Below are 56505 nucleotides of genomic sequence, written 5' to 3'. Positions count from 1 at the left end.
GTCTTCGGCGAAGCCAAGGTCATCCCTTCGATCGATCTCGACATCAAGGACGGCGAGTTCGTCGTCTTCGTCGGCCCGTCGGGCTGCGGTAAGTCCACGCTGCTGCGGCTGATCGCCGGGCTCGAGGATGTCTCCGGCGGCAAGATCGTCATCGACGGCAGGGACGCCACCGAAAAGGCGCCCTCGGAGCGCGGCCTTGCCATGGTGTTCCAGTCCTATGCGCTCTATCCGCATATGAGCGTGCGCAACAATATCGCCTTCCCGCTGAAGATGGCGGGCGTCGACAAGGCGGAGATCGACCGCAAAGTGACTGATGCGGCCCGGGTGCTGAACCTCACCGACTATCTCGAACGCAAGCCGCGACAGCTGTCCGGCGGCCAGCGCCAGCGCGTGGCGATCGGCCGCGCCATCGTGCGTCAGCCTTCGGCCTTCCTGTTCGACGAACCGCTGTCGAACCTCGATGCGGCACTCCGCGTCAACATGCGCCTCGAAATCAGCGAGCTGCATCAGCAGCTGAAGACGACGATGGTCTACGTCACCCACGACCAGGTCGAGGCGATGACCATGGCCGACAAGATCGTCGTCCTGAACAGGGGCAATATCGAGCAGGTCGGCTCGCCGCTCGAACTCTACAGCCGCCCCCGCAACCTCTTCGTCGCCGGCTTCATCGGATCGCCCAAGATGAACTTCATCACAGGCCAGCACGCCGCCGCGCTGAACGCACATACCATCGGCGTCCGGCCCGAACATGTGCTGTTGTCGATGGAGAGCGGCGACTGGAAGGGCAGGGTCGTGGTCGCCGAACATCTCGGCTCCGACACCTTCCTGCATATCGACGCCGAGGGCATCGGCATGTTGACGGCGCGCGGCAGCGGCGACTTCCCGGCGAAAGCGGGCGACACGGTCTTCCTGACGCCGGACCGTTCGCGTATTCACAAATTCAACGAGGGCGGCCTTGCCATCTGAAGCGGGCCGCCGGGCTGGGGGCAGGCATGCGAGCCGGACGATGGCGCCTGGCCGTCTCGGCAAGACCTTCAAGAGGACTGAAACATGACGTGCAAATTATCGCTGGCAACGCTTTCGGATGTGGCGCGCACTGCCGCCATCCCTGGATATGACAGGGCATCGCTGAAAGCCGGCATCGTGCACTTCGGCGTCGGCAATTTCCACCGTGCCCACCAGGCGATCTATCTCGACGATCTCTTCAACGCCGGCACGGATCACGACTGGGCAATCGTCGGCGCCGGTGTGTTGCCGTCGGATGCCGCCATGCGCGAAAAGCTTGCGGCGCAGGATTTCCTGACGACGGTGGTCGAACAGGACAACAACAAGACGGCGGCGCGCGTCACGGCACCGATGATCGACATCCTGCCGGTCGGCGATGCCACTGCGATCATCGCCAAGCTTGCCGATCCCGAGATCCGCATCGTCTCGATGACGATCACCGAGGGCGGCTATTTCATCGACGCATCAGGCACATTCAATCCGACCCATCCGGCGATCGCCGCCGACGGACAAAATCCCAACGCGCCGAAGACAGTGTTCGGCCTGATCGTCGCCGGCCTGAAAGCGCGCAAGGACAAGGGCATCGGTCCCTTCACCGTCATGTCCTGCGACAACATTCCCCATAATGGAGTCGTCACCGCCAATGCCGTCGTCGGCACGGCCGCACTTTCGGACCCTGCCTTTGCCGACTGGATCCGAGCGAATGTCGCCTTCCCGAACGGCATGGTCGACCGCATCACGCCGGCGACCAGCCAGCGCGAGGTCGATTTCCTCCGGGACAATTTCCAGATCGAGGACAGTTGGCCGGTCTATTGCGAGGAATTCAAGCAATGGGTGCTCGAGGATAAGTTCACCGCCGGCCGGCCGGCGCTGGAAAAGGTCGGCGTCACCTTCGTGCCCGATGTCACGCCCTACGAGCACATGAAGATCCGCATCCTCAACGGCGGGCATGCCGCGATCGCCTATCCGGCGGCGTTGATGGACATTCATTTCGTTCATGATTCCATGGAAGACCCGCTGATCCGCGCCTTCCTTGCCAAGCTCGAGAAAGACGAGATCATCCCGATCGTGCCGCCGGTGCCGAACACGTCGCTGGCGGACTATTTCGCCCTGATCGAACATCGCCTGCTCAATCCGAAGATTGCCGACACTATTCCGCGGCTGGCGCAAGACGGCTCCAACCGCCAGCCGAAATTCATCCTGCCGTCGACGCTCGACAATCTGCGTCAGGGCAGGGACGTCGTTGGCCTGGCGCTGGTTTCAGCACTCTGGTGCCGCTATTTCGCCGGCAAGACCGACAGCGGCAAGGATATCGTCTTCAACGACGCGAGCGCAGAGCGCCTGCATGCGGCGGCGCTGAAAGCCAAGGACGACCCGTCGGCCTTTCTCGTCTTCGACGATATTTTCGGCGAAGTGGCGAAATCGGAACTTTTTCGCAAGCGTTTCGCCCATGCTCTCAAAACCCTGTGGGAAAAGGGCACGCGGGAGACGCTGCAGCTCTATCTCGACGGCAAGCTCGCAGTGTAAGGAATCCGGATGGCGGTATCTGCTGCCGCCATTCGTCCGGCCTTGCGAGCGCCGCGGGACGGTAACACGTCCGAATTGAACTCAGGTTGGGTGTTCCATGGCTGATGCTGAAACACGGCTGGTGATCTTCGATTGCGATGGCGTACTCGTTGACAGCGAACCGATCTCGATCAGCGTGCTCGTCGGGGCGATGAACGATCTCGGCGTCTCGATCACCGAAGACCAGGCTTATGAGCGTTTTCTCGGCCGCAGCCTGTCTACTCTCATCGATACGCTGGAAACCGAATTCAACGTTCATGCCGGCGAGGAATTCCTCGAGCGTATCCGCACCGATCTCTACGCCCGCTTTCGCACAGAACTGAAGCCGATCGAGGGTATCGCCGCGGCGATTGACGGCCTTGGCGTTCCCTGTTGCGTTGCCTCGTCCAGCCAGATGGAGCGAATCCGGCTGTCGCTGTCGGTGACCGGACTTCTCGACAAGCTGCCCGACATCTTCAGTGCGACGATGGTCAAGCGCGGCAAACCGGCGCCCGATCTCTTCCTGCATGCGGCGCGTGAAATGCAGGTCGAGCCGGCTCATTGCCTTGTCGTTGAAGACAGCCCGGCCGGCGTTGCCGCGGCCAAGGCGGCAGGCATGACGGTCTTCGCCTTCACCGGCGGATCACACGCCAACTTCGCCGGATACCGTGCCGAACTCGACCGCCTTTCGCCGGAAGTGGTGTTTGACGCCATGCCGGATTTGATACACCTTGTCCGCAACCATAAGCTGGACGGGACCAAGACTTGATGCGTGATCATGTGGTTGCGGTGGATATCGGCACGGGCAGTGCGCGCGCCGGCGTCTTCGACGCACGCGGCCGATTGCTCGCCAAGGCCGAGCATCCGATCGTGATGAACCGGCCGCGCGAAAACCATGCCGAGCACGATTCCGAAGATATCTGGTCGGCCGCCTGCATGGCAGTGCGCAGGGCGATGGAGCAATCCGGTATCGCCGCCGCCTCGGTCGGAGCGATCGGCTTCGATGCCACCTGTTCGCTTGTCGTCCGTGACGTCGAGGGCCGGCAGCTCAGCGTTTCCACAGGCGGGGAGAGGCGTTTCGACACGATCGTCTGGCTCGATCATCGGGCGCTGAAGGAAGCCGATTTTTGCACGGCGACGCAGCACAGGGTGCTCGAACATTCCGGCCACGTGATGTCGCCGGAAATGGAGATGCCGAAGCTGATGTGGCTGAAGAAGAAGCTGCCCGCCACATGGGAAAAGGCTGGCTATTTCTTCGATCTCGCCGATTTCATGACGTGGAAATCGACCGGATCGCCCGCCCGTTCGCGCTGCACGCTGACGGCGAAATGGAACTATCTCGCCCATCTCGAAAAGGGCTGGCAGCAGGATTTCCTGGAACGGATCGGCCTCGAGGACCTTCAGGCGCGCGGCCATCTGCCGGATGAGACCACGCCTGTCGGAGACAGCGTCGGCCGGCTGACGCAGGAAGCGGCGGAAGCGCTGGGGCTGACGACGGACTGCCATGTCGCCGCCGGGATGATCGACGCCTATGCCGGCGCACTCGGCGCGCTCGGCGGCTACGCCGCCGATCCTGTCAAACGCGAGCACCAGCTGGCGCTGATTGCCGGCACGTCGAGCTGCATCGTTACCTTCTCGCGGGAACGCAAGCCGAGCCATGGCATGTGGGGTCCCTATTACGAGGCTGTCTTCCCGCAGTCCTGGCTGGTGGAGGCCGGGCAATCGGCGACCGGCGCGTTGATCGACCACATCGTGCGCATGCATGCGGCCGGTGGCGAGCCGACGGCAGCGCTGCATCAGAAGATCGTCGCGCGCATCGCCGAATTGCGGGCCGAGGAGGGCGATGACTTCGGTGCGCGGATCTTCGTGCTGCCGGATTTCCATGGCAACCGTTCGCCGCTCGCCGATCCGCACGCCGTCGGCGTCGTCAGCGGGCTGACACTCGATACGTCCTTCGACGGGCTCTGCGCGCTCTATTGGCGCTCTGCGGTGGGGATTGCGCTTGGCATCCGCCATATCCTGGAAATGATGAAGGAATACGGTTACATGCCCGATACGCTGCATATTGCCGGCGGGCATGTGAAGAACCCGGTGCTGATGGAGCTTTATAGCGATGCGACCGGCTGCAAGGTCGTGGTGCCGAAGATGAACGAGGCGGTGCTGCTCGGCACGGCAATCGCAGCATCCGTCGCGTGCGGCTTGTACAAGGATCTGGCGGCGGCCGGCGAGGCGATGTATCCGGGCGGCGACGAACGGCTTCCCGACAAGGCCAAGCAGGCGCTTTACGACCGCGACTACCGCCGTCTTCTCGCTATGCACCGGCACCGCGCCGAATTGGAAACGATGCAATAGAGCGCCGCTCTAAGGACGCTCCATCACATTGAATCTGCGCATAACCTTTCAAATTAGTGGTTTGCCGTCTCGCCGAGGACTGTCGCGAATTCCATCATGCGGCGGCGACGAAGTGCGGCCTCCTCTCCGACTTGGAGGATGACGGATTCAGACAGGCAATCGAGCAGCGCGATCAGCGGCGGAAGATTGTCGAGATCGGGGGCGCGAGCGGGCGGCAAGGGCAGCATGACGTTCGACTGGTCCGCCATCCAGTCCGCTTGCTGCGGCGAAATGAGCACGACCTTATAGCCGTAGCGCCGCGCCGTTCTGGCAAGCAGCCGCGCCTTGGCGAAGCGGCGGCAATCGATGATGACAAGCAGCGCGTCGTCGACCGCCAGCCGGGCGAAGAGTTCCGCAAAACGGTTGTCGGCAGCGTCGAGCGTGCGAACGCCGTCGCGGGCTTGCGTCAGCCGCTGACAGAAATGATTGGCCAGGCTTGAGAGCCGCGCATGCGTGGCGATCGACACTTCGCGGGCAGTGCTGATCAAGCCGACGGCTTCCGACCAGTGCGGCTGCGCCGTCAGATGATAGATATGATGGAGGGCCTGGATCTGTTCGGCAACCAGCACGGCGAGCGGTTTGCCCTCCGCAGCGTCGGCATGCAGCTCGCTCATAGCGCTCTGCAATTGCGCCGGCGATGTCGTCACGGTCTCGCGAATCTCCACCTTGACGCTGTCCAATCCCTGATAACCGAGCGAGCGCAGGAAGCGCCCGACGGTCATCGGCGAGAGATCCAGCCTGTCGGCAACGGACGCAGCCGTCTCGAACGGCAGGTCGTTCAGGTGTTCGGTGAAATATTTCGCGATACGGCGTTCGGCCGGTGTGCCGGTTTTTGCGTATTGCCTGAGTTTTTGCACAAAGTCTTCCACGTCAGCCTCCCCGTCTTCCCTCAGAGGCGTTCCGTGGATGCGCTGTTGCGACCCCTTGTCTTTGCAACTATTTCGGAAGCTGCTTCTCAGGCCCGTGTGTATTTTATATGCGTCACAATATTATATTAGTATTTAGTTTTCGACAAGTTTTCTATTACTGCATGCAATTTTATTCTCTCTTGTCGGTGGCCTCCATCTTTCCTACATCTTCGGCGCAACCGGAGACGCCTGAGACATGATTCTTGACGCCGCTCGCCTTTCGCTCGCCAATTTGTTCGCATCGGAAACACGTTCTGTCTTCTGGAAAGTGCTCGGCCTGACGATTCTCGTGCTCGTCGGCCTCTGGTTCGCGCTGCGCGGGGCCTTCATGGCCTTCCTCTTTCCCTGGCTCACGGGTTTCTTTCCCGATATGCCGGATTGGGCAGGGTGGCTCGCTTTCCTCTTCGCGATCCTGGCCGGTATCGGCCTTGCGTTGATGCTGGCGCTGCTGCTGTCGCCGGTCACGGCGCTGATCGCCGGCCTGTTTCTCGACGATGTCGCCGATGTCATCGAAAAGCGCGACTATCCCAAGGACGCGCCGGGCACCGCCATGCCGCTCGGTCCGGCGATGGCAAGCTCGATCAAGTTCCTCGGCGTGGTGATCCTCGGCAATATCGTGGCATTGTTGTTGCTGTTTATCCCCGGCGTCAATCTGGTCGCGTTCTTTCTGGTGAACGGCTATCTGCTCGGACGGGAATTCTTCGAATTCGCCGCTATGCGCTCCCGTTCGCCTGATGAGGCACGGCTCTTCCGCGCCAAGCATGCCTCCACGGTCTTTCTCGGCGGGCTGGTGATCGCCCTCTTTCTGGCGATCCCGATCGTCAATCTTCTGACGCCGCTTTTTGCCGCCGGCATGATGGTTCATCTGCACAAGCTGGTTTCTGCCAAGGATCCCGGTTTGCGCGCCTGAGGCTCAACGGGGCAGGGCGGAGACGTCGTACATCGCCGCAAATTCAGCGCTCGGCGGGGAAGCGACGCTGCGGGCAGGGCTTGCAGCCATGCTTCCGGAGGCCGGGACTATGCTCGAACCGCTGACGTCGCTGCTATCGGCGGCCTTCGACCGCGCGGCGATCGCGATCGAGGCGGGCGCTGAAAGGCGGCAGTACGAACAGGCGATCGCTGTTCTACTCGACGGCCTCGCCGATCACCTGCGGCGGTAGCTCGACGAGCGGCGCCGGCACATCCCAACTCTTCTCCGGCGATTTGCAGAGATCGGCGATGACGCAGCGCTCGCATTCGGGCCGGCGCGCCTTGCAGGTGTAGCGACCGTGCAGGATCAGCCAGTGATGGGCGTGATAGAGGTAATGGCTTGGGATCACCTTCATCAGCCGCGCCTCGACCTCGTCGGGTGTCTTGCCGGGGGCAAGCCTGATGCGATTGGCGATGCGGAAGATGTGCGTATCGACGGCCATCGTCGCCTGGCCGAAGGCCATGGAAAGCACGACATTGGCGGTCTTGCGGCCGACACCCGGCAATCTCACCAGTTCGTCGCGTGTCTCCGGCACCTTGCCGCCGAATTGGTCGACCAGCATCTGCGATAGCGCGATGACGTTTTTCGCCTTGTTGCGGTAGAGACCGATCGTTCTGATGTAATCGCGCAGCCGCTCCTCGCCGAGATCGAGCATCTTTTCCGGCGTATCGGCAACCTTGAAGAGCGCGCGCGTCGCCTTGTTGACGCCAACGTCGGTCGCTTGCGCCGAAAGCGCGACGGCGACGACGAGCGTGAAGGGGTTGGTGTGCTCGAGCTCGCCCCTCGGTTCCGGCCGCTGCACCGAGAAGCGGCGGAAGATCTCCTCGCGCTCGGCCAGGGAATAGGCCGTGCGCACCGCTGCCGCCGGTTTGCGGCGGGCAATCACATTCGTGCCCTGCGGCGTCTTGGTCACGGATTTGAGTTTCGGATTCGCCATGGAAACTCTATAATCGGCAGCCATGATGGAAAGCAACGCCGACAGCTTCAATGAGCAGCCTGTTTTCGCTGCCGAGCTCTTTCCCCACCGGTCGCTCGGCCGCCGGGGCTTCAAGGTGCTGCTTGCCCTGTCCGGTGCCGTCTGCTTGCTTTACGGCATGTTCTTCATCGCGACCGGGGCCTGGCCGATCGGCTTCTTCTTCGGACTGGATTTCGTGCTTCTCTACGGCGCCTTCTGGCTGAATTACCGCTCCGGGAAAGCGCGCGAACAGGTGACGGTGTCGCGCACGGATGTGTCGGTGCGCAAGTTTGCGCCATCGGGACGGATGGTGGAGCATCATTTCAATCCGTTCTGGGCGCGCTTCCGCGTTCGCCGGCACCAGGAGATAGGCATTCTTTCCATGCATATCTTCGGCGAAGGCCGGCGCACAGATATCGGCTCCTTCCTCAATCCCGACGATCGCGAAAGCTTCGCCAAGGCCTTCAAGGGAGCGCTGGCGACGGTCAAGCAGCGGATCTGAACCTATCCGGCGGATGCGCAAGAATCGGGTGGTTTGCTCACCCCCTATTGACTATCTCCTTGTTACAAGGAGAAAGACGATGAACATGATTGCCAACCTGCAGACAGACATCACGCCTGACGGCCCTGATTATGACATTGTCCGTCGGGTGATCGAACTCATCACCGAGGATTACCGCGACCAGCCTTCGCTGGAGGCGATCGCGGCGCGGCTCAACCAGTCGCCGACCCAGCTGCAGAAGACCTTCACCCGCTGGGCCGGCCTGTCGCCCAAGGGCTTCCTGCAGGCAGTGACGCTCGACCACGCCAAGCGGCTGCTGCGCAAGGAAGACATGCCGCTGCTCGAGACCTCGATCGAGGTCGGCCTTTCCGGGCCGAGCCGCCTGCACGATCTTTTCGTCACGCATGAGGCGATGTCGCCCGGCGAATGGAAGGCCAAGGGCGGTGGTCTCATCATCCGCTACGGCTTCCACATCTGCCCCTTCGGCGTGGCGCTGATCATGGTAACCGACCGCGGCCTTGCCGGCCTTGCCTTCAGTGATTCCGGCGACGAGAGGGCCTGCCTCGAGGATATGACCTGCCGCTGGCCGAACGCCTGTTATGTCGAAGACCTGCAGGCGACGGTTCCCTATGCCGCCCGCATCTTCGAGCCCGGCAAATGGTCCTCGGACCAGCCGCTGCGCGTCGTGCTGATCGGTACGGATTTTCAGGTGAGCGTCTGGGAAAGTCTGCTGAAAATCCCGTTCGGCAAGGCCGTCACCTATTCCGATATCGCCAACGATATCGGCCGGCCGACGGCGCAGCGCGCCGTGGGTGCGGCGGTCGGGGCAAACCCGATCTCCTTCGTGGTGCCTTGCCATCGGGCGCTCGGCAAGAATGGCGCGCTGACGGGCTACCATTGGGGCCTCACCCGCAAGCGGGCGATGCTCGGCTGGGAATCGGCGCACGCCTGAGTGGGTTTCGCGGGCGGAGGGCGGAGTCGTCGCCGCTTATCGCTCTGCCACTTCTCCCTGCTGGGGAGAAGTGGCAGACGGTGATGTCTCGGCCAGTTCCAGTAACGCCCGGGCAGCACTTTCGTCGGTGATCAGCGTGTTGCAGCCGATGCGCTTGATCGTCGCACGGATTGCTACGGCCCGATGGGCGCCGCCGGAGGAGAGCACGATGTGCTTTGCCTCCTTCAGCGTGTCGAGATCGACTGACATCACGCGCCGATTGATCGAGTGGTCGACCGAATTGCCGTCCTTGTCGAGGAAGTTGAACATGGTGTCGCAGACGCAGCCGGCATCGACCAATTGCTGCAACTCGGCCTTTGATATCCAGCCCTCCGACAGCGAGGTCGAATGCGGGCCGATATCGCCGCAGCTGACGATCGCCAGATCGAGGTTCTCGGCGAGACGGTAGATCGTGTCCAGCCCGCATCTCTCGATCAGATTGCGTTTGGTCTCGATGGAATCGACGAGAAGCGGCGCCAGGAACATGTAGCATTCGGCGCCAAGCTGGTTTGCCAGCCGCCATGTGTAATCGATCGGGTTCGTCTGGTGCACGGCGACGATGCCGCCGAGCAGCGAGACGACCTTGCAATTGGCGCGGCGCGGCGGCCGGAAGCTCGACAGCGAGGCGGTCATGGTGCGGCCCCAGCCGACGCCGATGGTGTAGTCGTCCGGGATGGCTTCTGAGAGGAACTGGCCAAGCGCCAGGCCGACATTTTTAGCCAGCGAATTGACGTCACCATTGACCGGCGCAGGGACGACGATCGCCTCGTCGAGGCCATAGGCACGCTCCAGCTTCACCGAAAGTTCAACGCAGTCGCCGATCGAGTCGTTGATCCAGATCTGGACTTCGCTGCGTTTCATCGCCTCGTCGAGCAGGCGGATGACGGTGGTGCGGCTGATGCCGAGCTGTTCGGCGACGTCCTTCTGGGTCAGACCCTCGTTGTAATAGAGCCATGCCGCCCTTAGCCGCAGCGAGGATGCCTCGGAATAGGCCGTGTGCGTGCCCCGTTTGAGCTTGACCACATCTCCTCCGCACGATTTCCTGCCCTAGATCCCTCATGGGATGAAAGGCCTTAGCGACGCTTTTGTTGCCGGGGATAATGACGGGCGTGACACTTATGTCAATTGAAATGCACAAATGTCCTTGACTTTTCGTTAGGCGAATGGCGATAGTCCGGGTGACACACGTCGTTCTTGTCCGTCCGAGGAGGACATAGTGCGGGCATGCCGAAAGTCACGACCGGCCTTCCAGCCGCAGGCGGCATCGACTGCGTTTGAGCAGCCGTTCGTTCGCGGCCGGAACACGGCCACTGTCCTTCACGTTTATGAATCATCCGTGACGGATGCGCGCATTTTCGCCTGCAGCATGCAAACAACCTGTCGGTAGATCACCTTTGCCCGGCGGAACGCGCGCCGGTCGCAGCCCAAGTTCAACAAGGATTATTGACCATGACATCCAAGCTTGACCAACTCCGCGAGATTACTACCGTGGTCGCCGATACCGGCGACATCGAGGCCGTCGCCCGCCTGAAGCCTGTGGATTGCACGACGAATCCGAGCATCGTGCTTAAGGCTCTTGGCACGCCGATGTTCGCCGACGCCATCAAGGAAGCCGTCGCCTGGGGCAAGAAGCAGGGCGGCAATCCGGAAGCCGTTTCTTCTGCCGTCGCCGATCGTCTCGCCATCTCCGTCGGTGCAGCCCTGGTGAAGCTCGTCCCAGGCCGCGTCTCGACCGAAGTCGACGCCGATCTTTCCTTCGATACCGAGGCTTCGCTTGCCAAGGCGCGCGCAATCATCGCCGCCTACAAGGATCGCGGCATCGGCCAGGACCGCATCCTCATCAAGCTCGCTTCCACCTGGGAAGGCATCCGTGCCGCTGAAGTGCTGCAGAAGGAAGGCATCGACTGCAACCTGACGCTTCTCTTCAGCAAGGCCCAGGCGATCGCCTGCGCCGACGCCAAGGTGTTCCTGATCTCGCCCTTCGTCGGCCGCATCCTCGACTGGTACAAGAAGTCGACCGGCAAGGACTACACGGCCGAGGAAGATCCGGGCGTTATCTCCGTCCGTGAAATCTACAACTACTACAAGACGAACGACATCAAGACGATCGTCATGGGCGCCTCCTTCCGCAGCGCCGGCGAAATCGAAGCCCTTGCCGGCTGCGACCGCCTGACCATCAGCCCGAATCTGCTCGACGAACTGGCCAAGGACGAAGGCAAGCTGGAGCGCAAGCTCTCGCCGGACAGCCGCAAGCCGGACCCGAAGGTCTCGGTCGACGAGAAGACCTTCCGCTGGATGATGAACGAAGACGCCATGGCGACGGAAAAGCTCGCCGAAGGCATCCGCGCCTTCGCCAAGGATCTGGGAACGTTGCGCACCATGGTGCAGAAGGAACTGCAGCTCGCCGCTGCCTGATAAGGCACGGCATGCAATCGAAGGCGCGGCTGCCGGCTGGCAGGCGCGCCTTTTTCGTACTGTTATCAAGGGCATATGCTGTCGGAGACTAATATGGCGGATGAGGAACGAGCAAATTCGCTGGTGGCATTTGCCTACAAGCATGCGAGCTTCATCATCGCCGTCCTTGCCGGGCTGGCGGTCTTCTTGGCTGTGACCTCGCGCGAGGCGAACGCCGGCAACATCCTGTTCGGCTGGAATGTCAGCGCCGGCGTTTTTGTCGCACTCAGCTGGCGCAAGATGCTGCGGGCGACGGTCGAAAGCATCAGGAAGCGCTCCGAGGATCTCGATTTCTCCGACACCGTCCTGCTGGCTCTCTCGATCGGCACCGCCCTTGCCAGCATCGCCGGCATCGGCCTCGAGCTGCATTCGATCAAGGAGGAGGCGCCCGACATCGCGCTCTTGCGGGCAGGTGCCGCTGTACTGACGATCCTGATCTCCTGGATCTTCCTGCATACGCTCTTCACCATCCATTATGCCCACTATTTCTACGGCGGATCGGACGAGGAAGGCGGCCTGAAGTTTCCTGACGGGATCACGGAACCCGGCTATTGGGATTTCCTCTATTTCTCCTTCACCATCGGCGTTGCTGCGCAGACGGCCGATGTCGCGGTCAGCTCGACCAGCATGCGCAAGCTGACGCTGCTGCATGCCGTGCTATCATTCCTCTTCAACACGACGATCCTGGCGCTCGCGATCAATGTCGGGGCGAGCCTGCTTTAGATCATCAAAAAGTGGAGCATGATGTCGTCCGAAAACCGCTCACACTTTTCGGCATCATGCTCTCGCCGCCGCCCTGAAGAAGGACTCGAACTCGCCGAGATCACCTGCGGCAACATCCGAAATCGCCCAGAATACGAGCCCGCCATCCGACCATTGTGTCATGTTGTAGCCGTCATGCACCGTCGTCGTTTGCGTGGCCGATGCTGCAGGCCAGATGAACAGGTTGATGACGTGGCCGTGGCGCCGGTAGACGAGGGCGGCAACGGCGCGATCACCGATATAGTCGACACGCCCGCCGACCAGCGGAAAGCCATCCTTGGTGAGATCGCTGACGGGCGGGGAGAAATCGATCTTGCCGTTGAACCACGGTTTGACCGTATGCTGGTCCGAGGTCAGCACGTCGGTCAGATGATCGGCCATCATCGACCTGACATGGCTGGCCATGATCTGATCCTGCAAAAGCAGGGTCTGCGACGGTACATTGGCGAACAGGAAGGCGCTTGCAGCCAGGACCGCGAGCGAAGGCACGAAGCTCCATTGCCGGATGAAATCCAGGGCACGGCGCCAGATGGGCACCCGGCGCGGCAGCGGCAGGCTGGATGCCGCCGCCGTCTCTTCGAACGACAGCATCGACAGGACTTGCGAACGCAATGCCTCCGGCGGCTGCCACTTGACGCCTTCCTGATCGATAATCTCTCTCACGGCACGGACCCTTTCCATCTCCGCCCTGCAATGCGCGCAGGTGGCAAGATGATCCTCGAATTGCGCCGCATGGACGGAATCGAGTTCGCCATCGACAAAGCCGTGCAGCATGACGCGCCATTCCGGGCAGCCTTTCTGATTGGCCTCACTCATCCTGCCGTCTCGCTCTTGTTGCATGCATCCCAGGCATCGCCAAAATCACGCCGCGCTCTGGCAAGCCGCGACATGACGGTGCCGATCGGCGCATCGATGATCTCGGCGATCTGCCGGTAGGAGAGATCCTCAAGCTCGCGCAAGACAAGAATTTCCCGCATCGCTTCCGGAAGGCTGCTGATAACAGCGCGCACGCGTTGCTGCTCGCTTCGCCGGATCGTTGCCGTTTCCGGCGAATCCTCCTCCGAGGCGATCTGGTACTCACCACCCTCATCAGGGTCAGGGTCGCCGTCATTGCCCAAAGGCTGCTCGAACCGCGCCTTGCGGCGATCCTGCTGGCGCCAGACATGGCAGCAGTTCCTCACGATGGCAAAGAGCCAGGCGCGCGGATCGCCGCCACGATAGGTGTCGAAATTGCGGTAGGCGCGCAGGAACGCTTCCTGAACAATATCCTGTGCGGCATCCGCGTCGCGGCTGAGGAAGCGGGCAAAATTATAGGCCGCGTCAAGATGCGGAACGATCATGTCCTGAAAGCGCTGCATGAACTCGTGCTGCATGGTCGCATCCGCCGTCGAAGCGATCGGATCGCTGCTCGATTTTTCCGAGACCATGAGGTGCAATAGTCGGCCCACGCCACCGAGAAACATCGCTAGCGGTGATGGTCGAATGCGGGTCCCTGACGCGTGCCTGGCCAACAGCAGCATCCAATCGGTCGATCCGACGGGATAGGTGATCTGAGCGTTTGTCATCATCCTCCCTGCCTCAACAGCAGCCGAATTTAGGCGTGAGACCGGCAGGCATGCAATGCGGCCCCTTGCCGTCTAGACCGATCGGCACGCGGTTTTATTCCACGCCGGCGCCGATTTTTCTGCATGCAGCGGGATACTGGCCGCACGCGATAGAAATCACGCTTGTTTTTCAATCACTTGAAGAAATAAAGCCCAAGATCGGGAATAAGCGTTCCCCGCCGGCGATCTAGTTCGTCAGCGAGGACATCTGAGCAATAGCCGTCTTCGCCACCAGAAATGCCATCAACAAGAGGAGGCATAGTCATGTTTACCATGTCACGTCGCGCCGTCCTGGGGTCGGCTGCTGCGGCTGCTGCATTCGGGCTGTCGTCGAAGCTTGAATTCGTCATGCCGGCATTTGCTGCAACACCGTTGGAGCCGGCGGTCGGCTTCTATAAATACAAGGTCGGCGATATCGAGATCACGGCAATCTACGACGGCATCTGGAGAAAGCCGCATGACCCGGCCTTCATCAAGAATGCCTCGATCGAGGATACCAAGGAGGCGCTATCGAAAGCCGGGCTTACCACCGAATTCATGCCGATCCCGCTGACCGTCGTGGTCCTGAAGCTCGGTAACCGCCTGATCATGATGGATGCCGGCTCGGGCGTCGGCCAGTGGCAGGAAAATGCCACCCATCTGCCGGCGAACATGGCCGCGGCGGGGATCGACTACAAGAAGATCGATACGATCATGATCTCGCATTTCCATCCCGACCATGTCTGGGGACTGATGGAAAAGGGCACCAACAATCCCGTCTTTCCGAATGCCGAGCTCATCGTCAATGCCGACGAATACAATTGGTGGACCGCGCCCGGCCGCGTCGAAAAGCTCGCCGAAGGCCGCAAGCCGGCAGGCAAGCGCATCGCCGGGTTCTTTCCGAAATGGAAGAACTGGAAGCTCGTCGCCGATGGCGCCGAAGTCGCACCCGGCGTGCAGCTTGTCGCCGCGCCCGGCCACACGCCAGGCCATTCGACCTATCTTGTCGCCTCCGGCAGCAAGCAACTGCTCGTCTCGGCCGATATCATGTATGTGCCGGCGCTGCTCGCACCCCATCCTGAATGGCAGGGCAGCTACGACCAGGATGGACCGACGGCCATCGACACGCGCCGCCGTCTTATCGACCGCATCATTGCCGACAATATCGCGATTTGCGGCTCACATTTCCCATTCCCTGGCTCCGGCACCTTTGTCAAGGACGGAAGCGCCTATGGCTTCACGCCGACAATCCAGGCCTGAAAGGCCGAAAGGAGATCACCATGACGAAATATGCAATTCTCGGATACATCTGGCTTTGCGCTATATCCGCAGGCTTCTCCGCGGTGACGGCGCTTCCCGCCTTTGCCGTCGACAACATGCAATCGACAGACGCTCCCGACCTGACCTCGGTGCGCGCCAAGATCGATGCCAAGGACTATGCTGATGCGTTGGCAGAGCTTCGCGGCCTTGCCGAAGACAACCAGCAGGCGGATGTCTATAATCTGATGGGATATACGCTGCGCAAGACGGGCGACTACAGAACGTCGCTGACCTACTACACCAAGGCGCTGGAGCTGCAGCCCGATCACAGGGCAGCGCGTGAATATCTCGGCGAACTCTATGTCGAGACGGGCGAGATGGCGAAGGCGGAGGAGCAGGTGTCATCGCTGAAGCAACTTTGTCCGAGCGGCTGCGAGGAACTCGAAGATCTGCAAAAGGTCATCGCGGCCAAGGGCGGCAATTGACGAGCATATGAACGCAAGAGCGGGCGGGAGAGCCGCCTGCTCTTCAACTGGAGGGTATGATGGAAAGCGCCTCAAGCCGGCCCGGACTGGCCGATCTCATTCTTTTCCTCGGCAGGCTCCTGCTGTCGCTGATTTTCCTGCACGAAGGTTGGTCGCTCGCGGGAGATATCACGGCGACCATCGACATTTTCGCGAAACTGGGGCTATCGGCGCCGGTCGCGCTTGCCACCATTGCCCTTCAGATCGGCGCCGGCCTTTCCGTCGCGACAGGCTTCCTCACTCGGCTTGGCGCACTGGCGCTGGCGCTCTTCTGCCTGGCGACCGCCTTGCTCTTTCACACGAACTTTGCGAGCCAGAACGAGCTGCTGCATTTCGAGAAAGACCTGGCGATTGCCGGCGGCATGTTCGTCCTGGCGGCTTCGGGTGCGGGAGCCATATCGATCGACAGGCTGCTGAGAAAGCGGGCCGGGATGCATCCCTGGCTTAGAGCGGCGTTGTCGTGAATATGCACGGAGGTACGACCATATTCGGATGAACGTTGACGAAGTTTGCGAGCGCTCGTGTGCGCAATAAAATCGAATAAAACCGAACAAACCAAAGCATCGATGCGGGCTACACTTTTGGCGACAAGTCAGGAGTGTGCCAGTGATGTCTTCCGCGCAAAGCAATCAGCAAAAGCCAATGCTCGTCTTTCTCGGCAAAGGCGCTGCCTTCGACATCGTCTCGAAATTGACTGAGAACGGATATGTCGCGGCGGCTGTGTCCTCGGTGCCGGAGCTCTTCGACGCCCTGCGTTCGGACCGATATTTTCTGGCCGTAACGATGCGATCGGATATCGATATGGTCCGAAACATCCAGCCGATACCGGTCATCAATCTGGAGGTATTTTTCCACACGGCCCAATCGACAGCAAAGTCGGTTCGCTCCTCGAAGGAATTCGACAGCGACGCATTTCTGCGAGGGGTCGCGGCCCTCACGGAATCAAGGACAGGCAGAATTGCTGCAGTCCAAAGAGCCCCGGCTGCAAACGAGACAGTGACTGCAGGCACGGCGAAGGCATCCCGGTGGCGTGCCGCCACATCTCTTCTTTTAAGTCGCCGCGCCACATCAAGCGCGGAGCGAGCTGATTAGACGTGGGCGAATTCTCATCGCCGACGCACCGGTCTTTGCCCGGTTCAGATCCCGATGGCCCGGCACTGTCTCTCCAGCCGGCCATGCCGCGCCTCGTTCCGGACGGATCCTATGGGCATCTTTCTGCCGGGTTTCGTGGAGGAAAGCGTCATTCCGAGACCAGAACTTTTTACGTGGTGCGGGTGCCTTCTCATGTTTCAGTTGCTCGGGGCAGCGTCAGCAAGCGGATATATCATCACGGCATTGTTCCTGCTGGTGGCGATCGGTCGTCTCGCCAGAAACGTTCTCCACAAGCTCACCGCACGGCTCCCGAAGCGCTCAGCGTTGAAGCATTACACGACGGCGATCGTCTCTCTGGTGTTCTTTTGCCTGCTGGTCGTTCGGATGTGTTTCATCGCCACCGTCATCATCGATAGCGCAATCCAAGGTGGCAAGGTGGAAATCAGTGGCGATCCCGAAAGCCAGTTTTGACGGCGGACTCCGTGTCGAAAATCCCGCAACATATCTCAACATTATCGAATATAGCATTGCATGACATTTGATATCCTAAAGGCGGAGCCGTGTCGGTGCGGGGCAGGTCGCGTGGTGTCCGATGACCGGGAGAATACCACCGCGGTTGACAGTGGCCGAGCCCGCCTGACCTTGACACGGTGAAACGTGGTAATTTCGCGCCGAGGGACATCTCCCGGCAAGAGAGCGAATGACGAATGGCATATGAAATGGCAGCTCCCAATCAGGCTCATATCCTCATTGTCGAAGACGATCCCGCCATCGCGGATATGCTGGTGGACCTTGTCCGAAGCAGTGGCTTCGAGGCCTCGTCGGTGGAGAGCGGCGCGGCTATGGATCGAATGATGGCGCGACAGCAATTCGATCTCATCGTCCTCGATGCGATGTTGCCGGGCGAGGACGGCTTCAGCATCTGCAGGCGGCTTCGTGCGTCGTGCTCGGTGCCAATCCTGATGCTGACGGCGCTCCAGGAGGATATCGATCGTATTCTCGGCCTGGAACTCGGAGCCGACGACTATGTCACGAAACCATTCAACTCCCGCGAGCTGCTGGCCCGGATCAAGAGTATTCTCCGAAGAGCGTCATATGCGCATCATCAGGAGGAAGCACTTGGACCGATGGTGTTCTCAGGATGGCGCATCGATCCCAAAAGCCGTCAACTCCACGACGCGGACGGAGCGCAGGTTTCCATGACAACCGCGGAGTTCGATATCCTCCTGGCGTTCTGCTGCAATCCCAACAAGGTTTTGACGCGCGAACAGCTCTTGTCGATGACACATGCCGGATCGGCAGGACCGGTCGAGCGCAGCATCGACGCCCACATCAGCCGGGTCAGGCAAAAGATCGAACCAAATCTGAAAGATCCGACGTTCATAAAGACGGTGCGGCTGGGGGGATATCTCTTCGCATCCAAGGTAGAGCGTCTCTCTTGAGAAATTTTCGGCGCGCTTCGATCCAAAGTCAGATCCTCGTATTGGCGACCTTCCTTGTCGTGCTCGTTTCCGTGGTGGCAACCGCCATGGAACCCTATATCTACGGCCGTCATGACCGCGGGTTTCAAAACGGCCTGTTTGCTGCCAGGGCGGCGATGGTCACGGAGCAATTTGCGCAGGCAAGTTCAGCGCAAGACGAAGTCGCCGTTCTCAAGAGAGCAGCGGCACTCGGCGTTGGGGTCGAAAAACTGTCCCTGGACCGGCCGCTTGCCGGCAAACAGCAGATGGTATCTCCAGGCGAGTTGGTGGCACGTACCAACACCATGCTCGCCGACAATATTTTTGCGGCATTTCATCGCTTCGTCATCGGTCAATCGCACCCTGATGTCCTGACTGTCGGAATCGACGACAAGCGCGCCCTCGTCTTTCAACTGCCGGTTTTTCCCAGCCATGTCTGGTTTGTTCCGGCTGCCGCAAGTGGATTTTTGAAGATCGTCATCCCATTGGTGCTGCTCGCATATTTCAGCAGCCGGCTCATCACCGAGCCTCTAAGGCACTTTGCCGCCGCTGCAAAGCGAGCGAGCATGGAGGGCAGCTGGGAAAAGCCTTTCGAGCCGGACGGCGCATCCGAGATTCGAAGTCTGGCGGAATCGCTGAACGTCATGAGCGATCGAATCCAGCGCATGGCGGAGGATCGAACAAGAATGCTGAGTGGCGTGGGTCATGATCTCAGGACACCTCTGACGAGGTTGCGGATGCGTGCCGAGCGTTCTGGCGAGCCCGAGCTTCGCAGCCTGATGCTGGCCGATATCGCCACCTTGAGTTTCATGATCGACGAGTGCCTGGCCTATTTCAAAGACGCATCCACTGCGGAGACTGATCGAAAGGTCGATATCTCAAGCCTGCTGCAGACGATTGCGACAGACTTCTCCGACATGGGCATCGATGTGAGCTTCACCGGTCCGCGGCGGCTGGCGTTTATCTGCAAACCTCAGGCCCTTACTCGGGCAATTACCAATCTGGTTGACAATGCGTCTCGTTATGCAAAGCAAGTCGAAATCGATCTGCAAGAGAGCGACGATGGCGGGATCAAAATATCGGTGGGCGACAACGGCCCTGGTTTGACCGATGAGGCCAAGGCGAAAGTTCTGGAGCCGTTCTTCAAAGCGGACAAATCCCGCCAGATCGGTGCCAAAGGCGGTTCCGGGCTTGGGCTCGGCCTTCCGATCGCCAAAGGGATCGTCACCAAAGCGCACAATGGACAATTGACGTTGTTGGACAGGAAGCCCACCGGCCTGGTCGTCGTGATCGATCTTCCCGCCCCTCAGGGGATCCAGCCCGGAGGCTCGCCGTCGATCCCTTCATCACATTGACTTACTGCCCGTCGTGGCGTCGTCACGCATCGCGCTGCCTTCGCGGCAAAAGACGGCTCGCCAACATTTCCGCATATCATAGCAAACACAGCAACATTCGAATTCCATAAAACCGGTGCCAGCAGATCCCATGCCATTCGGCATTTCCAAAGCTGGAGCCAAGTCCTTGATAAAAAATCTGAAAATCGGCGTTGCAGTGATGCTTGCCTGTTCGAGCGTTGCCGCATGCACGACCCCTGACCCCACGGTTTATTCCGGACTTGCTTCGGCATCACAGCTCCAGCCGAACACTGAGGATAAAACCGGCCGCGTGCCGTATCGCTATCAGACGAAAGTCAACTGGAGCCAGTACAACCGGATCATCGTCGATCCCGTAACCGTCTATAACGGTCCTGACAGTCAGTTTGGCAAGCTTCCGGAAAAAGACAGGATCTTCCTGGCCAATTACATGCAGACTCAATTCACCGAAAAATTGAAGACGCGCTTTGCGGTCGTCAGCGCTGTCGCTCCGGCAACTCTCAGATTGCATCTGACGCTGACGGGGGCGAAGGCGACGACTGCGGTACTCGGAACGGTCACGCGCATCGACGTCGCAGGCGGATTGTACAATACCGTCCAGGCCGCTCGCGGCCGAGAAGGTTCGATGACCGGTTCGGTGAATTATGCCGTGGAGATCTATGATGCAGCAAGCAATCGTCTCCTGTCGTCCTATGTCACCAAGCAATATCCCAATGCGATGAATATCGGCGCAAGCTTCACGGCGATGGACGCCTCCATGGTGGGCGTTCGCAAAGGTGCCGATGCTCTCCTTGCCGAGTTGAAATAGGCGATAGGAGCAAAAGACCTAGCCATGTTCCATGTACGGCCGAACTGGCCGAGACGTTCGACAACAGAGAGGAAGGGCCGCATGCAGAAGTGATGCGGCCTCGATGTCTTCAAGCGGCCCTGCAACCGCTCATAGGATTGCTTGGCCGGCCATCAGTGCAAGGACAAGGAAGATCAGGAAGATCACCAGCGCGATGCCAAAGAGAACGCGGGCGATTGTCGCGGTGGCGGCGGAGACGCCCGAGAAACCGAAGAAGCCGGCGATGATCGAGACCACGAAAAATATCAGAGCCCATTTCAGCATGACATCATCCTTTGCGTTTGCCTGGGAAAGACGCAGCAACCGGGAAAATGTTCCAGATCGTTTGAATGGAATGGCGATCTCTTTGGAGAAACGCGGGGGAGAAATGCGGTCTTTCCAAAGACCGTACGATCTGTTTCAAGGAACGATCGATTTGCCCCGTCGATGAAAGCTCCGTCATCATGCCAGCTTTTCTGGACCAGCATACAATCTCCGCTTATTTCGAAGTCATCATGATCAATCTCCTGCTGTCGGGAGACAATGTCATCGTCATCGGCATGGCCGCGGCCGGCCTCGTCAGCGAGCTGCGCGGCAAGGCGATCGCCGTCGGCATTGCAGCGGCGGCCGTCATCCGCATCATCTTCGCCGTCATCGCCGCCAGGCTTCTTGTCATCACCGGCATCACGCTTGCCGGCGGCCTGATGCTGCTGTGGATCTGCTGGACAATGGCCCGCGAGCTGCTCTCGGCCGACGAGGAGCAAGCGCACGACGTCTCCCACATCAAGCCGAAGCTCTTCCGGCAGGCGATCGGCCAGATCATCTTCGCCGACGTCTCGATGTCGCTCGACAATGTGCTCGCCGTCGCCGGCGCTGCGAAAGAGAACATCAACGCGCTGATCTTCGGCCTCATCCTTTCGGTGCTGCTGATGGGCGTCGCGTCGAATTTCGTCGCCAGGCTGCTCAATCGCTTCAGGTGGATCGGCTGGATCGGCCTTGCGATCATCGTCTATGTCGCGCTCGACATGATCTGGAGCGGCGGCGGACAATTGCTGGCGCTTTACGGCCACGCGGCCTGAGATAATCCCGCCGGCGTCTCAGCGGCTGGGCGCGAATGACGAGAGGGGCCTTGCCGGCGCGTGAGAAGAGCACCGGCGTCGACACGGCGGGACTGACAAAGGCGTCACCGCCGAGAACCGCCTTCGCGGTCGATGATGCGGATGTCGCCGTCGAGCAGTCGGTCGCCCCGAGGCGCGCTTCATATCCACGGGATATCTTTCGCCGGTCAGCCGTGATTGATCATCACGTGGCGTACGGCGGTGTAGTCTTCCAGCGCGTAGACCGACATGTCCTTGCCGTAGCCCGACTGTTTGAGGCCGCCATGCGGCATCTCGTTGGCGAGCATAAAATGGGTGTTGATCCAGGTGCAGCCATATTGCAGGCGGGCGGCAGTCTTCATGCCGCGGCCGATATCCCTGGTCCAGACGGAGGAGGCCAGGCCATAATCACTGTCGTTTGCCCAGGCAACCGCATCATCGGCATCGGAAAAGCGGGTGACTGACACGACCGGGCCGAAGACCTCGCGGCGGACGATCTCGTCGTCCTGCAGGGCGCCTGATATGACCGTCGGCGTGAAGAAGAAGCCCTTGTCGCCGGAGACCTTGCCGCCGGCGGTGATCTCCATGTGCTTGTGTTCGGAAGCGCGGGCGACGAAGCTTTCGACGCGGTCGCGCTGGCGCTTGGAGATCAGCGGGCCGATCTCGTTTTCGGTATCGTCGGCCTGGTTGAAGCGGATGCTCGAGACGGCCGAGGAGAGGTCGGCGACGAAATTGTCGTAGACCTTGGCATCTGCATAGATGCGGCAGGCGGCGGTGCAGTCCTGGCCGGCATTGTAATAGCCGAAGGTGCGGATGCCTGCGACGACGGCATCGATATCGGCATCGTCGAAGATGATGACCGGGGCCTTGCCGCCGAGTTCCAGATGCGTGCGCTTGACTGTCTTGGCGGCGGCCTGCAGCACCTTCTTGCCGGTTGCGACATCGCCGGTGATCGAGATCATGCCGATCTTGGGATGGTTGATCAGCGCGTTGCCGACGCTTTCGCCGCGGCCGAGGATGACGTTGACGACGCCCTCGGGAAGGATTCCCGAGAGCAGCTTCGCCATTTTCAGCGCCGTCAGCGGCGTCTGCTCTGAGGGCTTGAAGACGACGGTGTTGCCGCCGGCGATCGCCGGCGCCAGCTTCCAGGCCATCATCATCAGCGGATAGTTCCACGGCGCGATCGAGCCGACGATGCCGATTGGATCGCGACGGATCATTGAGGTGTGGCCGGGCAGGTATTCGCCGGCCGCCGGTGCGTGCAGGTTGCGCACGGCCCCCGCAAAAAAGCGATAACAATCGACGATCGCCGGGATTTCGTCGTTCAGCACCGCATTGATCGGCTTGCCGCAGTTCAGCGCCTCTAGTGCGGCAAAGCCGGCGGCATCCTTCTCGATCGCGTCGGCGATCTTCAACAGGTAGCCGGAGCGCTCGCCGGGCGTCGTCTGCGACCAGCTCGTGAAGGCCTTTTCGGCGGCGTCGACTGCGGCGTCGACCTGGGAAAGCGACGCTTCGGCAAGGTCCAGCACCGTCTCGCCCGTCTTGGGGTTCAGGACGTGCTCTTCCGTTTCCGTGCCTTTTTCAAAGCGGGAACCGATCAGCATTTGGATATCCATGATGTTCTCCCTGTTATTTGCCGGCGCCGGCGATCTGGTCGCCGTCGCGGGTGAGGTAATAGGCTGCCAGGATCGGCAGGAAGGTAACGAGCACGACGACCATGGCGACCACATTGGTGACCGGGCGTTGGCGCGGGCGGATGAGTTCTTCGAGCATCCAGATCGGCAAGGTCGATTGCTGGCCGCCGGTGAAGGTGGTGACGATGACCTCGTCGAAGGACAGCGCGAAGGCGAGCATGCCGCCAGCGAGCAGGGCAGTGCCGATATTCGGCAGGATGACATGGCGGAAGGTCTGGAAGCCGTCGGCGCCGAGATCCATCGAGGCCTCGATCAGCGAGCCTGATGTGCGGCGGAAGCGGGCGACCGCATTGTTGTAGACGACCACGACGCAGAAGGTGGCGTGACCGAGCACGATGGTCCAGACCGAAAACGGGATATCGAACAGGCTGAAGGCGGAGCGCAGCGCAATGCCGGTGATGATGCCGGGAAGCGCAATCGGCAGGATGACGAGCAGCGAGATCGCCTCGCGGCCGAAGAATTTCGTCTGGCTGACGGCTGCCGCACAGAGCGTGCCGAGCACCAGCGCGATCGCCGTGGCGATGACGGCGACCTGCACGGAAAGCCCAAGCGCCGACCAGACATCCGGCCGGTTCCAGGCAACGGCGAACCATTGCAGCGTCAGGCCAGGCGGCGGCCACTGATAGCTCTTCTCCTCCGTCGTGAAGGCGTAGACGAAGATCAGCAGGATCGGCAGGTGCAGGAAGAGCAGCCCGCCGGCGGCTGCGATCTTCAGGGGAAGCGGCGATGTCTTGAGGTCAGAGCGCATCGAAGGCCCCCTGTTTCTTCGCGAGCCAGAGATAGAGCGCCATGATGACGATCGGCACGACGGAAAAGGCGGCCGCCAGCGGCACGTTGCCGGCCGTTCCCTGCTGGGTATAGACCGCCTGGCCGATGAAGAGCCGGGACGAGCCGATGATCTGCGGGATGATATAATCGCCCAATGTCAGCGAGAAGGTGAAGATCGAACCGGCAACGATGCCGGGCAATGCCAACGGCAGCAGCACGGTGCGGAAAGTCTGACGCGGCGTGGCGCCGAGATCCGACGAGGCCTCTATCAGGTTGCCGGGCACACGCTCGAGGGCTGCCTGTGTCGGCAGGATCATATAAGGCAACCAGATATAGACGAAGACGATGAAGGTGCCGAGGTAGCTCACCGAGAGCGAATTGCCGCCGATAACAGGCAGGTTCAGGATGCCGTCCAGCAGCCAGGAGAGATGCAGCTTCTCGAAGATCCAGGTGAGGATGCCTTCCTTGGCGAGGATCAGCTTCCAGGCGTAGATCTTGACGAGATAGCTCGACCAGAGCGGCAGCATGATGCCGAGATAGAATAGCGCCTTCCATTTGCCTTGCGCATAACGCGCTGTGTAGTAGGCGATCGGGAAGGCGATCAAGGCGGAAGCGATGGTCACCAGCGCTGCCATGACGAAAGTGCGGATGATGATGTCGAAATTCGTCGGGTTTAGAAGCTGCGCATAGGTCGAAAGGGTGAATTCGTAATTCACCAGGCCTGAGAAATCGTCGATCGAAAAGAAACTCTGCAGAAGCAGGGCGAGCAGCGAACCGATATAGATGATGCCGAGCCAGAGCAGCGGCGGTGTCAGCATCAGGAAGAGCAGCAGTTTCGGGTGCCGCCAGAAGGCATCGGACAGCCGGCCGAAGAGGCCGCCGCGCCCCGGAAGAATCGATGTCGCCTCATTGGTGGTGATGAAGATCGCCGTCATGCCGCGTCATCCATGTAGTGGATATCGCCGGGCTGCCAGGCAAGGCGTATGCCGGCGCCGACGACAGGCACATCTGCGCCCGCCGGCAGCATCACATGCAGCCGCGCCCCCCGGAGGCCAACGGTGAGGCGCGTGGCTGCGCCGAGGAAGCTCGCATTGTCGACCTGCGCCTCGACGCCGTCGCCTGCCAGCCGGATTGCTTCGGGACGAAGGCTTGCCCAGCGTCTTTCGCCGCCGAGTGAGGCCATCAGATCAGGCGCGATGACGTTCGACGAGCCGACGAAATCGGCGACGAAGCGGTTTTTCGGGCGGCGGTAGATATCCTGCGGCGTGCCCTCCTGGACGATGTTGCCGTCGTTGAAGACGGCGACGCGGTCGGCCATGGACAGCGCCTCGCCCTGATCGTGGGTGACGAAGACGAAGGTGATGCCGAGCGCGCGCTGCAGGCTCTTCAACTCTTCTTGCATCTGTTCGCGCAGTTTCAAGTCCAGGGCGCCGAGCGGCTCGTCGAGCAGCAGCACCTTAGGCTTGTTGACGAGCGCGCGGGCGAGCGCCACGCGCTGGCGCTGGCCGCCGGACAACTGGCCGGGGCGGCGGGCGCCATAGCCCGGCAGCTTGACGAGCTCAAGGGCGTCGCCCGCAGCCTTCATCCGTTCCGCTTTGCCGATGCCCTTGACCATCAGCCCGTAGGCGACATTGTCGAGGATGTTCAGATGCGGGAAGAGCGCGTAGTCCTGGAATACAGTGTTGACATTGCGGCGATAGGGCGGGACGCCCTCGGCCGTCTCGCCGAAGATCTGGATATGGCCCGATGTCGGCTGTTCGAAGCCGGCTATCAATCGCAGGCACGTCGTCTTGCCTGAGCCGGAGGGGCCAAGCATCGCGAAGAACTCGCCCGGCGCGATCTCGAGATCGACGCCGTCGACGGCGCGAACCTGGCCGAAATGGCGCGATACCTGCTGGAAACGGACGGCTGACGTCATTGGGGGCTCCGGCTTCTTTGCTTTTAGAGAGGCTGCGGTCTTGGTTCATATGATGACCCCGCCCCAAACCCCTCCCCACGAGGGGGAGGGGCTTAATCTGCCGTACCCCTTTCGCAAATACCTTGGCGTTTCGGCAGGAATTCGGGGGTGCCACTCGGAGCCCTCCCCCTTGTGGGGAGAGGTCTCACGCTACAACGGTCATCTCAGTGAGGACGTAAATTACCGCCCGCCGATCACGCCGATATAATCCGACACCCAACGATGGTACGGCACGCATTCGCTCTGCGTGGCGCATTTGGCGACCGGGGTCTTCCAGAACTTGATCTTGTCGAAGTGATCGAAGCCGTTGGTGGCGCAGCCGGCATCGCCCATCAGTTCGTTGCCCTTGCAGGCGGCGGGAACGGAGGGAACGGCGCCGAACCAAGCGGCGGCGTCACCCTGGACCTTGGCCTTCAGCGAATGTTCCATCCACATATAGGCGCAGTTCGGATGCTCGCTGTCGGCGTGCAGCATGGTGGTATCGGCCCAGCCGGTCACGCCTTCATCCGGGAAGGCGGAGGCGATCTTCTGCTTGTCGGCCTGCAGCAGGTTCACCTGGAAGGGCCAGGAGCCGGAAGCGACAACGCCTTCGTTCTTGAAATCGTCGATCTGGATCATCGCGTCGTGCCAGTAGCGGGAGACGAGCTTGCGCTGGCCGCGCAGCAGGTCGAGGGCGGCCTTGTACTGGTCCTCGTTCAGCTCGTAGGGGTCCTTGATGCCGAGATCCGGCTTATGGGCCATCAGATACATTGCGGCGTCGGCAATGTAGATCGCGCCGTCATAGGCCTGGACGCGGCCCTTGTTCGACTTGCCGTCGGGCAGCGTCTGCTCTTCGAAGACGACATTCCAGCTCGTCGGCGCCTTGTCCTTGAAGGCGTCGGTATTGTACATCAGCACGTTCGGCCCCCAGAGATAGGGCACGCCGTAATGCACGCCGCCGAACGTGTACCACGGGCCGTTCTGCAGGCGCTCGTCGACGGTCTTGAAGCTCGGGATCAGATCGGTGTTGATCGGCTGGACACGTTTGCCGGCGATGAGGCGGAGCGAGGCGTCGCCTGATGCGGTGACGAGATCGAAGCCGCCCTCGTTCATCAGCGATACCATTTCATCGGAGGTGGCGGCGGTCTTGACGGAGACCTTGCAGCCGGTCTCCTTTTCGAAATCGGTGACCCAGTCGTAATTCTTGTCGGTTTCGCCGCGCTCGATATAGCCGGCCCAGGCCACGATGCTGACCGCACCTTCGCCCTTGCCGAGCGCCTTGAGCGGTTCTGCGGCGATCACCTGCGTGGCGAAGCTCAGGCAGGCGATAGCTGCCGTGCAGGATTTCAAGAGATTCGTCATCATCCGTCTCCCGGTTTGGTGCCACTTCTGTGGCGTATTGTTCCCGGCTGAAAAGGTGACGTGAAAAGTTCGCTTTCGCAAATTCATTTATCAGAAAGGCGATATCGGAAATTCCGATATCAGCGGACGCGGCCGGAGCGCATGCTTTCGGCGATGCCGACAAAATCGCGTGCTGCCTGCGGCAGGCTGGAACCTTTGCGCCAGACCATACCGACCTGGACGACCGGCAGCGAGCCGGAGACATCGCGGCTTTCGATGCGGTCGCCTTCCAGCGACCACGGGCGATAGACGAGATCGGGAAGCAGCGCCACGCCGGCGCCTGTTGCAACCAGGCTGCGCACCGCCTCCACCGAGCGGGTGCGGAAGGCGACATGCGGGCGGGCGCCGAGTGCTGAGAGCAGCTTGCCGGTGTTCTCCTCGATTTCGTCGACTGTCAGCATGATTAGCGGTTCGCGGGCGATGTCGGCGACCGAGATGATGTCTGCCGAGACCAGCGGGTGGCCCATCGGCAGCCATAGTCGATAGGGCGAGGTTTCGAGGATTTCCGCCTGCAGCGCCATGCGGTCGCGCAGGTTGGAGATCACCATGACGGCGACATCCAATTCGCCGCCGACCAGCAGATGTTCGAGATAACCGCCATTGTCCTCGATGGCGCTGACCTCGATGCCCGGGCAGGCGCGGCGGTATCGCGCCAAGAGATCGGAGAGGACGTAGCCGGCGACGAGCGAAGTGACGCCGATGTTCAGCGTTCCGGAGAGGGCGCTTTGCTGGCCGGAAAAGCTGGTCCGTGCATCGGAGACGGAGGCCAGGATCTTCGTCGCGTGGCGCAGGAACTGGTGGCCGTTATGGGTGATCGTCAGGCCGCGCGGATGACGCTCGAAGAGCTCGACGCCGAGGTCGGTTTCGAGCTCCTTCAGTGCTTCCGTCACCGAGGATTGCGAGATCGAAAGGTTCTGTGCGGCTCGCGTCACCGAACCCTGTTCGGCGACGGCGACGAAATATTGAACCTGGCGAAGCGTGAAGGCCATGGGCGTTTAGAGCATGGCGGAACAGGCCGTGGCAAGCGGCCGGAAAAAGCGGACCTTTTTTGGTGTTTTCCCAAAATGGGTCAGGCTTCGCATGCCCACTTAAACTTTCGGAAACGTCATTTCCTTAGCGTTCTCAGCACTTGTCCTGCGTTGGAGTTTCAGATGGCGGAGCAGTTGGCGTGAAGGCCTTACTGCGCATATTCCGGCCTTCCCGGAAATTGGCAATCATCATCGGTGGAGTCGCTCTTCTGGCGGGCGTTTCCGGCGGTGCGGCGGTCTATGTCGGCAAGGACAGGCTGATCGGTGCAACTGGTGGTGGCTACGGGCTCGAATGCAGCGACGTCAACCTGGTGACGATCCGGAAGCAGGACCACGTCTGGGTGCGGAAATACATCAAGACCGAACCGACCGATGGGATGACGCGCGTCAAGACCGCGCTTCGGGTCGCCCAGGCCGTTTATGCCGCGCAGAAGCCGGATCTGGTCCAGGTGGTGGTGCTCGACGAGAACGGCCCGACGTTGCGTGCCGACATTCGCGGCCGCGCGATCGGCGCCGACGTCGTCTATATCCCGCATCCCGACAAGACCGTTCCCGGCCTCGACGATAAGTCCTATACAGCGCGCTACTACGACGGCAAGGCCAGCGAAAACGGACTGTTCTTTGGCGAACGGATAGAGATGCCGTTTGACGAGATCGCCATGATCAGCGCCGCTTTCAAGGATCCCGAGGATTGCGTGGACCCGGTCGCGGTTGGTTCGACGAAGAACGGGGAAAAGGGCAAGGAAAAGAAGGCCGCAGGTGGCGGACATGGCGCAGTACCGCCGGCCGAAAGCGAAGCCGCGCCTGCTGCCGAGGGCCGCGGCGCCGATGTGGTGGCCGAGGCGCCGGCGGAAGAGCCGCCGGCAGAAGCCGCCAAATCTCACTGAACGACCGGCATAAAAAGGCGGAGTGCCGGCCCGGTACTCCGCCTCATTCTTTTACGTCTGTTCCTGTCAGTCGGCCTTGCTGCGGCGGGCCGGGAAGAGGATGACGTCGCGGATCGACGGCGCATTGGTCAGAAGCATGATGAGACGATCGACGCCGATGCCGAGGCCACCTGCCGGCGGCATGCCCTGGTCGATCGCGTCGAGGAATTCCTCGTCCAGCTGTTTTTCCTTTTCGCCGCGGGCATGCGCCTGTTCGAGCTGCTCGACCATGCGGCGGCGCTGCTCTTCGGGATCGTTCAGTTCCGAGAAGGCGTTGCCGAGTTCCCAGGCGTTGCAATAGGTCTCGAAGCGTTCGACGAGACGCGGCTCGCCGGGCACTTCCTTGGCGAAGGGCGAAATGTCCTTCGGGAAATGCGTGACATGCGACGGCTGGATCAGGGTGGATTCAACTTTTTCCTCGAAGATGAAGGCGAGGCATTCGCCCCAGGTCCAATCCTTCTCGACCGCAAAGCCGGCAGCCTTGGCGGCGGCGCGCGCCTCTTCATCGGTCTTGATGGCGAGGAAGTCGATGCCGGTCGCTTCCTTGACGGCATCGGGCATCGGCACGCGCTTGAACGGACCCTTGAAGGACATGGTCTTGTCGCCGAAGGGGAATTCCGTCGCGCCATGAATGGAGAGTGCTAAGCTCTCGAACAGCCGCTCGACGAGGTCCATGATGTCCTCGTAGTCGGCATAGGCCCAATAACACTCCATCATGGTGAATTCGGGATTGTGCCGGGTGGAGACGCCTTCGTTACGGAAGTTCCGGTTGATCTCGAAGACCTTGTCGGTCAGCCCCGACACCAGCGTGCGCTTGAGGAACAGTTCCGGCGCGATGCGCAGATACATGTCGAGCTTCAGCGTGTTGTGATGGGTCTTGAACGGCTCGGCGGTGGCGCCGCCATAGACCGAATGCAGCATCGGCGTCTCGACTTCCATGAAGCCGTCATTTTCCATGAAGCGGCGGATGCCGGAGAGGATCTTCGAGCGCTGCTGGAAGCGGAGCTTCGAATCCTCGTTGGTCATGATGTCGAGATGGCGCTTGCGATAGCGCAACTCGATGTCGGAGAGGCCGTGCCACTTTTCCGGCATCGGCAGCAGCGACTTCGTCAGCATGGTGATCGTCTGTGCGTTGATCGTCAGCTCGCCGCGCTTGGTGCGGCGCACGATACCGGTGACGCCGATGATGTCGCCGATGTCGATCATCGGCAGCAGGGCGCGGGCTTCTTCCGGGGTCGTGTCCTTGTGACTGAAAATCTGGATCTTGCCGCCGGCATCGTGGATGTCCATGAACATGCCGGAGTTGCGCGACGAGTATACGCGGCCGGCGACGGTGACGACATCCTGCGTCTCGACGTCAGGTTCCAGGTTCTCATATTTCGCGATGAGCTCGGCATTGGTCATCGTGCGGTGGAAATGCGCCGGATAGACCTCGCCGATCTGCTCGCGCAGCAGCTTCAGCTTCTGGGCGCGCACTTCCGTCGCGTCGGAGGAAAGGGTGTTTTCAGTCTTGTCGTTCATGTCTTTTGCCTCATCGATGCGGCATGAATTCTAAATCAACGTTTCCGTTGGCTCGAAGCGTCGCGAATGGCTCCGCGCTAACCCTCCCCCTTGTGGGGAGGGGCTTTCGCTGTCATTTCGAGCCGACGAGGGCGGCGACCGCCTGCGAGGCGAGCTTCAGGCGCTGACGCACGACCGAGCGGCCGAGGATCGCCATGGAATCGAAGAGTGGCAGCGAGCGCGACGAGCCGGACACGGCGACGAAGAGCGGCGAGACCACGACCTTCAGCTTCTTGCCCATGCGGTCGGCGATCGCGCGCAGCTCCGCCTCGATCGTCTCGACATTCCATTCCAGGATCTTTTCGAGATCCGGCTGAACGGTGTTGAGGATCTCCAGGATCTCTTCCGGCGGCGACTTAATCTTGGCGAAGTCGGAAGGCTGCAGGCCGAGATCGGACTTCAGCAGGAAGCCGGCAAGATCGGGCAGTTCTCCGAGCTTGGAAATGCGCGTCTGCGACAGGCGCAGACCTTCCTTGAGACGGTCGTTTTCCATCGCCCAACTCAGCACACGCCCCTGGAATTCCTCCTCGGAAAGCTTCTCGCGGATCCAGCGGCCGTTCAGCCAGTCGAGCTTCTGAATGTCAAAGATCGCACCGGCCTTGGAGAGGTTTGCCGGGTCGAACTTCTCGGAGAGCTCGTCCATACCAAGGAGCTCTTCGCCCTCGGCGATCTGGATGAAGAACAGGCCGAGGAAGTTCATCAGCGCTTCCGGGATATAGCCGAGCGCGGAGTAATAGGAGATCGAGGTCGGGTTCTTGCGCTTCGACAGCTTCGACTTGTCGGCATTGCGCATCAGCGACAGATGCATGAAGACCGGCTGATCCCAGTCGAAATAGCGATAAAGCAGGATGTGCTTCGGCACCGAAGCCAGCCATTCCTCGCCGCGCGCCACATGGGTGATCTTCATCAAATGGTCGTCGATGACATTGGCCATATGATAGGTCGGCATGCCGTCGGCCTTGACGAGCACCTGCATGTCGACCGAATCCCACGGAATGGAGACATCGCCGTAGACGCCGTCCGTGAAGTCGCATGAGCCTTCGGCCGGAATCTTCATGCGGATGACGGTCGTCTCGCCGGCGGCCATACGCGAGGTGACTTCCTCGGCCGTGAGGTTGAGGCAGAGACCATCGTACTTCGGCGGCTTGCCGGCGGCGCGCTGGGTTTCGCGCATCTGCTCCAGCCGCGCGGGTGTGCAGAAACAGCGGAAGGCATGGCCCTTGTCCAGCAATTCCTGCCCGTAAGGCTGGTACATTTCCTTGCGGTCGGACTGGCGATAGGGGCCGTAGGGGCCGCCGATATCAGGGCCTTCCTTCCATTCCAGCCCGCACCATTTCAGGGCGTCCAACACCTTCGTTTCGAATTCCGGGGTCGAGCGCGTCGCATCGGTATCCTCGATGCGCAGGATGAACTCGCCGCCATGCTTCTTGGCGAAAAGGTAGTTGAAAAGAGCGATGTAAGCGGTGCCGACATGCGGCTCGCCGGTCGGCGAGGGAGCGATGCGGACGCGGACGCCGGTAGCTGTCCCGGAAACTGTCATTGTGTGTGCCCGTCAATGAATGCCGGACGGCTTTCATGGGAAAGCGACGTACGGCCGGAAGGATGCAGATAGCTTCATCGGCAAACCGGCCGGAAAAAGGGCATGCGCCCGCACTATCCGCCGATCGTCCGTTCGGCTGGCCTTAGGCCATATTCAACCGGGCGCGTCAAGAAAAACACGCCAGGAACGGCCTGATGGCAATGCGTGAGGGCGCGCCAGTTCCGCCGCGCCCTCCTGCCCAAGCCTCAATGCGCGGCGTCGCGTTTTCGCTTGCGGGCGTTGCGCGCGAACATGTTCAGCACCTCGACCAGCGCCGAGAAGGCCATGGCGGCGTAGACGTAGCCCTTCGGCACATGGAAGCCCATGCCTTCGGCGATCAGCGTCGTGCCGATCATCAGCAGGAAAGCGAGCGCCAGCATGACGATCGTCGGGTTCCTCTCGATGAAGTTGGCAAGCGGGGTCGCGGCAACAAGCATGACGGTGACGGCGGCGACGACGGCGACCACCATGATCGGCAGATGTGGCGTCATGCCGACGGCAGTGATGATGCTGTCGACGGAGAAGACGAGGTCGAGCAGCAGGATCTGGCCGATGGCCGATGCAAAGCCTGTCGTGGCCGAACTTGCGATGAAGTCCTCGCCGTGATCTTCCGGATCGACGCTGTGGTGGATTTCCTTGGTGGCCTTCCAGACGAGGAACAGACCACCGGCAATCAGGATCAGATCCTTCCAGGAGAAACCGTGGCCGAAGGCTTCAAACAGCGGTTCGGTCAGCTGCACGATCCAGGCGATGGTGCCGAGCAGGGCGAGACGCATGACGAGCGCAAGACCGATGCCGATCTTGCGGGCCTTCTCCCGGTGCTCGGGCGGCAGTTTGTTGGTGAGAATGGAAATGAAGATCAGGTTGTCGATCCCGAGAACGACTTCCATCACCACCAGCGTGATGAGCGCCACCCAGGCGGCCGGATCCTGAATGAGCGTCATGATTTCCTGCATCAGCATATATCCCTTTTGCGTCACATGAGTAGTGACGCTCGCAATGTAATGTCGCCGGCCTGCCAGGCAAGCGCCGCAAGGGGGTATACGAAACCGATGTGACTTTTATTCCCTAGAACAGGATGATTTAAGGCCGGGGTCGGCCTTAAATTTGAATCCTGTTCTCAATCAAAGAGTTAGAGCATGATGTCGTCCGAAAACCGCTCGCACTTGGCATCATGCTCTGATCGGCAACCAGATTTCGGTGACGCCCATGCCGGTATAGGGGTCGAAGCGCTCGTCGTAGCGTTCGAACATGTCGGGTGTCTCGCCGTGCTCTAGGCCCGAGGTCGGCCACCATGCGCCAAATATCCGGTTCATAGTCGCCGGGATGCCGGAGACATGGCCGCGATGAGCAAAGACGACGTAGCGCTGGCCTGGAAGTTTGAGCGTTGCAAAATCCGCCGGCAGATCGTCGGCATCGGAGATCTCGACCGCGGCCATATAGCGGAATTTCTCCGCTTCGCCGTCGATATGCGTACAGATGCCGTAGGCGACATTGCTTTTCTGAGCGGAGATATGTCCGAAATGGGCATTGAATTTCTGCCAGAGAGAGGGAATGGCGGCGTTGCCGCCATAGGGGTAAATCTCCTGCAGACCGGCAAAGAGCATCGGCTGAAGGGTTTCGAAGCGGGGCGGTTCGAGGTCGTTGTGGTGGGCAGGGTCCATTCTGATCGGCTCCAGCAAGACAAGGTTACGGGCGTGCCCCTGTCTGCGCACCGCATCCGGCGTCATGCCGAACTGGTCGCGGAAGGCACGGGTGAAGGCCTCGTGCGAGCCGTAGCCCGCGCAAAGCGCAACCTCGAGAATGGTGGATGAGCTGCCGAGTAACGCGGGCACGGCGCGGCTTAGGCGCCGCCCTCTTATATAGCCGCTGATCGAGTGACCGGTGACGAGCCCGAAAATGCGCGACAGATGGTAGCGCGACAATCCGGCTGCTTCCGATATCTCTTCCAGCGATATATCGCTTTCGAAATGGCTCTCGATGAACCAGATCGCCCGTCCGACGGCGCTCATCCTCATTCTCCTGGTTGCAGCTTCTTCCTTAGAGGAAGGCCGGCAGCCGGATTTGATCGCTATTGCGGGATTTTGGCCGATGGAGCGCGACGGTCAAGGGTGCGGTCAGGCGGTCTCGTGCCGGCGCGCGCCGTAGGCGGCCATGAAGACCCGGATCGCGCCGCGGATGACGCGCTCGATTTCGTCGCGCGGCGGCGGCTCTTCCATGCTTCCGAAAAGGCGGAGCTTGAAGAAACTACCGCTGGCGAGATCGAGGAACTGGCCGGCAGCGAGATCGATGTCGTCGATCTCAAGTGCGCCTTCGGCGATGTGCCGTTCCAGGAAGTCGCGCATGATGGTGCGCAGGTTTTCCGGGCCCTTGAAGAAGCGTTGACAGAGCACCGGCATACGGTCGCGAACGCCGAGAACGGTGCGCATCGCGTTGATGACCTTCTCATCGGTCATATGGGTGACGAAGCTTATCCCGAATTCGTACAGGCCGGCTTCGGGATCGTCATGTTCGGCAAGCGCCGTGCGCACTGCCGCCACGAAGGCGGCGCGCTCGGTCTCGATCATCGCCGAAAACAGTTCTTCCTTGTTGGTGAAATAGACGTAGAGCGTTCCCTTGGAGACTCCGGCCTCGCGCGTCACGTCGTTCATGCTGGCGGCGTCAAAACCCATCTTCATGAAGACACGCTTGGCGCCGGCGAGAATCTGCTGGCGCTTGGCCGGATCTTCGCCTGCGGCAAATCGGCCTCCGGCAGCGGGAGGACTGAATACGGCAGCGTGGTCGGGTTTCAGCGTCATGTCCTCTTAACCGTGTTGACGGTTTCGCATTTTCTTTAAAGAAATCGAACCGATTGGTTCTATACATCTTGATATGACGATAAAACAGGTTTAAGTCAACTGAACCGAACCGTTCAGTTCGATTATTTACTCCAAGATCGGTAAAGTGGCCATGTCGAGCAACCAGAAGAGCAACGTCGCGCGGATCGTCAGCGAAAACGCCGGGACCGAAGAGGCGCAGGCCGAGGTCGCGACCGTTGCAGAGGCTCCGATGGCGGAAGCCCGCGAAGTGCCGTCTGCCCCCGCGCAGTCGGCGCCGGCTTCGGTCGCCGCACCCGCGGCTGCGAAGAAGCGCCGCAGCCCGGTGCTGCCGATCGTCGTGCTCGCCCTTCTCGCGGGCGGCGGCTGGTATGGTTACGAATGGTGGACGAACGGCCGCTTCATGGTGTCGACCGACGACGCCTATATCGAAGGCGATATCGCAACGATTTCGCCGAAGGTCACGGGCTACGTCGCGAAGGTGAACGTTGTCGCCAACCAGGAAGTCAAAGCGGGCGACGTGCTTGCCACGCTTGATAACGGCGACTATCAGAACGCCCTCGACTTGGCCCAGGCCCAGATCGTCACCGAACAGCTTTCGCTGCAGCGTATCGACGCGCAGATCGAAGGCGCGAATGCGAGCCTCGTGCAGGCGCAGGCGCAGAAGGTGGCACTCGAAGCGGCCGTTCGCGGTGCCGAGATCACCCAGAAGCGCCAGAGCGACCTTCAGGCGAAGTCGGTCGGCACTGCCGCCGATCTCGACAACGCCAATATCGCCCTCGACCAGGCCAAGGCCAATCTTGCCGGCGGCGACGCCAACATTACCGCGGCACAGGCCAACATCACCATTCTCCAGGCCCAGCGTAAGGAAGCCGAAGGCTCCGTCCGTTCGCTTGAGATCTCGCGCGACAAGGCCGTCCGCGACCTTTCTTTCACCGTGCTCAAGGCGCCTTATGACGGCATTGTCGGCAACCGCTCCGTCCAGGAAGGCGACCTCGTCTCTCCCGGCCAGCGCCTGATGGCGCTCGTTCCGGTGCGCCAGCTCTACATCGACGCCAATTTCAAGGAAACGCAGATCCAGCATCTGGTGCCGGGCTCGAAGGTCAACGTCCAGGTCGATGCCTATAGCGAGCATCCGATCGTCGGCACCGTCGAATCGATCGCGCCGGCTTCCGGCTCGGTCTTTTCGATGCTGCCGCCGGAAAACGCCACGGGCAATTTCACCAAGGTGATCCAGCGGGTGCCGGTGCGCATCGCGCTGCCGCAGGATGCGCTCGACAGCGGGCGTCTGCGCGCGGGCCTGAGCGTCGTCGTCGACGTCGACACCCGTACGGCGCCGAGCAAGTAAGCCTCTAGGAAAGGCGGGGGTGGTCTGATGGCCGGCAGCGCGACAGCAACAGCGGGGACGATTCCGGCAGCGCCTGCTCATGCCGACGAGCGCATGGATCCGAAGAAGCTCATCGCCTTCTTCGCGATGGTGCTCGGCATGTTCATGTCGATCCTCGACATCCAGATCGTCTCGGCCTCGCTTGCCGAGATCCAGGCCGGCCTTTCGGCCGGAACCGACGAGATCGGCTGGGTGCAGACGTCCTATCTGATCGCCGAAGTGATCATGATCCCGCTTTCCGGCACGCTGGCGCGCATCATCTCGACGCGTTATCTCTTCGCGATCTCGGCCGCCGGCTTCACCATGGCGAGCGCGCTTGCGGCAACGGCGACGAATATCGACCAGATGATCGTCTACCGCGTCATCCAGGGCTTCATCGGCGGCGGCATGATCCCGTCGGTCTTCGCGGCTGCCTTCACCATCTTCCCGCCCTCGAAGCGCAGCATCGTCTCGCCGATCATCGGCCTGATCGCGACGCTGGCACCGACCATCGGCCCGACCGTCGGCGGTTATCTCAGCCACGCCTTCTCCTGGCACTGGCTGTTCCTCGTCAATATCGTTCCCGGCATCATCGTCACGATCGTCACCTGGAACTTCATCGATTTCGACAAGCCGGAACTGTCGCTTTTCAAGAAATTCGACTGGTGGGGGCTGATCTCGATGGGCGTGTTCCTCGGCGCGCTGGAATATGTGCTCGAAGAGGGCAATTCGAACGATTGGTTCAACGACAGTTCCATCACCATCGCAGCGGTTGCCTCCGGCGTTGCAGCCGTCGTCTTCTTCTATCGCGCCTTCACGGTGGATTTCCCTGTCGTCGACCTGAAGGCTTTCGCGAACCGGAATTTCTCCTTCGGCTCGGTGTTTTCTTTCGTTATGGGCATCGGCCTCTACGGCCTCACCTATATCTACCCGGTCTATCTCGGGCGCATTCGCGGCTATGATTCTCTGATGATCGGCGAGACGATGTTCGTCTCCGGGCTTGCGATGTTCTTCACCGCGCCGATCGCCGGCCGGCTGTCGACCAAGATGGACCTGCGCCTGATGATGGTGATCGGCTTCGTCAGTTTCGCCGCCGGCACCTTCATCATGATGCATCTGACGGCGGATTGGGATTTCTACGAGCTGTTCATCCCGCAGATCTTGCGCGGCTTCGGGCTGATGATGTGCATGGTGCCGATCAACAATATCGCGCTCGGCACGATGCCGCCCTCGCGCATTCGCGGCGCGTCCGGCCTTTTCAACCTGACCAGAAACCTCGGCGGCGCAGTCGGCCTTGCCGTCATCAACACCGTGCTCACCAACCGCCAGGACGTGCATTATGAGCGGCTGCGGGAGAATATGGACTGGGGCAATCCGGCGGCGATCGACCAGATGAACAACATGGCCGCCAATTTCAACACCTACGGCATGGATGGCGCCTCGGTCGCGATCAAGCAGATGGTCGGGCTTGCCACCAAGCAGGCGATCATCCTTTCCTTCAGCGACGTGTTCCTGATCCTGACCGCGCTTTTCCTCGCGATGATCCTCGGTGTCGCCATGATCAAGAAACCCGCGCCGCAAGGCGGGGGAGGCGGTGGCGGCCACTGACCTCCGGCCTGTCGCCCCTTGAAAAGGCCCTCTTCGGAGGGCCTTTTTGTTTGCCGCATTTCGGCCTCTAACACTTTAAATCTGCGCATAACCCCGGAAAATGGATTCCGATTTTCGGGGTTATGCGCTACGCCATCAGTCGGATGATTGCCGGCCGGATCGGAAAAAACGACGTGGAAACCGGCCTGTTGGATTTTTTGATTTACGTACATCAAAATTGGCGCTAATGGTCTCGTCAGGAGGAATGATGAGGCCAACAGTTCACGATATCGCCGCCGCCGCCGGTGTCAGTCTCGCGACTGTCGACCGGGTTCTCAACCAGCGGCCCGGTGTGCGCCACGTCACGCGCGAAAAGGTCGAGACCGCGATCCGCGAGCTCGGTTATGTCAGAGACGTCGCCGCCGCCAATCTTGCCAAGGGGCGCACCTATCCGCTGGTCTTCATCCTTCCGGCTAGCGACAATTCCTTCATGCACGGGCTCAACGCGGAGATCCGCCAGGCGATCGTCCGCTCGTCGGCGGAACGCACCGATATCCGCACCATCGAGGTGCCGGCCTTCGATCCCGCAGCCCTCGTCGCTGTGCTTGAAGGGCTTTCCCGGGAAAAGCCGTGTGGCATTGCGCTGGTTGCGACCGATGCGCCTGACGTGCGCGCCGCCGTCGACAGGCTGGTGCGCGAGCGCTTCCCCATCGTCACCCTGGTTTCCGATCTCACGGGCTCGCTGCGCCATCACTATGCCGGCGTCGACAATATCGCCGCCGGCCGCACAGCCGCCCGCCTGCTCGGACGATTCCTCGGGCCGCGAAAGGGCGAAATCGCCGTGCTCGCCGGCTCCATGCTGGTGCGCGACCATCGCGAGCGGCTGGAGGGCTTCACCGCTGTCATAGCCGAGGAATTTCCCGATCTTGCGATCCTGCCGGTTCTCGAAGGCCGTGACGACCCCGAGGTCGCCCACAGGCTCGTTGCCGACGCGCTCGGGAATGCCGGCATCATCGGCGTCTACAGCCTCGGCGCCGGCAATCGCGGCCTGATCCGGGCGTTGAAGGAGAAGGCCGTCGACCGCGTGCTGACCGTGATTGCCCACGAACTGACCGCCCACACGCGGGCAGCACTCATCGACAATACGATCGATGCGATCCTCAACCAGGATGCCGGCCATGAGGTGCGGAGCGCCATACGCGTGCTGAAGGCCAAGGCGGACGGGCTTGCCGTCATCGAAGCGCAGGAGCGCATCCGCCTCGACATATTCCTGAAAGACAATCTGCCGTAACGGCAAAGGGAGAAATACCACATGTATCTGGGTCTCGATCTCGGAACCTCCGGCGTCAAGGCGATGCTGATCGACGGTGATCAGAAGATCGTCGGCTCGGCCAATGGTTCGCTCGACGTCTCGCGTCCGCATTCCGGCTGGTCGGAGCAGGAGCCGGCCCATTGGGTGCGCGCCACGGAGGAGGCTGTCGCCGGCCTCAAGGCGAAACATCCGAAGGAGCTTGCTGCGGTCAAGGGCATCGGCCTTTCCGGCCAGATGCATGGCGCGACGCTCATCGATGCCACCGACAAAGTCCTGCGCCCCTGTATTCTCTGGAACGACACGCGCAGCTACGTCGAGGCCGCGGCACTCGATGCCGATCCGCGCTTTCGCGCGCTCACCGGCAACATCGTCTTTCCCGGTTTCACGGCACCGAAGCTCGCTTGGGTTGCAAAGCATGAGCCCGATGTCTTCGCCAAGATCGCCAAGGTGCTCTTGCCGAAGGACTACCTGCGTCTGTGGCTGACCGGCGAGTATATCTCGGAAATGTCGGATTCGGCCGGCACCTCCTGGCTCGACACCGGCAAGCGCGCCTGGTCCCCCGAACTGCTCGCCGCCACCAAGCTTTCCGAGGAGCAGATGCCGGCGCTTGTCGAAGGCACCGAGCAGGCCGGCAAGCTGCGGTCCGAACTGGCGGCGCAATGGGGCATATCAGGTGATGTCGTCGTTGCCGGTGGTGCCGGCGACAATGCGGCTTCGGCCTGCGGCATGGGCACGGTCAGCGATGGTGCCGCCTTTGTCTCGCTCGGCACATCAGGCGTGCTTTTTGCCGCCAACGGCTCGTATCTGCCGAAGCCGGAAAGCGCCGTGCATGCCTTCTGCCACGCGCTGCCGAACACCTGGCATCAGATGGGTGTCATCCTGTCGGCCACCGATGCGCTCAACTGGCATTCCGGTGTGACCGGCAAGTCGGCCGCCGATCTCACCGGCGAACTCGGCGAGACACTGAAGGCGCCCACCGGTGTCACTTTCCTGCCTTATCTCTCCGGCGAGCGCACGCCGCACAATGATGCCGTCATCCGCGGCGCCTTCATCGGCCTCGAACATGAGAGCAGCCGTGTCGTTCTCACCCAGGCGGTGCTCGAAGGCGTCGCCTTCGCCATTCGCGACAATCTCGAAGCGCTGCGCTCGGCCGGCACCGGCATATCCCGGGTCACGGCGATCGGCGGCGGTTCGCGCTCGCATTACTGGCTGGCGTCGATCGCGACCGCGCTCGGCGTTCCGGTCGACCTACCGGCCGACGGCGATTTCGGCGCGGCCTTCGGCGCCGCCCGCCTCGGCCTGATCGCAGCAACGGGCGCGGATCCGATTGCCGTCTGCACGCCGCCGGTAACGGCCGGCACGATCGAACCGGTGTCCGCACTGAGCGGCGCTTATGAGGATGCTTACAAGCGCTACCGTGCGCTCTACCCGGCGATAAAGTCGCTGGCGTAGGCCAACAATTCAGAACTTCGAAAAGATACGAACCCAAGGAGAATCAACATGAGCACCGGATTTTTCGGCGATATCCAGAAAGTAAAATACGAAGGCCCGGACAGCACCAATCCGCTGGCCTTCCGCTACTACCAGCCGGACGAGATCGTCATGGGCAAGCGCATGGAAGACCATTTGCGCTTTGCGGTGGCCTACTGGCACACCTTCACTTGGCCGGGCGGCGACCCCTTCGGTGGCCAGACCTTCCTGCGCCCTTGGTTCGAGGACACGATGAAGGCCGCCAAGCTCAAGGCCGACGTCGCCTTCGAATTCTTCTCGCTGCTCGGTTCGCCCTACTACTGCTTCCATGACGCCGACGTCCGTCCCGAAGGCAAGAGTTTTGCCGAGAACACCAAAAACCTCAACGAGATCGTCGACTATTTCGCCGAGAAGCAGGCCGCAACCGGCACCAAGCTGCTCTGGGGCACGGCGAACCTCTTCTCCCACCGCCGCTATATGTCGGGCGCTGCGACCAATCCGGATCCCGATGTCTTCGCTTTCGCAGCCGCGACGGTAAAGACCTGCATCGATGCCACGCAGAAGCTCGGCGGCGAAAACTACGTGCTCTGGGGCGGGCGCGAAGGTTACGAGACGCTGCTCAACACCGATATCGGCCGCGAGCTCGACCAGCTCGGACGCTTCCTCAACCTCGTCGTCGAATACAAGCACAAGATCGGCTACAAGGGCACGATCCTGATCGAGCCGAAGCCGCAGGAGCCGACCAAGCATCAGTATGACTACGACGTCGCAACCGTCTATGGCTTCCTCAAGAAGCACGGCCTTGAAAACGAGGTGAAGCTCAATATCGAGCAGGGCCACGCGATCCTTGCCGGCCACTCCTTCGAGCACGAGTTGGCGCTTGCCAATGCGCTCGGCATCTTCGGCTCGATCGACATGAACCGCAACGACTACCAGTCCGGCTGGGATACCGATCAGTTCCCGAACAATGTTCCCGAAATGGCGCTCGCCTACTACCATGTTCTGGCAGGCGGCGGCTTCAAGACCGGCGGCACCAACTTCGACTCGAAGCTTCGCCGTCAGTCTCTCGACCCGGCGGATCTGCTGATCGGCCATATCGGCGGCATGGATTGCTGCGCCCGCGGCCTGAAGGCCGCCGCCAAGATGATCGAGGACAAGGCTCTGTCGCAGCCGCTCGCCGATCGTTATGCCGGCTGGGAATCCGCCGAGGCGCAGAAGCTCTTCCGCGGCGAGTATTCGCTGGATGAGATCACTCACTATGTCGAGAGCCACGACGTGAACCCGCAGCCGAGATCCGGCAAGCAGGAACTGCTGGAGAACGTCGTCAACCGTTACGTCTGATAAAGCACGCCGGCGGTCATCGGCCGCCGGCGCAACCCTTTCTGACCGGGCGCTGGCCGGAAGCTTTCAGCCTATATCGGTTTACCGTTTCAACCAGTTGCGCGACGGTGCCGAGACGGAGTTTCGGACCACCAGATCCGGTCTCAGCAGGATCTCCGTTTCGGTCGGCCGGCCATCGGACAGGAGTTCCAGCAGCAGCGCCATCGCCTGCTTGCCGATTGCCGTTCTCGGCTGGCGGATCGTGGTCAGCGGCGGCGATATGAAGACTGCCTGCGGCACGTCGTCGAAACCGGTCACCGAGAAATCCCGTGGAATGTCGTAACCCCGCGCGCCGAGCCCGATCATGACGCCGATCGCCGTCTGGTCGTTGACGCACATGAAGGCGGTCGGAAGCGTGTCACGCATGAAAAGCTGTTCGACCGCATGCCGCCCGCTTTCGATCGTGCCGTCACCTTCGAGCACGATCCTGGTGTCGGGCGGGATGCCGGCGGCGTCGAGGCCGGCATCGTACCCCATGCGACGCCTGGTATAGGCAAGCCGGGTGCGTGAATCGCCGATGAAGGCGATCTTGCGATGCCCTTCGGCCAGCAGCAGGTCCACCGCTTTCCGAGCGCCTTCGGTGTCGTCGACGCCGACATAGGGAATGCCGCCGTTGAAGACGGGCTCGAAAACGCCGACGCTCGGCGGTAGCCGCGCGGTCATCGTCTGATGCCCGAAGGGCAGGATGCCGGTGAAGAGGATCAATCCGGCCGCCTGGTTGGAATTGAAGAATTTCAGATATTCCAAGCCGCGCTGGGCATCGTTCTGCGTGTGGCCGATCAGGATGCCGTAGCCGTGTGCGCGTGCTTCGTTCTCCAGCCCGACGAGAATGTTGGAGAAATTGGGATCGCCGATATCGGGCGCCACGACGAGGATCATGTTGGAGCGGCCGAGCCTCAGGCTGCGCGCCATGGCATTCGTCGTATAGCCGGTGATGGCGATCGCCTGGTTGACCTTGAGGCGCGTGGAGTTGGCGACCTTCTCCGGCATATGGATTGCCCGGGAAACCGTCGCGATGGAGACCTCGGCGATCCGGGCGACGTCTTCGATGGTTGCGGGCGTGGAATTCGACACTGGGCTCTGCCTTGGGGCTGTCTTCGCCGCGACACTACACAGACTTGTCGAGAGGTCAAAGGCAGGCTTCAACTGATCTGTGTAAATCAACGATGTAAACCTTTACACGATGCATGTAAAGGTTTACATAACGCTTCAGAGCGGACGGGGAGCCGCTTTGGGGAGGATCAGATGACCGTGGAGATCGCCGACACCGCACCCGTGGTGCTGTCCGCTAGGCGCATATGCAAATCCTTCAGTGGAGTGCAGGTCCTCTTCAGCGTGAACTTCGATCTCCGCGCCGGCGAAATCCATGCGCTCATGGGTGAAAATGGCGCCGGCAAGTCCACGCTTGTCAAGGTTTTGTCCGGTTTCGAACAGCCGAGTTCCGGCGAAATCCTGCTCGACGGCAAGCCCGTCGTCCTGCCGCCCAACGGCGACGCCGAGGCGCTCGGCATTGTCATCATTCACCAGGAATTCAACCTCGCCGAACATCTGACCGTGACGGAGAGCCTGTTCCTCGGGCGTGAAGTCACCCGTTTCGGCATGCTCGACCGCAAATATATGCGGTCGGAGACACGCAAGGTTCTCGACGTGCTCGGTTCGCATGTCGATGAGAATGCACTGATCAGCACGCTTTCCATCGCCGACAAGCAGATGGTCGAAATCGCCAAGGCGATCAGCCGCGACGCGCGGGTGGTGTTCATGGACGAGCCGACCGCGGTGCTGTCGCGGGAAGAGACCAATATGCTGTTCAAGCAGGTTCGCAAGCTTCGCGACCAGGGTACCAGCTTCGTCTTTGTGTCCCACAAACTCGACGAGGTGATGGAATTGACCGACCGCGTCACGGTGCTGCGCGATGGCCAATGGATCAAGACTTCTCCGACGTCCATTCTGGACGGGGAATCGATCGCGCAGCTGATGGTCGGCCGCGAGCTTTCCAGCCTCTATCCCGCCAAGGTCGAGCCTGATGTCGACGAGGAGGTCGTCCTCAGTGTCGCCTCGGTGTCGACGGGTTATGTGAGGGATGCGAGCTTCGAGGTGCGCAAGGGCGAGATCATCGGTTTTTCAGGCATGATCGGCTCCGGCCGCACCGAACTGATGGAAGCGATCGCTGGGTTGCGAACCCGTCTCGAGGGCGAGGTGGTCATCAAGGGGGAAACGGTTCCCTCCGGCGACGTGCATGCCGCCAATCGTTGCGGGCTCGCCTACATGACCAAGGACCGCAAGTCGAAAGGTCTGCTGCTGCGCTCCGGCATGGTGACCAATCTGACACTGCAATCGCTCGGAAGGCACGCTCGTCACGGTTATCTCAGCCCGGGAAGCGAGGCGGCCGCGATGGCAAAGGCCAAGCGCCGTTTCGATATCAGGGTTCGCGACGGCAATATTGTTGCCGGCCGGATGTCAGGGGGAAACCAGCAGAAGCTGCTGCTCGCCAAGGTCATGGAGACCGATCCTGATATCATCATCATCGACGAGCCGACGCGCGGCATCGATGTCGGCACCAAGCAGCAGATCTATCATTTCATCTCGGCGCTCGCCCGGGACGGCCGGTCGATCATTGTCGTGTCCTCGGAGATGCCGGAGGTCATCGGCCTCTGCACGAGAGTGGCGGTGATGCGCGAAGGGCGTATCGTCGGCGTGCTCGAGGGCGACGAGATTTCCGAGCAGGAGATCATGCGTTACGCCGCCGGGCTCAAGAGGAAGGCGGCCGCCTGAGGGCTGAAGCAGAGCTTTGCCGATCAGGACGATAGATAAGATTCCCAGAAAATATGGGACGGGAGGTTGGTTTTGGAAATGAGTGTCAACGAGGAGACCAGGGAAATCCGGCGCCGATCCTGGCGGGATGTCGACCTGCGTGCGGTCGCGCCCTTCGTCGCCCTTGCGCTGCTGCTGATCGTCGGAGCCCTGGTCAATCCCAATTTCATCGGCATCACCAATCTTGCCAATGTCGCGACGCGCAGCGCATTCATCGCCATCATCGCGGTCGGTGCGACCTTCGTGATATCAGCGGGCGACCTCGATCTGTCTGTCGGCTCGATGGTGGCCTTCGTCGCCAGCCTGATGATCCTGCTGATGAATTCGGGCGCCATCGCAAACCCGGCTTTGATGCTCGTGGTCGCGGTCGTCTTCACGATCGTCGCCGGCGCGCTCTGCGGCCTGGCGAACGGCCTGATCACGACGGTGGGCAAGATCGAGCCCTTCATCGCGACGCTCGGCACGATGGGCATCTATCGCGGCCTGACGACATGGCTGTCGCAGGGCGGTGCGATCACGCTTCGCTCCGCCGATATCCAGACGCTCTATCGCCCTGCTTATTTCGGCAATGTCGCCGGCATACCGGTGCCGATCGTGGTGATCCTGGCAGTGACGGCGGTTGCGGCCTTCATCCTCTATCGCACCCGCTACGGGCGCCACGTCGTCGCTGTGGGATCAAACAGCGATGTCGCCCGCTACTCAGGTATCGCGGTCAACCGTGTGCGGACGATCGCCTTCGTCATCCAGGGATTGTGCGTCGCCATTGCCGTGCTGCTCTATGTTCCCCGTCTCGGCTCGACGTCGGCGACGACGGGCATCCTGTGGGAGCTGCAGGCGATTACGGCCGTCGTGGTCGGCGGTACGGCGCTCAAGGGCGGCGCGGGCAGGGTCTGGGGCACGATCTGCGGCGCCTTCATTCTCGAACTGGTCGGCAACATCATGCTGCTTTCGAATTTCATCAGCGAGTATCTGATCGGCGCCATCCAGGGTGCGATCATCATCATCGCCATGTTCGTCCAGCGCTCGCTGGTGCGCAAATCATGAATTGATCGGGCTTACAGGGCGTCCGGTCCCGATATGGAAAAGTCCCTGAAATTATTGGGAGGAAATAGCATGCGTAAATTGATGTTGGGCCTGGCGGTTGCGGCGGTGACGTTCGCCGGCGCCGCTCACGCCCAGGACAAGAAATTCACGATCGGCGTATCCATTCCGGCCGCCGACCACGGTTGGACGTCGGGCGTGGTGTTCCATGCCGAGCGCGTCGCCAAGCTGCTGATGGCCGAACATCCCGGTCTCAACGTCATCGTCAAGACCTCGCCGGACGCCGCAAGCCAGGCCAACGCTGTGCAGGATCTCGATACGCAGGGCATCGACGCCCTCGTTATCCTGCCGTCGGATCCGGATCCGCTTGTCAACGCCATCAAGGAAGTCAAGGGCAAGGGCAAGTTCGTCGCTCTCGTCGACCGCGCGCCGAGCAACAACGACAATTCCGTGCGCGACCTCTATGTCGCCGGCAACAACCCGGCTCTCGGCGAAGTCGCCGGCAAGTACATCAAGGACACCACGCCGGACGCCGAAGTGGTCATCATCCGCGGTCTGCCGATCCCGATCGACCAGCAGCGCCAGGACGGCTTCGACAAGGGCATTGCCGGCTCGAACGTCAAGGTTCTCGACCGCCAGTACGGCAACTGGAATCGCGACGATGCCTTCAAGGTCATGCAGGACTACCTGACCAAGTACCAGAAGATCGACGTCGTATGGTGCCAGGACGACGACATGGCTGTTGGCGTTCTGCAGGCGATCGAGCAAGCCAAGCGCACCGACATCAAGTATGTCGTTGCCGGCGCCGGTTCCAAGGACATGGTCAAGAAGGTCATGGACGGCGACAAGCTGATCCCGGTCGACGTTCTCTATCCGCCGGCAATGGTCGGCACGGCGATGGAGCTGACGGCGGCGGCACTTTATGATCAGGTCCCGGTTCACGGCAGCTACATCCTCGACGCGACGCTCGTCACCAAGGACAATGCCAAGGACTTCTACTTCCCGGATTCTCCGTTCTGATCGATTGACTGGAGACATGCGCCCATTCGAAAGGATGGGCGCATTTTTTATGCCTTGCTTCGGGCGTGTCTGCGAAAATGCGGCACGTACCTCTTGCCGACCAAAGCCGGTCATGATTAGGTCGCAGCCATACCGCATCTGGCCCCGCGCCAGATCCGACGGCAAGGGCGAGGAGGCGTCTTGCTCCCGCCAAAATGCGTGCTACAACACTTCAGAAACGTTTACGGTCGATATTCAGGGAGGAATCTGACATGAAGACGATCAAGGGCCCCGGCCTTTTCCTTGGCCAGTTCGCGGGCGATACTGCTCCTTTCAACTCGTGGGATGCGATCACCAAATGGGCGGCCGACATCGGTTACAAGGGCGTCCAGGTGCCGACCTGGGCCAGCCAGCTGATCGATCTGAAGAAGGCTGCCACGTCCAAGGATTATTGCGACGAGTTCGCCGGCAAGGCGCGTGAAAACGGCATCGAGATCACTGAACTCTCCACTCATCTGCAAGGACAGCTTGTCGCCGTTCACCCGGCCTATGACGAAGCCTTCGACGGGTTTGCTGCACCGGAGGTGCGGGGCAATCCGAAGGCGCGTCAGGAATGGGCGATCGAGCAGGTCAAGATGGCGCTGACGGCATCCAAAAACCTCGGTCTCAAGGCGCATGCGACCTTTTCCGGCGCGCTTGCCTGGCCCTTCATCTATCCCTGGCCGCAGCGTCCTGCCGGTCTGGTCGAGACTGCCTTCGACGAACTCGCCCGCCGCTGGACGCCGATCCTCAACCATGCGGACGAGAACGGTATTGACGTCTGCTACGAGATCCACCCGGGCGAAGACCTGCATGACGGCATCACCTTCGAGATGTTCCTGGAGCGGGTGAAGAACCATCCGCGCGCCAACATGCTCTACGATCCCTCGCACTACGTCCTGCAGTGCCTCGATTATCTCGACAACATCGACATCTACAAGGACCGCATCAAGATGTTCCACGTCAAGGATGCGGAGTTCAATCCGACCGGGCGCCAGGGCGTCTACGGTGGCTATCAGGGCTGGGTGGAACGCGCCGGTCGGTTCCGTTCACTCGGCGACGGTCAGGTCGATTTCGGCGCGGTGTTCTCGAAGATGACGGCGAATAATTTCGACGGCTGGGCCGTGGTCGAATGGGAATGCGCGCTGAAGCATCCGGAGGACGGTGCTCGCGAAGGCGCCGAATTCGTTGCCGCCCATATCATCCGCGTCACCGAGAAAGCCTTCGACGATTTCGCCGGCAGTGGCACCGACCAGGCGGCGAACCGGCGGATGCTGGGGCTTTAGGCTTTCATTTCCCTTCTCCCCAGCGGGGAGAAGATGCCCGTCAGGGCAGATGAGGGGGATGAGGAGCGTTAGCGACGAAGGCTTTGAGCGACAAGCGAAAGGCAATATCTGTCGCCAGTGGCCCCCTCATCCGGCCCTCCGGGCCACCTTCTCCCCGAGGGGAGAAGGGAAGAAAATTTCAGGAGGAATCAATGGCAATCGAAGCATCATCCGAACAGTCCCGCGAGCCGCGCATCCGGCTCGGCATGGTGGGCGGCGGCGCCGGCGCGTTTATCGGCGCGGTGCACCGTATCGCGGCACGCATCGACGATCAGTACGATCTCATCGCCGGCGCGCTGTCGGCTTCGCCCGAAAAGGCGATCGCATCCGGCCGCGACCTCGGCCTCGATCCGTCGCGGACCTATTCCAGCTATCGCGAGATGGCGATCCGCGAGGCGAAGCTGAAGAATGGCATCGAGGCGGTAGCGATCGTTACGCCGAACCACGTGCACTACGATGCAGCCAAGGAATTCCTGAAGCGCGGCATTCATGTCATCTGCGACAAGCCGCTGACATCCAACCTTGCCGATGCGAAGAAGCTGAAGAAGATCGCCGACGAGAGCGGCGCGCTCTTCGTGCTGACGCATAATTACACCGGCTATCCGATGGTCCGCCAGGCGCGGGAGATGATCGCGAATGGCGAACTCGGCGACATCCGTGTCGTCCAGGCCGAATATCCGCAGGATTGGCTGACGGAAGCGGTCGAGCAAACCGGCCAGAAACAGGCGGCCTGGCGCACCGATCCAGCGCAGTCCGGCGTCGGCGGCTCGACCGGCGATATCGGCACGCATGCCTATAATCTCGCCGCCTTCATCACTGGCCTGGAGCTCGACAGCCTCGCCGCCGATCTCGACAGTTTCGTTCCGGGCCGCCGGCTGGACGATAATGCGCATGTCATGCTGCGCTTCAAGGCGAAGGGTTCGGAGAAGCCGGCCAAGGGCATGCTCTGGTGCAGCCAGGTTGCGCCCGGCCATGAAAATGGCCTGATGGTCCGCGTTTACGGCACCAAGGGCGGGCTGGAATGGACCCAGAAGGACCCGAACTACTTGTGGTACACGCCTTTCGGCGAGTCGAAGCGGCTGATCACCCGGGGCGGCGCCGGTTCAGGCGCGGCTGCCGGCCGTGTCACGCGCGTACCATCAGGGCATCCGGAAGGTTATCTCGAAGCCTTTGCGACGATCTATACGGAAGCCGCGCATGCGATCAATGCCCGCAAGAAGGGTAAGGCCGTCGACAAGGCAGTGGTCTACCCCACCGTCGATGACGGCGTGAAGGGTGTGGCTTTTGTCGAAGCCTGCGTCGCGTCTTCCAAGAAGAACGGCGCATGGGTCAAGGTCTGAATTTACCGATCCGCATCGCCCCATGAAAAAGTGCCGAGGCGGGGTCAAGCCGCCTCGGCGTTTTGTTTATTTTTGATCAGGCAGCAGCCGTGCGGCCGCGCTTCAGCAGATTGTCGACGCTCAACGGTCCGGCACCTGCCGCCACCAGATAGAGAAACACGAAGCAGAACAGGATCGCCGCGACGCCGCCGTTCTGGGCGGGGTAGATGCCTTTCGATGCATGCCCGATGAAATAGGCGAAGGCCATCAGGCCGGAGAGCACGAAGGCTGCGATGCGGGTCTGGAATCCCACCAGGACCAGGAAGCCGAGGGTGAGTTCGAGAAGGCCGGCAATCCAGGGCAGCGAGCCTGCGGGCGGCACGCTTGCTGCAACCGGAAAATGCAGGATCTTCTGCGTTCCGTAGCTGAAAAGCACAAGTGACGAGACGATGCGCAGCAAGCTCAGCAGATGGGGCTGCAGCAGATGGATCGAAGACAGCATTGGATTCCTTTCATATTTGTGATGCCATTTCCCGTGTAAGGATCGCGGTCTCAACGGCCAAGTCACGACTGCTGACATTGCCGTTATGAGGTCGGCTGCGTGGTGGGGGAGGGGCGGCTGCAGCGGCGTTGCAGCTGTTCTGTTTTTCCTCCTGCAACGTTGCAGTTTTTCTCGCCGCCAGCCTGTACTTTGCCTTCAGGCTTGGCTAAATCCGGCGCAAACGGTTCAACCCGAGAGATAGGATTTCCTGATGATCGATCCGAAAAAACTCGCAGACCGCTTTCCCGGTGACTTCACCTTCGGCGTTGCCACCGCCGCCTTCCAGATCGAAGGCGCCAGCAAAGCCGATGGCCGCAAGCCGTCCATCTGGGATGCTTTCTGCAATATGCCCGGCCGCGTCCATAGTCGCGATAACGGCGACGTTGCGTGCGATCACTACAATCGCCTGGAACAGGACCTCGATCTCATCAAGGAGATGGGTGTCGAAGCCTACCGGTTCTCGATCGCCTGGCCGCGCATTATCCCCGACGGTACGGGTCCAGTGAACGAGGCCGGCCTCGATTTCTACGACCGGCTGGTTGACGGCTGCAAGGCACGCGGCATCAAGACCTTCGCGACGCTCTACCACTGGGACCTGCCTCTGTTGCTTGCCGGCGAGGGCGGCTGGACCGCGCGCTCGACCGCCTATGCGTTTCAGCGCTATGCCAAGACGGTGATGAACCGCCTTGGCGATCGCCTCGACCGGGTTGCGACTTTCAACGAACCCTGGTGCATCGTCTGGCTCAGCCACCTCTACGGCATCCATGCTCCGGGCGAGCGCAACATGCAGGCCGCCCTTCATGCCATGCATTACATGAACCTTGCCCATGGTCTCGGCGTCGAGGCGATCCGCTCGGAAGCCCCAAATGTGCCCGTCGGGCTTGTGCTCAACGCCGCCTCGGTCATTCCCGGCTCCGACAGCCCGGCCGATCTTGCCGCCGGCGAGCGTGCGCATCAGTTCCACAACGGCGCCTTCTTCGATCCCGTCTTCAAGGGCGAATATCCTAAGGAGTTCGTCGAGGCGCTCGGCGACCGCATGCCCGTCATCGAGGATGGCGACCTGAAGCTCATCAGCCAGAAACTCGACTGGTGGGGCCTGAACTATTACAAGCCCGAGCGGGTCACCGACGATGCCGAACGCAAAGGCGATTTCCCCTGGACGGTGGAGGCGCCGCCGGCAAGCGACGTCAAGACCGATATCGGCTGGGAAATCTATGCGCCGGGCCTGAAGCTCTCGATCGAGGATCTCTACCGCCGCTACGAACTGCCGGAATGCTACATCACCGAGAACGGCGCCTGCGACAACACCGATGTCATCGACGGCGAGGTCGACGACACGATGCGCCTCGACTATGTCAGCGATCACCTCGAAATCGTTGCCGGCCTCATCAAGGACGGCTATCCCCTACGCGGCTATTTCGCCTGGAGCCTGATGGACAATTTCGAATGGGCGGAAGGCTACCGCATGCGCTTCGGTCTGGTCCATGTCGATTATGAGACCCAGCTACGCACGGTAAAAAAGAGCGGCAAATGGTATCGCGAACTTGCGACAAAATTCCCGAAGGGCAATCACAAGCCGGGTTAGAGGCGCGTCCTCAGGCGGCGACACAAAAATAGCTCGTCAGAAACCTGCAACAGCCGGTTGCTTAAACGTTTTTGAACCCTTGGCTGGCAAAGTCCGACGGTCAGGGAGTCGTAATGCAGACCGCCGGAAAGTCGCAGAGAAAAGGATTGGGAATAGGCCGTCACATCACCGTCACGGGCGTGCTTTTTTCCTTCGCCGTCATCGTCGCTGTCGTCACCATCATGGTGCTGACGGCGCTCGAACGCGTGTCCGAAAATGCCAATCTCCTCGATGACGAGCGCTCGCGCGAAACGACGGTCGGCGCAGTGAAGACCTTCGAGGATCAGCTCGGCGCGACGCTCGACGATTACGCCGCCTGGGACGACGCCGCCGTCAACGTCTACGCGCCTGATGGCATGGCCTGGACGGTGAGCAATTACGGCGAGATGTCGGTCAACAGCTCGCTGTTCGACATGGCGATCGTCATCGATGGTGAGAAGAAGGCAATCATGGCCTATCGCGACGGCAAGCCGATGGAGGAGCCGCTCACGGATTTCTTCGCGCCGTCGCTCTGGACCCTGGTCGACACGGTGAAGGCGGCCGGTCCGGCCGATCGTCCTCAGGCGGTCGGTTTCGTCACCACCAAGCGGGGCATTGCCGCCGTCGGCGTGGCATTGGTGCGGAAAAAGTCTGGTGCGCTTGACGTGCCCGCCGACCAGCATCGTTATCTCGTTTTCGCTCGCCATCTCGATGACGACAGGGTGACTGCTCTCGGCCAGACCTATGTCATCGGCGGGCTGAGGCTGGCGCCGCCGAGCTTTGCGGCCGACTATCTCGTACCGATCGTCGATCCGACGGGGGCAACGCTCGGCAAGCTCGTCTGGGCCTCGCGTTCACCCGGCGATATCGCCTATGCACAGGTGCGGCCGATGGTCATCCAGGCGCTCGGTCTCGTCGGATTGTTTTTCGTAGTGCTGCTGGTCATCGGCTGGCTTGCCGGCCGCCGCCTGAAGGCAGAGGAAGGCAGCGCCCGCGAGGAGGCGCTGCGCGACAGGCTGAGCGGCCTTTCCAATCGGGATGGTCTCGGGCTCGCCGTCGATCGTTTTGTCATCGAAGCACGCCAGACAAAGCGCAATGTGCTGCTCCTCTACCTCGACCTCGATGGCTTCAAGGAAGTCAACGACAGCTATGGTCACGGCACCGGCGATCAGTTGATCCGTGCGGTCGCGGCCGGGCTCGCTGTGCTCATTCCGCAGGGTGCGGTTCTCGCCCGTATTGGCGGCGACGAATTTGCGATCGCCTTTCTCTCCGACAGCGAAAATGCCGCCGCCCTGCAGCTTGCCGAACAGATCCTCGATTTTCTCGTCGAGCCATTGGAGATCGGTCGCCGTGTCGTCGTCGTCGGGGCAAGCATTGGTATCGCCATGTCGCCTTTCGGTGCGATCGGGCGTGAGGAGCTGGTGCGCCGTTCCGACCTTGCCATGTACAAGGCAAAGGAGGCCGGCCGCGCGCGCATGACGCTCTACGATCCGTCGATGGATGCCGATCGAGAGCAGCGCAATGCGCTGGAACTCGACCTTCGGATCGCTATCGAAAGCGGCGACCTGACGCTTGCCTACCAGCCGCTGATCGATGCGGCGACGCATGCGATGACCGGCGTCGAGGCGCTGGTGCGCTGGAACCGTCCGGGCCATGGCCCTGTATCGCCCGAACTGTTTATCCCAATTGCCGAGACCAGCGGCCTCATCGAATCGCTCGGTCTGTTCGTGCTACGCAAAGCCTGCGAGACGGCGAAGCAATGGCCGGACCTCAACGTTTCGGTCAACGTCTCGCCCGGCCAGTTCCGCAATCCCGCCTTTACCGACTATGTGCGCTACGTGCTGAAGCAGACGGAGATTGAGGCCGGCCGCATCACGCTCGAGATCACCGAAGGCTACATGATCCAGAATCCGCAGCGCACCCGCCAGTCGATCGAACGGTTGAAGGGGCTGGGGGTCAAGGTGGCGCTCGACGATTTTGGTTCTGGCTTCTCCTCGATCGGTTATCTCAGGCAGTTCGGCTTCGACCGCATCAAGATCGACCGTTCGCTGGTCATGGGTGTCAACGAAGACAAACGCCAGCGCGAGATGCTGCAGGCGACGGTGGCGCTCGCCCGCTCGCTCGACATTCCGGTGACGGCCGAAGGCATCGAGACCGAGGAGCAGGCAATAGCCATGCGCCTTTTCGGCTGCGACTGCCTGCAGGGCTATTGGTTCGGAAAGCCTGTGACATCAGACCTTATCACCGAGATGCTGAACGAGCGGCGTGCAGCCGGGCCGGAAACTCGGCGCCGTATCGGCGCAGCCTGACCGGCGGCCCGATCATCCTCAGGCAGCAAGGCTGGTCCAAACGGAACCCCGGCTCAGCTGCCGATATGCCGTTGGCCGCGCTTTTTCGCGAGGGCGATCTGGTGCTGCCGCTGACGGTAGCGCAGCCGGTCTTCCTCCGTGCGCGAGTGGTAGCAGTGGCTGCAGGAAACGCCTTCCTCGTAGAGCGGCGAGCTGATTTCCTCGGCGGTGATCGGGTTGCGGCAGGCGTGGCACAGCCTGTGTTCGCCTTGCTTCAGACCGTGCTCGACGGAGACGCGCTCGTCGAAGACGAAGCAGGCGCCATCCCAGAGGCTTTCCTCCTGCGGCACTTCCTCCAGATATTTCAGGATGCCGCCCTTCAGGTGATAGACCTCGTCGAAGCCCTCAGCCTTCATGAAAGCAGTGGCCTTCTCGCAGCGTATGCCGCCGGTGCAGTACATGGCGACCTTCGGCTTGTTGTGCAGGCCGGTATTGTTGCGCACCCAATCGGGAAATTCACGGAAAGTCTTGGTCTTCGGGTCGAGCGCGCCGCGAAAGGTGCCGATTGCCGTCTCGTAATCGTTGCGGGTGTCGATGACGATGGTATCGGGATCGGAAATCAAAGCGTTCCAGTCCTTGGCCGCCACATAGGTGCCGACCACCTTGTTGGGGTCGATGTCCTCGACGCCCATGGTGACGATTTCCTTCTTCAGCTTCACCTTCATGCGCAGGAAGGGCATTTTCGAGGCGCGGCTTTCCTTGTGCTCCAGGCCCGAAAATTCCGGCTGGGCGCGCAGGAAGGCGAGCGCGGCGTGAATGCCGGCATCCGGGCCCGCGATCGTGCCGTTAATGCCTTCATGCGCCAGAAGCAGCGTTCCCTTGACGCCGTTCTCCTCGCAAAGCGTCTGCAGCGGCGCTCGCAGGCTGGCAAAGCGCGGCACGGAAACGAAATGGTAAAGTGCGGCCACGAGGAACGGGCTGGTGTGGGTCAGGCTGTCGGTCATGGGCCGGAAATACAGAAAATCGGCGGGCCGCGCAATTGCCTTCGCCAGCGGCGGCCTTGATCGCTGATCGATTACGCTCGCGCCTGCCACGCGGAAAACGGCCGCACGCCGAAACTCCGGTCGGGGATGTCGTCGAGAACGTTGATGAACTCGATCGAGTGCCCGTCCGGATCCTTGAAATAGATCGACAGCGCCGGCATCCAGCCGAGAACCACCGGTTCCGTCACCGGTTCACCGGCAAAGCCGAGAGGTTCCACACCCTTTGCCCTGAGAATGGCGGGCGCCTGAAGCACGCCGTTGGCGGTCATGCGGAAGGCGATATGCAGCCGCATCTTCAGCGGCCCGGTTCCTGTTTCCCAAAGGCCGAGCATGCCGGTCTTCCTGTCGTCCACCCAGAGGAAAGCGACTTTACGCTCCTCGAATGAGGCGGCAGGTTCGAGCCCGACGACATCGCGGTAGAAATCCGTGGAGGTCTTGAGATCGGCAACGGTCAGATGGGTCTCGTAGAGCCCGAGCACCTTCGGCATCGCGGCATTTTCGGCGGTCATTTTTTCCTCGCGGATAAAGTCTCTGCTTGTTCGACCACCGCAGGCTAGGACCTCAAAATTGGTTGAGGTCAACAGGTTTCCCCGCGAAATCTTCAGATGCTGAAGCAATCGGAAATGCAGAGCAGCGCACAAGCACTTCCGGTTTCGCCGTCTCTCAACTCCCGGCCATCAGCCAGAGAAGCTCGATGCGCTGCGCTTCCTCGTCGGCATCATCGGCGAAGACGGCTTCGGCTTTGATCAGCGCTTGCCGCCGGTCTTCCTGCTGGCGGAAGATGATGATGTCGAGCAGATGCGCCAGGTCGTCATTGCGAGTGAAGAGCTGCGGTTCGGCCTCGACCAGTTCGGAGAGCACTGTGAGATCGTGGATGTGACCGAGATCCTCGACGAGTTCCTTGGCCGCATCCCGCTTGGCCTTCATCGCGCCCGGCCAGACGTCGCGCAAAAGGGTATGGTAGAGCCGATAGTC

The 56505-nt window shown here is 61.1% G+C and carries 53 protein-coding genes and 1 pseudogene (2 of these 54 only partly in view); 32 read left to right on the top strand and 22 right to left on the bottom strand.

Annotation, left to right across the window (positions count from 1 at the left end):
- The 4 genes from J3P73_RS21805 to J3P73_RS21790 all read left to right on the top strand — a co-directional run.
- Positions 1-966, top strand: the 3' portion of a protein-coding gene (locus tag J3P73_RS21805; RefSeq protein ID WP_018072684.1) for an ABC transporter ATP-binding protein. 33 nt of this gene lie to the left of the window's left edge; only the last 966 of its 999 coding nucleotides appear in the window; the start codon falls outside the window, past its left edge; the stop codon is at positions 964-966.
- Between the two features lie 84 nt (positions 967-1050).
- Entirely contained in the window at positions 1051-2532 is a 1482-nt protein-coding gene (locus tag J3P73_RS21800) for a mannitol dehydrogenase family protein (protein WP_018497492.1), read from the top strand.
- A gap of 97 nt (positions 2533-2629) precedes the next feature.
- Positions 2630-3319 (top strand): HAD family hydrolase, encoded by a 690-nt coding sequence (locus tag J3P73_RS21795; protein WP_017967984.1) that lies wholly within the window; start codon positions 2630-2632, stop codon positions 3317-3319.
- Positions 3319-4902, top strand: a complete 1584-nt coding sequence (locus tag J3P73_RS21790; RefSeq protein WP_026170945.1) for an FGGY-family carbohydrate kinase — start codon at positions 3319-3321, stop codon at positions 4900-4902. The genes J3P73_RS21795 and J3P73_RS21790 overlap by 1 nt, the downstream gene beginning before the upstream one ends.
- Before the next feature lie 53 nt (positions 4903-4955).
- On the opposite strand, the gene J3P73_RS21785 is transcribed toward J3P73_RS21790, so the two are convergent.
- Positions 4956-5810, bottom strand: coding sequence for a MurR/RpiR family transcriptional regulator (locus tag J3P73_RS21785; RefSeq protein WP_018072687.1), 855 nt, complete (start codon positions 5808-5810; stop codon positions 4956-4958).
- 235 nt (positions 5811-6045) lie between these two features.
- Between J3P73_RS21785 and J3P73_RS21780 the strand changes: the two genes are divergently transcribed.
- Together J3P73_RS21780 and J3P73_RS21775 are read left to right on the top strand one after the other, a co-directional pair.
- Positions 6046-6759, top strand: coding sequence for a sulfate transporter family protein (locus J3P73_RS21780; protein ID WP_018072688.1), 714 nt, complete (start codon positions 6046-6048; stop codon positions 6757-6759).
- A gap of 52 nt (positions 6760-6811) precedes the next feature.
- A pseudogene (locus J3P73_RS21775) lies at positions 6812-7009 on the top strand (TetR/AcrR family transcriptional regulator); the annotation flags it as partial.
- Here J3P73_RS21775 and nth read toward each other — a convergent pair.
- Positions 6974-7780, bottom strand: coding sequence for an endonuclease III (gene nth / locus J3P73_RS21770; RefSeq protein WP_197726775.1), 807 nt, complete (start codon positions 7778-7780; stop codon positions 6974-6976). The pseudogene J3P73_RS21775 and the gene nth sit on opposite strands and share 36 nt — an antisense overlap.
- On the opposite strand from nth, the gene J3P73_RS21765 reads away from it, so the two are divergent.
- Entirely contained in the window at positions 7779-8276 is a 498-nt protein-coding gene (locus J3P73_RS21765) for a DUF2244 domain-containing protein (RefSeq protein ID WP_075224459.1), read from the top strand. The two genes, nth and J3P73_RS21765, sit on opposite strands and share 2 nt — an antisense overlap.
- Before the next feature lie 79 nt (positions 8277-8355).
- Positions 8356-9228 (top strand): methylated-DNA--[protein]-cysteine S-methyltransferase, encoded by an 873-nt coding sequence (locus tag J3P73_RS21760; protein ID WP_075224458.1) that lies wholly within the window; start codon positions 8356-8358, stop codon positions 9226-9228.
- A 36-nt stretch (positions 9229-9264) separates the two neighbouring features.
- Here the strand turns inward: J3P73_RS21760 and J3P73_RS21755 are convergent, their stop codons facing one another.
- Positions 9265-10290, bottom strand: a complete 1026-nt coding sequence (locus J3P73_RS21755; protein ID WP_075224457.1) for a sugar-binding transcriptional regulator — start codon at positions 10288-10290, stop codon at positions 9265-9267.
- A gap of 426 nt (positions 10291-10716) precedes the next feature.
- Between J3P73_RS21755 and tal the strand changes: the two genes are divergently transcribed.
- Both tal and J3P73_RS21745 read left to right on the top strand, forming a co-directional pair.
- Positions 10717-11682: a transaldolase gene (gene tal, locus J3P73_RS21750; protein ID WP_024322941.1), complete on the top strand. Its 966-nt coding sequence runs from the start codon at positions 10717-10719 to the stop codon at positions 11680-11682.
- A 93-nt stretch (positions 11683-11775) separates the two neighbouring features.
- Positions 11776-12444, top strand: a complete 669-nt coding sequence (locus tag J3P73_RS21745) for a DUF1345 domain-containing protein (RefSeq protein ID WP_018072695.1) — start codon at positions 11776-11778, stop codon at positions 12442-12444.
- Between the two features lie 54 nt (positions 12445-12498).
- Here J3P73_RS21745 and J3P73_RS21740 read toward each other — a convergent pair whose 3' ends face one another.
- Positions 12499-13299, bottom strand: coding sequence for an anti-sigma factor family protein (locus J3P73_RS21740; RefSeq protein WP_018072696.1), 801 nt, complete (start codon positions 13297-13299; stop codon positions 12499-12501).
- Positions 13296-14051 carry a sigma-70 family RNA polymerase sigma factor gene (locus J3P73_RS21735; RefSeq protein WP_130686819.1) on the bottom strand — a complete coding sequence of 252 codons (756 nt, stop codon included), beginning with the start codon at positions 14049-14051 and terminating at the stop codon, positions 13296-13298. The genes J3P73_RS21740 and J3P73_RS21735 overlap by 4 nt, the downstream gene beginning before the upstream one ends.
- Positions 14052-14351: 300 nt before the next feature.
- On the opposite strand from J3P73_RS21735, the gene J3P73_RS21730 reads away from it, so the two are divergent.
- The 8 genes from J3P73_RS21730 (at position 14352) to J3P73_RS21695 (ending at position 20583) form a co-directional block, all read left to right on the top strand.
- Entirely contained in the window at positions 14352-15326 is a 975-nt protein-coding gene (locus tag J3P73_RS21730) for an MBL fold metallo-hydrolase (RefSeq protein WP_130662275.1), read from the top strand.
- A 20-nt stretch (positions 15327-15346) separates the two neighbouring features.
- Positions 15347-15811 carry a tetratricopeptide repeat protein gene (locus tag J3P73_RS21725; protein ID WP_018497505.1) on the top strand — a complete coding sequence of 155 codons (465 nt, stop codon included), beginning with the start codon at positions 15347-15349 and terminating at the stop codon, positions 15809-15811.
- A gap of 56 nt (positions 15812-15867) precedes the next feature.
- Positions 15868-16314, top strand: a complete 447-nt coding sequence (locus J3P73_RS21720; RefSeq protein WP_024322937.1) for a DoxX family protein — start codon at positions 15868-15870, stop codon at positions 16312-16314.
- 136 nt (positions 16315-16450) lie between these two features.
- A complete protein-coding gene (locus J3P73_RS21715; protein WP_130692766.1) occupies positions 16451-16942 on the top strand; it encodes a hypothetical protein in 492 nt (163 codons plus the stop codon).
- A gap of 192 nt (positions 16943-17134) precedes the next feature.
- Positions 17135-17413 carry a hypothetical protein gene (locus J3P73_RS21710; protein ID WP_024322935.1) on the top strand — a complete coding sequence of 93 codons (279 nt, stop codon included), beginning with the start codon at positions 17135-17137 and terminating at the stop codon, positions 17411-17413.
- A gap of 248 nt (positions 17414-17661) precedes the next feature.
- Positions 17662-18384, top strand: coding sequence for a response regulator (locus tag J3P73_RS21705; protein WP_024322934.1), 723 nt, complete (start codon positions 17662-17664; stop codon positions 18382-18384).
- Positions 18381-19757 carry a HAMP domain-containing sensor histidine kinase gene (locus tag J3P73_RS21700; RefSeq protein WP_130697843.1) on the top strand — a complete coding sequence of 459 codons (1377 nt, stop codon included), beginning with the start codon at positions 18381-18383 and terminating at the stop codon, positions 19755-19757. Before J3P73_RS21705 ends, J3P73_RS21700 begins: the two co-directional genes overlap by 4 nt.
- A 166-nt stretch (positions 19758-19923) precedes the next feature.
- The gene (locus tag J3P73_RS21695) at positions 19924-20583 is read left to right on the top strand and encodes a DUF3313 domain-containing protein (protein WP_197726586.1); all 660 of its coding nucleotides are present in this window, start codon (positions 19924-19926) and stop codon (positions 20581-20583) included.
- 129 nt (positions 20584-20712) lie between these two features.
- Here the strand turns inward: J3P73_RS21695 and J3P73_RS21690 are convergent, their stop codons facing one another.
- Positions 20713-20886: a DUF1328 domain-containing protein gene (locus J3P73_RS21690; protein WP_024322931.1), complete on the bottom strand. Its 174-nt coding sequence runs from the start codon at positions 20884-20886 to the stop codon at positions 20713-20715.
- A 179-nt stretch (positions 20887-21065) separates the two neighbouring features.
- Between J3P73_RS21690 and J3P73_RS21685 the strand changes: the two genes are divergently transcribed.
- Positions 21066-21680, top strand: coding sequence for a YjbE family putative metal transport protein (locus J3P73_RS21685; protein WP_024322930.1), 615 nt, complete (start codon positions 21066-21068; stop codon positions 21678-21680).
- Between the two features lie 206 nt (positions 21681-21886).
- Here J3P73_RS21685 and J3P73_RS21680 read toward each other — a convergent pair whose 3' ends face one another.
- The 6 genes from J3P73_RS21680 to J3P73_RS21655 form a co-directional block, all read right to left on the bottom strand.
- Positions 21887-23314 (bottom strand): gamma-aminobutyraldehyde dehydrogenase, encoded by a 1428-nt coding sequence (locus J3P73_RS21680; protein ID WP_024322929.1) that lies wholly within the window; start codon positions 23312-23314, stop codon positions 21887-21889.
- A 13-nt stretch (positions 23315-23327) separates the two neighbouring features.
- On the bottom strand, positions 23328-24140 hold the full coding sequence (locus J3P73_RS21675) for an ABC transporter permease (protein ID WP_018072710.1): 813 nt from the start codon (positions 24138-24140) through the stop codon (positions 23328-23330).
- On the bottom strand, positions 24130-25095 hold the full coding sequence (locus tag J3P73_RS21670; protein ID WP_003543053.1) for an ABC transporter permease: 966 nt from the start codon (positions 25093-25095) through the stop codon (positions 24130-24132). The genes J3P73_RS21675 and J3P73_RS21670 overlap by 11 nt, the downstream gene beginning before the upstream one ends.
- Entirely contained in the window at positions 25092-26078 is a 987-nt protein-coding gene (locus J3P73_RS21665) for an ABC transporter ATP-binding protein (protein WP_018497506.1), read from the bottom strand. The genes J3P73_RS21670 and J3P73_RS21665 overlap by 4 nt, the downstream gene beginning before the upstream one ends.
- 219 nt (positions 26079-26297) lie before the next feature.
- Complete coding sequence (locus J3P73_RS21660; protein WP_024322928.1) at positions 26298-27458, bottom strand: ABC transporter substrate-binding protein; 1161 nt, start codon at positions 27456-27458, stop codon at positions 26298-26300.
- Positions 27459-27577: 119 nt separating this feature from the next.
- Entirely contained in the window at positions 27578-28486 is a 909-nt protein-coding gene (locus J3P73_RS21655; RefSeq protein WP_017967962.1) for a LysR family transcriptional regulator, read from the bottom strand.
- A gap of 179 nt (positions 28487-28665) precedes the next feature.
- Between J3P73_RS21655 and J3P73_RS21650 the strand changes: the two genes are divergently transcribed.
- Positions 28666-29412: a hypothetical protein gene (locus J3P73_RS21650; RefSeq protein ID WP_130675791.1), complete on the top strand. Its 747-nt coding sequence runs from the start codon at positions 28666-28668 to the stop codon at positions 29410-29412.
- A gap of 66 nt (positions 29413-29478) precedes the next feature.
- Here the strand turns inward: J3P73_RS21650 and lysS are convergent, their stop codons facing one another.
- The 5 genes from lysS to J3P73_RS21625 all read right to left on the bottom strand — a co-directional run bounded on the left by lysS (position 29479) and on the right by J3P73_RS21625 (position 35388).
- Complete coding sequence (gene lysS / locus J3P73_RS21645) at positions 29479-30972, bottom strand: lysine--tRNA ligase (RefSeq protein WP_024322926.1); 1494 nt, start codon at positions 30970-30972, stop codon at positions 29479-29481.
- A 112-nt stretch (positions 30973-31084) separates the two neighbouring features.
- The gene (gene gltX, locus J3P73_RS21640; protein WP_024322925.1) at positions 31085-32551 is read right to left on the bottom strand and encodes a glutamate--tRNA ligase; all 1467 of its coding nucleotides are present in this window, start codon (positions 32549-32551) and stop codon (positions 31085-31087) included.
- Between the two features lie 245 nt (positions 32552-32796).
- Complete coding sequence (locus J3P73_RS21635) at positions 32797-33546, bottom strand: TerC family protein (RefSeq protein WP_018072717.1); 750 nt, start codon at positions 33544-33546, stop codon at positions 32797-32799.
- 216 nt (positions 33547-33762) lie between these two features.
- A complete protein-coding gene (locus J3P73_RS21630) occupies positions 33763-34602 on the bottom strand; it encodes an AraC family transcriptional regulator (protein WP_130692762.1) in 840 nt (279 codons plus the stop codon).
- A gap of 105 nt (positions 34603-34707) precedes the next feature.
- The gene (locus tag J3P73_RS21625; protein ID WP_018072719.1) at positions 34708-35388 is read right to left on the bottom strand and encodes a TetR/AcrR family transcriptional regulator; all 681 of its coding nucleotides are present in this window, start codon (positions 35386-35388) and stop codon (positions 34708-34710) included.
- Between the two features lie 151 nt (positions 35389-35539).
- Between J3P73_RS21625 and J3P73_RS21620 the strand changes: the two genes are divergently transcribed.
- From J3P73_RS21620 to xylA, 5 genes are all read left to right on the top strand, one after another.
- On the top strand, positions 35540-36754 hold the full coding sequence (locus tag J3P73_RS21620) for an HlyD family secretion protein (RefSeq protein WP_027689365.1): 1215 nt from the start codon (positions 35540-35542) through the stop codon (positions 36752-36754).
- 27 nt (positions 36755-36781) lie between these two features.
- Positions 36782-38380, top strand: coding sequence for a DHA2 family efflux MFS transporter permease subunit (locus tag J3P73_RS21615; RefSeq protein ID WP_027689364.1), 1599 nt, complete (start codon positions 36782-36784; stop codon positions 38378-38380).
- A gap of 247 nt (positions 38381-38627) precedes the next feature.
- Positions 38628-39650 (top strand): LacI family DNA-binding transcriptional regulator, encoded by a 1023-nt coding sequence (locus tag J3P73_RS21610; RefSeq protein ID WP_027689363.1) that lies wholly within the window; start codon positions 38628-38630, stop codon positions 39648-39650.
- A gap of 21 nt (positions 39651-39671) precedes the next feature.
- Positions 39672-41123: a xylulokinase gene (xylB, locus tag J3P73_RS21605; RefSeq protein ID WP_207579699.1), complete on the top strand. Its 1452-nt coding sequence runs from the start codon at positions 39672-39674 to the stop codon at positions 41121-41123.
- Between the two features lie 48 nt (positions 41124-41171).
- Positions 41172-42482, top strand: a complete 1311-nt coding sequence (gene xylA / locus J3P73_RS21600) for a xylose isomerase (RefSeq protein WP_018243620.1) — start codon at positions 41172-41174, stop codon at positions 42480-42482.
- An 81-nt stretch (positions 42483-42563) separates the two neighbouring features.
- On the opposite strand, the gene J3P73_RS21595 is transcribed toward xylA, so the two are convergent.
- On the bottom strand, positions 42564-43595 hold the full coding sequence (locus tag J3P73_RS21595) for a LacI family DNA-binding transcriptional regulator (RefSeq protein WP_018486225.1): 1032 nt from the start codon (positions 43593-43595) through the stop codon (positions 42564-42566).
- Between the two features lie 171 nt (positions 43596-43766).
- Here J3P73_RS21595 and J3P73_RS21590 point away from each other — a divergent pair, with 171 nt between their 5' ends.
- The 5 genes from J3P73_RS21590 to J3P73_RS21570 all read left to right on the top strand — a co-directional run bounded on the left by J3P73_RS21590 (position 43767) and on the right by J3P73_RS21570 (position 50076).
- Positions 43767-45293 (top strand): sugar ABC transporter ATP-binding protein, encoded by a 1527-nt coding sequence (locus J3P73_RS21590; protein ID WP_024322920.1) that lies wholly within the window; start codon positions 43767-43769, stop codon positions 45291-45293.
- Between the two features lie 78 nt (positions 45294-45371).
- Positions 45372-46376, top strand: a complete 1005-nt coding sequence (locus J3P73_RS21585; RefSeq protein ID WP_018486227.1) for an ABC transporter permease — start codon at positions 45372-45374, stop codon at positions 46374-46376.
- Positions 46377-46445: 69 nt separating this feature from the next.
- The gene (locus J3P73_RS21580; protein ID WP_018072728.1) at positions 46446-47393 is read left to right on the top strand and encodes a substrate-binding domain-containing protein; all 948 of its coding nucleotides are present in this window, start codon (positions 46446-46448) and stop codon (positions 47391-47393) included.
- Positions 47394-47644: 251 nt separating this feature from the next.
- Positions 47645-48697: a sugar phosphate isomerase/epimerase family protein gene (locus J3P73_RS21575; protein ID WP_024322919.1), complete on the top strand. Its 1053-nt coding sequence runs from the start codon at positions 47645-47647 to the stop codon at positions 48695-48697.
- A gap of 191 nt (positions 48698-48888) precedes the next feature.
- Entirely contained in the window at positions 48889-50076 is a 1188-nt protein-coding gene (locus tag J3P73_RS21570; protein ID WP_018072730.1) for a Gfo/Idh/MocA family protein, read from the top strand.
- 76 nt (positions 50077-50152) lie between these two features.
- Here the strand turns inward: J3P73_RS21570 and J3P73_RS21565 are convergent, their stop codons facing one another.
- Positions 50153-50557, bottom strand: a complete 405-nt coding sequence (locus J3P73_RS21565) for a DoxX family protein (RefSeq protein ID WP_024322917.1) — start codon at positions 50555-50557, stop codon at positions 50153-50155.
- A gap of 250 nt (positions 50558-50807) precedes the next feature.
- Between J3P73_RS21565 and J3P73_RS21560 the strand changes: the two genes are divergently transcribed.
- Both J3P73_RS21560 and J3P73_RS21555 read left to right on the top strand, forming a co-directional pair.
- Positions 50808-52181, top strand: coding sequence for a GH1 family beta-glucosidase (locus J3P73_RS21560; RefSeq protein ID WP_130692760.1), 1374 nt, complete (start codon positions 50808-50810; stop codon positions 52179-52181).
- A 113-nt stretch (positions 52182-52294) separates the two neighbouring features.
- A complete protein-coding gene (locus J3P73_RS21555) occupies positions 52295-54508 on the top strand; it encodes a putative bifunctional diguanylate cyclase/phosphodiesterase (protein WP_024322915.1) in 2214 nt (737 codons plus the stop codon).
- Between the two features lie 53 nt (positions 54509-54561).
- Here the strand turns inward: J3P73_RS21555 and trhO are convergent, their stop codons facing one another.
- The 3 genes from trhO to J3P73_RS21540 form a co-directional block, all read right to left on the bottom strand.
- A complete protein-coding gene (gene trhO, locus J3P73_RS21550; RefSeq protein ID WP_130692758.1) occupies positions 54562-55491 on the bottom strand; it encodes an oxygen-dependent tRNA uridine(34) hydroxylase TrhO in 930 nt (309 codons plus the stop codon).
- A gap of 71 nt (positions 55492-55562) precedes the next feature.
- Positions 55563-56039, bottom strand: coding sequence for a VOC family protein (locus J3P73_RS21545; RefSeq protein WP_018072735.1), 477 nt, complete (start codon positions 56037-56039; stop codon positions 55563-55565).
- A gap of 154 nt (positions 56040-56193) precedes the next feature.
- Positions 56194-56505: the final stretch of a CHAD domain-containing protein gene (locus J3P73_RS21540; RefSeq protein ID WP_027689356.1), read on the bottom strand. The gene runs 597 nt beyond the window's last position; 312 of the gene's 909 nt are visible here — the last part of the coding sequence; the start codon falls outside the window, past its right edge; the stop codon is at positions 56194-56196.

The organism is Rhizobium ruizarguesonis, assembly GCF_017357285.1.
Lineage (GTDB): Bacteria > Pseudomonadota > Alphaproteobacteria > Rhizobiales > Rhizobiaceae > Rhizobium > Rhizobium ruizarguesonis.
This window is presented reverse-complemented; position numbering and strand designations above follow the sequence as displayed.

Bases quoted from the DNA above. Each gene is read 5' to 3' on its own strand.
- J3P73_RS21545 (WP_018072735.1), bottom strand. From the start codon at position 56,039: ATGACCGCCGAAAATGCCGCGATGCCGAAGGTGCTCGGGCTCTACGAG.
- J3P73_RS21745 (WP_018072695.1), top strand. From the start codon at position 11,776: ATGGCGGATGAGGAACGAGCAAATTCGCTGGTGGCATTTGCCTACAAG.
- lysS (WP_024322926.1), bottom strand. From the start codon at position 30,972: ATGAACGACAAGACTGAAAACACCCTTTCCTCCGACGCGACGGAAGTG.
- J3P73_RS21665 (WP_018497506.1), bottom strand. From the start codon at position 26,078: ATGACGTCAGCCGTCCGTTTCCAGCAGGTATCGCGCCATTTCGGCCAG.
- J3P73_RS21780 (WP_018072688.1), top strand. From the start codon at position 6,046: ATGATTCTTGACGCCGCTCGCCTTTCGCTCGCCAATTTGTTCGCATCG.
- J3P73_RS21765 (WP_075224459.1), top strand. From the start codon at position 7,779: ATGATGGAAAGCAACGCCGACAGCTTCAATGAGCAGCCTGTTTTCGCT.
- J3P73_RS21570 (WP_018072730.1), top strand. From the start codon at position 48,889: ATGGCAATCGAAGCATCATCCGAACAGTCCCGCGAGCCGCGCATCCGG.
- J3P73_RS21680 (WP_024322929.1), bottom strand. From the start codon at position 23,314: ATGGATATCCAAATGCTGATCGGTTCCCGCTTTGAAAAAGGCACGGAA.
- tal (WP_024322941.1), top strand. From the start codon at position 10,717: ATGACATCCAAGCTTGACCAACTCCGCGAGATTACTACCGTGGTCGCC.
- nth (WP_197726775.1), bottom strand. From the start codon at position 7,780: ATGGCTGCCGATTATAGAGTTTCCATGGCGAATCCGAAACTCAAATCC.
- J3P73_RS21655 (WP_017967962.1), bottom strand. From the start codon at position 28,486: ATGGCCTTCACGCTTCGCCAGGTTCAATATTTCGTCGCCGTCGCCGAA.
- J3P73_RS21585 (WP_018486227.1), top strand. From the start codon at position 45,372: ATGAGTGTCAACGAGGAGACCAGGGAAATCCGGCGCCGATCCTGGCGG.
- J3P73_RS21725 (WP_018497505.1), top strand. From the start codon at position 15,347: ATGACGAAATATGCAATTCTCGGATACATCTGGCTTTGCGCTATATCC.
- J3P73_RS21705 (WP_024322934.1), top strand. From the start codon at position 17,662: ATGGCAGCTCCCAATCAGGCTCATATCCTCATTGTCGAAGACGATCCC.
- J3P73_RS21580 (WP_018072728.1), top strand. From the start codon at position 46,446: ATGCGTAAATTGATGTTGGGCCTGGCGGTTGCGGCGGTGACGTTCGCC.
- xylB (WP_207579699.1), top strand. From the start codon at position 39,672: ATGTATCTGGGTCTCGATCTCGGAACCTCCGGCGTCAAGGCGATGCTG.
- J3P73_RS21670 (WP_003543053.1), bottom strand. From the start codon at position 25,095: ATGACGGCGATCTTCATCACCACCAATGAGGCGACATCGATTCTTCCG.
- J3P73_RS21720 (WP_024322937.1), top strand. From the start codon at position 15,868: ATGATGGAAAGCGCCTCAAGCCGGCCCGGACTGGCCGATCTCATTCTT.
- J3P73_RS21760 (WP_075224458.1), top strand. From the start codon at position 8,356: ATGAACATGATTGCCAACCTGCAGACAGACATCACGCCTGACGGCCCT.
- J3P73_RS21740 (WP_018072696.1), bottom strand. From the start codon at position 13,299: ATGAGTGAGGCCAATCAGAAAGGCTGCCCGGAATGGCGCGTCATGCTG.
- J3P73_RS21625 (WP_018072719.1), bottom strand. From the start codon at position 35,388: ATGACGCTGAAACCCGACCACGCTGCCGTATTCAGTCCTCCCGCTGCC.
- J3P73_RS21730 (WP_130662275.1), top strand. From the start codon at position 14,352: ATGTTTACCATGTCACGTCGCGCCGTCCTGGGGTCGGCTGCTGCGGCT.
- J3P73_RS21610 (WP_027689363.1), top strand. From the start codon at position 38,628: ATGAGGCCAACAGTTCACGATATCGCCGCCGCCGCCGGTGTCAGTCTC.
- J3P73_RS21795 (WP_017967984.1), top strand. From the start codon at position 2,630: ATGGCTGATGCTGAAACACGGCTGGTGATCTTCGATTGCGATGGCGTA.
- J3P73_RS21615 (WP_027689364.1), top strand. From the start codon at position 36,782: ATGGCCGGCAGCGCGACAGCAACAGCGGGGACGATTCCGGCAGCGCCT.
- J3P73_RS21635 (WP_018072717.1), bottom strand. From the start codon at position 33,546: ATGCAGGAAATCATGACGCTCATTCAGGATCCGGCCGCCTGGGTGGCG.
- J3P73_RS21675 (WP_018072710.1), bottom strand. From the start codon at position 24,140: ATGCGCTCTGACCTCAAGACATCGCCGCTTCCCCTGAAGATCGCAGCC.
- J3P73_RS21790 (WP_026170945.1), top strand. From the start codon at position 3,319: ATGCGTGATCATGTGGTTGCGGTGGATATCGGCACGGGCAGTGCGCGC.
- J3P73_RS21630 (WP_130692762.1), bottom strand. From the start codon at position 34,602: ATGAGCGCCGTCGGACGGGCGATCTGGTTCATCGAGAGCCATTTCGAA.
- J3P73_RS21685 (WP_024322930.1), top strand. From the start codon at position 21,066: ATGCCAGCTTTTCTGGACCAGCATACAATCTCCGCTTATTTCGAAGTC.
- J3P73_RS21620 (WP_027689365.1), top strand. From the start codon at position 35,540: ATGTCGAGCAACCAGAAGAGCAACGTCGCGCGGATCGTCAGCGAAAAC.
- J3P73_RS21590 (WP_024322920.1), top strand. From the start codon at position 43,767: ATGACCGTGGAGATCGCCGACACCGCACCCGTGGTGCTGTCCGCTAGG.
- J3P73_RS21800 (WP_018497492.1), top strand. From the start codon at position 1,051: ATGACGTGCAAATTATCGCTGGCAACGCTTTCGGATGTGGCGCGCACT.
- J3P73_RS21690 (WP_024322931.1), bottom strand. From the start codon at position 20,886: ATGCTGAAATGGGCTCTGATATTTTTCGTGGTCTCGATCATCGCCGGC.
- J3P73_RS21735 (WP_130686819.1), bottom strand. From the start codon at position 14,051: ATGATGACAAACGCTCAGATCACCTATCCCGTCGGATCGACCGATTGG.
- xylA (WP_018243620.1), top strand. From the start codon at position 41,172: ATGAGCACCGGATTTTTCGGCGATATCCAGAAAGTAAAATACGAAGGC.
- J3P73_RS21560 (WP_130692760.1), top strand. From the start codon at position 50,808: ATGATCGATCCGAAAAAACTCGCAGACCGCTTTCCCGGTGACTTCACC.
- J3P73_RS21555 (WP_024322915.1), top strand. From the start codon at position 52,295: ATGCAGACCGCCGGAAAGTCGCAGAGAAAAGGATTGGGAATAGGCCGT.
- J3P73_RS21565 (WP_024322917.1), bottom strand. From the start codon at position 50,557: ATGCTGTCTTCGATCCATCTGCTGCAGCCCCATCTGCTGAGCTTGCTG.
- gltX (WP_024322925.1), bottom strand. From the start codon at position 32,551: ATGACAGTTTCCGGGACAGCTACCGGCGTCCGCGTCCGCATCGCTCCC.
- J3P73_RS21575 (WP_024322919.1), top strand. From the start codon at position 47,645: ATGAAGACGATCAAGGGCCCCGGCCTTTTCCTTGGCCAGTTCGCGGGC.
- J3P73_RS21710 (WP_024322935.1), top strand. From the start codon at position 17,135: ATGTTTCAGTTGCTCGGGGCAGCGTCAGCAAGCGGATATATCATCACG.
- trhO (WP_130692758.1), bottom strand. From the start codon at position 55,491: ATGACCGACAGCCTGACCCACACCAGCCCGTTCCTCGTGGCCGCACTT.
- J3P73_RS21660 (WP_024322928.1), bottom strand. From the start codon at position 27,458: ATGACGAATCTCTTGAAATCCTGCACGGCAGCTATCGCCTGCCTGAGC.